This is a genomic window from Pedobacter steynii, from assembly GCF_001721645.1.
Lineage (GTDB): Bacteria > Bacteroidota > Bacteroidia > Sphingobacteriales > Sphingobacteriaceae > Pedobacter > Pedobacter steynii_A.
In genome coordinates, this window is record NZ_CP017141.1 from 1,211,100 (window position 1) to 1,268,770 (window position 57,671).

Annotated in this window: 46 protein-coding genes; 21 read left to right on the forward strand and 25 right to left on the reverse strand. The window is 39.3% G+C overall.

From position 1 onward, the window contains the following. The first annotated feature begins 154 nt into the window (after window positions 1-154). Both BFS30_RS04815 and BFS30_RS04820 read left to right on the forward strand, forming a co-directional pair. Window positions 155-1,588: a hypothetical protein gene (locus BFS30_RS04815; RefSeq protein WP_069378230.1), complete on the forward strand. Its 1,434-nt coding sequence runs from the start codon at window positions 155-157 to the stop codon at window positions 1,586-1,588. Window positions 1,589-1,614: 26 nt separating this feature from the next. Next, window positions 1,615-1,926 carry a helix-turn-helix domain-containing protein gene (locus BFS30_RS04820; RefSeq protein WP_069378231.1) on the forward strand — a complete coding sequence of 104 codons (312 nt, stop codon included), beginning with the start codon at window positions 1,615-1,617 and terminating at the stop codon, window positions 1,924-1,926. A gap of 52 nt (window positions 1,927-1,978) precedes the next feature. Here BFS30_RS04820 and BFS30_RS04825 read toward each other — a convergent pair whose 3' ends face one another. Next, on the reverse strand, window positions 1,979-2,398 hold the full coding sequence (locus tag BFS30_RS04825) for a helix-turn-helix transcriptional regulator (protein WP_069378232.1): 420 nt from the start codon (window positions 2,396-2,398) through the stop codon (window positions 1,979-1,981). Window positions 2,399-2,597: 199 nt separating this feature from the next. On the opposite strand from BFS30_RS04825, the gene BFS30_RS04830 reads away from it, so the two are divergent. From BFS30_RS04830 to BFS30_RS04840, 3 genes are all read left to right on the forward strand, one after another. Beyond that, window positions 2,598-3,194, forward strand: a complete 597-nt coding sequence (locus BFS30_RS04830; RefSeq protein ID WP_069378233.1) for a hypothetical protein — start codon at window positions 2,598-2,600, stop codon at window positions 3,192-3,194. Window positions 3,195-3,485: 291 nt separating this feature from the next. Further along, window positions 3,486-4,127, forward strand: a complete 642-nt coding sequence (locus BFS30_RS04835; protein WP_069378234.1) for a DUF6266 family protein — start codon at window positions 3,486-3,488, stop codon at window positions 4,125-4,127. Window positions 4,128-4,470: 343 nt separating this feature from the next. Beyond that, window positions 4,471-5,037 carry a peptidoglycan-binding protein gene (locus BFS30_RS04840; RefSeq protein ID WP_069378235.1) on the forward strand — a complete coding sequence of 189 codons (567 nt, stop codon included), beginning with the start codon at window positions 4,471-4,473 and terminating at the stop codon, window positions 5,035-5,037. Window positions 5,038-5,242: 205 nt separating this feature from the next. Here the strand turns inward: BFS30_RS04840 and BFS30_RS04845 are convergent, their stop codons facing one another. From BFS30_RS04845 to BFS30_RS04880, 8 genes are all read right to left on the reverse strand, one after another. Further along, window positions 5,243-5,749: a hypothetical protein gene (locus BFS30_RS04845; protein WP_069378236.1), complete on the reverse strand. Its 507-nt coding sequence runs from the start codon at window positions 5,747-5,749 to the stop codon at window positions 5,243-5,245. Beyond that, window positions 5,736-9,035, reverse strand: a complete 3,300-nt coding sequence (locus BFS30_RS04850; protein WP_069378237.1) for a DUF6443 domain-containing protein — start codon at window positions 9,033-9,035, stop codon at window positions 5,736-5,738. The genes BFS30_RS04845 and BFS30_RS04850 overlap by 14 nt, the downstream gene beginning before the upstream one ends. 12 nt (window positions 9,036-9,047) lie before the next feature. After that, window positions 9,048-12,281, reverse strand: coding sequence for an RHS repeat domain-containing protein (locus BFS30_RS04855; RefSeq protein WP_157262877.1), 3,234 nt, complete (start codon window positions 12,279-12,281; stop codon window positions 9,048-9,050). Between the two features lie 325 nt (window positions 12,282-12,606). Beyond that, window positions 12,607-14,112 carry a SusD/RagB family nutrient-binding outer membrane lipoprotein gene (locus BFS30_RS04860; RefSeq protein WP_069378239.1) on the reverse strand — a complete coding sequence of 502 codons (1,506 nt, stop codon included), beginning with the start codon at window positions 14,110-14,112 and terminating at the stop codon, window positions 12,607-12,609. Between the two features lie 11 nt (window positions 14,113-14,123). Continuing rightward, window positions 14,124-17,258 carry a SusC/RagA family TonB-linked outer membrane protein gene (locus BFS30_RS04865; protein ID WP_069378240.1) on the reverse strand — a complete coding sequence of 1,045 codons (3,135 nt, stop codon included), beginning with the start codon at window positions 17,256-17,258 and terminating at the stop codon, window positions 14,124-14,126. A 615-nt stretch (window positions 17,259-17,873) separates the two neighbouring features. After that, window positions 17,874-19,316: a SusD/RagB family nutrient-binding outer membrane lipoprotein gene (locus BFS30_RS04870; protein ID WP_069378241.1), complete on the reverse strand. Its 1,443-nt coding sequence runs from the start codon at window positions 19,314-19,316 to the stop codon at window positions 17,874-17,876. Window positions 19,317-19,335: 19 nt separating this feature from the next. Continuing rightward, window positions 19,336-22,449, reverse strand: a complete 3,114-nt coding sequence (locus tag BFS30_RS04875) for a SusC/RagA family TonB-linked outer membrane protein (RefSeq protein ID WP_083251965.1) — start codon at window positions 22,447-22,449, stop codon at window positions 19,336-19,338. 299 nt (window positions 22,450-22,748) lie between these two features. Continuing rightward, a complete protein-coding gene (locus BFS30_RS04880) occupies window positions 22,749-25,232 on the reverse strand; it encodes a M14 metallopeptidase family protein (RefSeq protein WP_069378242.1) in 2,484 nt (827 codons plus the stop codon). A gap of 89 nt (window positions 25,233-25,321) precedes the next feature. Here BFS30_RS04880 and BFS30_RS04885 point away from each other — a divergent pair, with 89 nt between their 5' ends. Continuing rightward, window positions 25,322-26,623 (forward strand): UDP-N-acetylmuramoyl-tripeptide--D-alanyl-D-alanine ligase, encoded by a 1,302-nt coding sequence (locus BFS30_RS04885; protein ID WP_069378243.1) that lies wholly within the window; start codon window positions 25,322-25,324, stop codon window positions 26,621-26,623. A 42-nt stretch (window positions 26,624-26,665) separates the two neighbouring features. On the opposite strand, the gene BFS30_RS04890 is transcribed toward BFS30_RS04885, so the two are convergent. Genes BFS30_RS04890 through BFS30_RS04900 form a run of 3 tightly spaced genes read right to left on the reverse strand, consistent with a single transcriptional unit; the run spans window position 26,666 to window position 29,725 of the window. Beyond that, window positions 26,666-27,145 (reverse strand): gliding motility lipoprotein GldH, encoded by a 480-nt coding sequence (locus BFS30_RS04890; RefSeq protein ID WP_069378244.1) that lies wholly within the window; start codon window positions 27,143-27,145, stop codon window positions 26,666-26,668. Continuing rightward, window positions 27,138-28,574 carry a PSP1 domain-containing protein gene (locus BFS30_RS04895; RefSeq protein WP_069378245.1) on the reverse strand — a complete coding sequence of 479 codons (1,437 nt, stop codon included), beginning with the start codon at window positions 28,572-28,574 and terminating at the stop codon, window positions 27,138-27,140. Before BFS30_RS04895 ends, BFS30_RS04890 begins: the two co-directional genes overlap by 8 nt. A 2-nt stretch (window positions 28,575-28,576) precedes the next feature. Further along, complete coding sequence (locus BFS30_RS04900; RefSeq protein WP_069378246.1) at window positions 28,577-29,725, reverse strand: ATP-binding protein; 1,149 nt, start codon at window positions 29,723-29,725, stop codon at window positions 28,577-28,579. Between the two features lie 50 nt (window positions 29,726-29,775). On the opposite strand from BFS30_RS04900, the gene ruvX reads away from it, so the two are divergent. The 9 genes from ruvX (at window position 29,776) to BFS30_RS04945 (ending at window position 37,725) form a co-directional block, all read left to right on the forward strand. Further along, on the forward strand, window positions 29,776-30,192 hold the full coding sequence (gene ruvX, locus BFS30_RS04905) for a Holliday junction resolvase RuvX (protein ID WP_069378247.1): 417 nt from the start codon (window positions 29,776-29,778) through the stop codon (window positions 30,190-30,192). 30 nt (window positions 30,193-30,222) lie between these two features. Further along, a complete protein-coding gene (locus tag BFS30_RS04910; RefSeq protein ID WP_069378248.1) occupies window positions 30,223-30,858 on the forward strand; it encodes an O-methyltransferase in 636 nt (211 codons plus the stop codon). A 3-nt stretch (window positions 30,859-30,861) separates the two neighbouring features. Further along, window positions 30,862-31,548, forward strand: coding sequence for a glucosaminidase domain-containing protein (locus BFS30_RS04915; protein WP_069378249.1), 687 nt, complete (start codon window positions 30,862-30,864; stop codon window positions 31,546-31,548). Continuing rightward, window positions 31,548-32,447, forward strand: a complete 900-nt coding sequence (locus BFS30_RS04920) for a glucosaminidase domain-containing protein (RefSeq protein ID WP_069378250.1) — start codon at window positions 31,548-31,550, stop codon at window positions 32,445-32,447. Before BFS30_RS04915 ends, BFS30_RS04920 begins: the two co-directional genes overlap by 1 nt. A gap of 85 nt (window positions 32,448-32,532) precedes the next feature. After that, a complete protein-coding gene (locus BFS30_RS04925) occupies window positions 32,533-33,249 on the forward strand; it encodes a hypothetical protein (protein ID WP_237028710.1) in 717 nt (238 codons plus the stop codon). Between the two features lie 65 nt (window positions 33,250-33,314). After that, window positions 33,315-33,581, forward strand: coding sequence for a hypothetical protein (locus BFS30_RS04930; RefSeq protein ID WP_335645354.1), 267 nt, complete (start codon window positions 33,315-33,317; stop codon window positions 33,579-33,581). A 71-nt stretch (window positions 33,582-33,652) separates the two neighbouring features. Continuing rightward, window positions 33,653-34,648 (forward strand): DUF3078 domain-containing protein, encoded by a 996-nt coding sequence (locus tag BFS30_RS04935; RefSeq protein WP_069378253.1) that lies wholly within the window; start codon window positions 33,653-33,655, stop codon window positions 34,646-34,648. 84 nt (window positions 34,649-34,732) lie between these two features. Next, window positions 34,733-36,073: a signal recognition particle protein gene (gene ffh, locus BFS30_RS04940; protein ID WP_069378254.1), complete on the forward strand. Its 1,341-nt coding sequence runs from the start codon at window positions 34,733-34,735 to the stop codon at window positions 36,071-36,073. 113 nt (window positions 36,074-36,186) lie between these two features. After that, window positions 36,187-37,725 carry a YifB family Mg chelatase-like AAA ATPase gene (locus BFS30_RS04945; protein WP_069378255.1) on the forward strand — a complete coding sequence of 513 codons (1,539 nt, stop codon included), beginning with the start codon at window positions 36,187-36,189 and terminating at the stop codon, window positions 37,723-37,725. Between the two features lies 1 nt (window position 37,726). On the opposite strand, the gene BFS30_RS04950 is transcribed toward BFS30_RS04945, so the two are convergent. The 5 genes from BFS30_RS04950 to BFS30_RS04970 all read right to left on the reverse strand — a co-directional run bounded on the left by BFS30_RS04950 (window position 37,727) and on the right by BFS30_RS04970 (window position 41,218). Next, the gene (locus BFS30_RS04950) at window positions 37,727-37,975 is read right to left on the reverse strand and encodes a hypothetical protein (protein ID WP_208603033.1); all 249 of its coding nucleotides are present in this window, start codon (window positions 37,973-37,975) and stop codon (window positions 37,727-37,729) included. Window positions 37,976-38,009: 34 nt separating this feature from the next. Beyond that, complete coding sequence (locus BFS30_RS04955; RefSeq protein WP_237028711.1) at window positions 38,010-39,359, reverse strand: COG3014 family protein; 1,350 nt, start codon at window positions 39,357-39,359, stop codon at window positions 38,010-38,012. 112 nt (window positions 39,360-39,471) lie between these two features. Then, window positions 39,472-40,068, reverse strand: coding sequence for a penicillin-binding protein activator LpoB (locus tag BFS30_RS04960; RefSeq protein ID WP_069378258.1), 597 nt, complete (start codon window positions 40,066-40,068; stop codon window positions 39,472-39,474). Between the two features lie 32 nt (window positions 40,069-40,100). Then, the gene (locus tag BFS30_RS04965; RefSeq protein WP_069378259.1) at window positions 40,101-40,490 is read right to left on the reverse strand and encodes a hypothetical protein; all 390 of its coding nucleotides are present in this window, start codon (window positions 40,488-40,490) and stop codon (window positions 40,101-40,103) included. Window positions 40,491-40,633: 143 nt separating this feature from the next. After that, complete coding sequence (locus BFS30_RS04970; protein ID WP_069378260.1) at window positions 40,634-41,218, reverse strand: TlpA family protein disulfide reductase; 585 nt, start codon at window positions 41,216-41,218, stop codon at window positions 40,634-40,636. 159 nt (window positions 41,219-41,377) lie between these two features. Here BFS30_RS04970 and BFS30_RS04975 point away from each other — a divergent pair, with 159 nt between their 5' ends. Further along, a complete protein-coding gene (locus BFS30_RS04975) occupies window positions 41,378-43,456 on the forward strand; it encodes a S9 family peptidase (protein ID WP_335645355.1) in 2,079 nt (692 codons plus the stop codon). A 58-nt stretch (window positions 43,457-43,514) separates the two neighbouring features. On the opposite strand, the gene BFS30_RS04980 is transcribed toward BFS30_RS04975, so the two are convergent. The 5 genes from BFS30_RS04980 to htpG all read right to left on the reverse strand — a co-directional run bounded on the left by BFS30_RS04980 (window position 43,515) and on the right by htpG (window position 50,796). Further along, entirely contained in the window at window positions 43,515-45,641 is a 2,127-nt protein-coding gene (locus tag BFS30_RS04980) for a M3 family metallopeptidase (RefSeq protein WP_069378261.1), read from the reverse strand. Window positions 45,642-45,899: 258 nt separating this feature from the next. Further along, window positions 45,900-47,162 (reverse strand): outer membrane beta-barrel protein, encoded by a 1,263-nt coding sequence (locus BFS30_RS04985; RefSeq protein ID WP_069378262.1) that lies wholly within the window; start codon window positions 47,160-47,162, stop codon window positions 45,900-45,902. A 64-nt stretch (window positions 47,163-47,226) separates the two neighbouring features. Further along, window positions 47,227-47,763, reverse strand: coding sequence for an RNA polymerase sigma factor (locus BFS30_RS04990; protein ID WP_237028712.1), 537 nt, complete (start codon window positions 47,761-47,763; stop codon window positions 47,227-47,229). 224 nt (window positions 47,764-47,987) lie between these two features. Continuing rightward, window positions 47,988-48,701, reverse strand: a complete 714-nt coding sequence (locus tag BFS30_RS04995) for a DUF4397 domain-containing protein (RefSeq protein ID WP_069378264.1) — start codon at window positions 48,699-48,701, stop codon at window positions 47,988-47,990. Between the two features lie 205 nt (window positions 48,702-48,906). Beyond that, the gene (gene htpG / locus BFS30_RS05000) at window positions 48,907-50,796 is read right to left on the reverse strand and encodes a molecular chaperone HtpG (RefSeq protein WP_208603034.1); all 1,890 of its coding nucleotides are present in this window, start codon (window positions 50,794-50,796) and stop codon (window positions 48,907-48,909) included. Between the two features lie 161 nt (window positions 50,797-50,957). Between htpG and BFS30_RS05005 the strand changes: the two genes are divergently transcribed. The 5 genes from BFS30_RS05005 to def all read left to right on the forward strand — a co-directional run bounded on the left by BFS30_RS05005 (window position 50,958) and on the right by def (window position 55,556). Continuing rightward, entirely contained in the window at window positions 50,958-51,935 is a 978-nt protein-coding gene (locus BFS30_RS05005) for a DUF2157 domain-containing protein (protein ID WP_069378265.1), read from the forward strand. Then, window positions 51,935-53,107: a hypothetical protein gene (locus BFS30_RS05010; RefSeq protein WP_069378266.1), complete on the forward strand. Its 1,173-nt coding sequence runs from the start codon at window positions 51,935-51,937 to the stop codon at window positions 53,105-53,107. Before BFS30_RS05005 ends, BFS30_RS05010 begins: the two co-directional genes overlap by 1 nt. Window positions 53,108-53,178: 71 nt before the next feature. Beyond that, window positions 53,179-53,676: an HmuY family protein gene (locus BFS30_RS05015; protein WP_069378267.1), complete on the forward strand. Its 498-nt coding sequence runs from the start codon at window positions 53,179-53,181 to the stop codon at window positions 53,674-53,676. A 74-nt stretch (window positions 53,677-53,750) separates the two neighbouring features. Further along, a complete protein-coding gene (locus tag BFS30_RS05020) occupies window positions 53,751-54,980 on the forward strand; it encodes a M16 family metallopeptidase (protein ID WP_069378268.1) in 1,230 nt (409 codons plus the stop codon). Between the two features lie 18 nt (window positions 54,981-54,998). Further along, on the forward strand, window positions 54,999-55,556 hold the full coding sequence (gene def, locus BFS30_RS05025) for a peptide deformylase (protein WP_069378269.1): 558 nt from the start codon (window positions 54,999-55,001) through the stop codon (window positions 55,554-55,556). Here def and BFS30_RS05030 read toward each other — a convergent pair. The 3 genes from BFS30_RS05030 to BFS30_RS05040 are packed head-to-tail and all read right to left on the reverse strand — an operon-like array spanning window position 55,553 to window position 57,606. Next, a complete protein-coding gene (locus BFS30_RS05030) occupies window positions 55,553-56,194 on the reverse strand; it encodes a hypothetical protein (RefSeq protein ID WP_069378270.1) in 642 nt (213 codons plus the stop codon). The two genes, def and BFS30_RS05030, sit on opposite strands and share 4 nt — an antisense overlap. A 53-nt stretch (window positions 56,195-56,247) precedes the next feature. Then, entirely contained in the window at window positions 56,248-56,493 is a 246-nt protein-coding gene (locus BFS30_RS05035; RefSeq protein ID WP_069378271.1) for a NifU family protein, read from the reverse strand. Window positions 56,494-56,529: 36 nt separating this feature from the next. Continuing rightward, a complete protein-coding gene (locus BFS30_RS05040) occupies window positions 56,530-57,606 on the reverse strand; it encodes an Mrp/NBP35 family ATP-binding protein (RefSeq protein WP_208603035.1) in 1,077 nt (358 codons plus the stop codon). Window positions 57,607-57,671: the final 65 nt, after the last annotated feature.

Sequence of the window (57,671 nt, forward strand, 5' to 3'; positions counted from 1 at the left end):
TTTAATCTAATCGCTACCGGACACAACTCATTAATTATAGGCGGACACCCCTCAAGACCATTAAACGACCAGCAAAAATTGCAATAACTTTTAACAATAGATTATTTTAGTGTTCAAATAAATAAATTATTTTAAATATTTTAACAAAAAACACATGAATAGATTATGGTATGAAAATTTCAGATTAGAAGTCGGTAAAATTGCTTTCTCCCGACAAATTGAGCAGCTTATCATAGCTGAAATCAACAAAGGAGTGAGGCCTCAAAAACTAAGAATGCCCTCTATTCGGGAACTCTCTCAGACATTGATGGATGTTAATCAAATGAAAAACCTATTTCACGCGGTAGAAGAAGCCTATAAAAATCTTTGCAAAGCAGGTATTTTATATACCAAAAGAAGTATTGGAACTTTTATTAACCCTGATGCTTTCCATGATGAATACCATGAAACACCGCCAAAGCAAATTGCCGGGTTCAGTTTCGATAAAGAGGAGTTATCGGAAAACGAGTTTATCACGATTGGCCCTCACTACGCCAACGGTGGAGCATTCACCTTACCAAAGCCATCGCTTTTATATGAAGAGCTTTATCAACTCTCTGCTGTTCGATTGGACCTATCTAACTCCACCCCATATCAATATCTTCTGCCTGTTGTACACAGGGAAGTGAGAAACAGGTGTTTTGATGTACATTCTTCTCATTTAGCTATTATTCCTGGCGTTGGAATGGCATTAAAAATTGTCTTACTCTCCTTATTGAAAAGAGAAGAAAAGGTGATTATTTCCGCTAAATGTAATGCCAGAGTTAAAGAGCTGATCAGAATGACTGGCGCTGAGATTATAGAGATCGAATCGGACCAGCAAGGAATTAGGATGACTGAAATTGAGGCCCATTGTATAGCAAGCCCTATAAAACTGGTATATGTTGAACCCGCAGCACAATACCCTGATACGGTGCATTTAACCGCCAACAGAAGAGACCGCCTGCTTCAACTATCAGAGCTCTATAAGTTTGCAATCATAGAACACAATGAAGAATATGGATGTTATTACAGCTCTCCTACCAGATCTCTATTTGATAAAGACAAAAAGGCCAGGGTCATTTACATCAGTTCCTTAAGCAGGCATATACCCTGGCTTCATAGTATTGGATTTGTGCTTGCTCCCAAAAACTTTATTGATCAACTGTATGTGAAATCGAGATACTTATATGAGAATTGGGACATCTACTTTGAAAGAGCTTTGGTCAGGTTATTAGAAAAAGGGCTCTTTCATAACATTAGCCGTAAATTAAACTCCAGTCTTGCCACCATCCGTAAAAAGACAGACAAACTCTTTTACAGTATGCAACTGAACAAATTTGCAGTCCTGTCTAATACCCGAGCGGGGATATTCATCTTCATCCATTTTATGATGGATATCAGTACACTGATACCAAAACTGATAGATTCCGGATTTTATGACCCTCCTGATAGATATTCAATTCCACAGCGTGAAATCAGAGGTTTGAGAATCAGTTTATATTTCGGCAGCTTAACCAGATTCAACAATCTTTTTAAAGTCCTGAAAACTCATTTCATGAATCCCTAATCCGATCATTCCAAAAATTTACGCCAATGCAAGTCCATGATTTCCTTTCCACCATCATCAAACTACTCATTGAACACCGGTCTTTATTTCAACAACTGGTAGATCTGCAGAACAACTCAGACAAACCAATCCAGCTACCTGTTCCTCAAAAGGATGAGATCCTGGATAATAAAGATGTCAGAGATGTCCTCCACATGAGCCCGTCTACTTACAGACGAAGAATACTCGATGGAACAATTGTTCCGAAAGTAATGGGAGGAAAAAACTATTTCCTCAGATCCGATATAGAGCACCTGATCCGACAGGATAAAAGTAAGAAACGCAAAAAGCCTGAATAACACTTAACGACCAATCTCGAATAATGATTGTGGTAATCAGTAAGCTTTTCGCTTACTGATTTACCTTACTTCTAAAGAACTCTGTCTTCTCTCGTTCACTGGTCAATAAACGTTCATAAAGCTCCACGATCTTTTCTATCGTATTAAACGTCGGTTGATAATTTAAACCACTGGCAATTAAAGTAGAATTATCACTACTTGTATTATGAAAGGTATTGGAGATAATGTTAATAGCCGATTCATCATCAAATGTCTTCAATGCATCCTCAGGGACTTTAAGTGCTTTCGCTACTACAGAAAGTAAAGGAGATTCTATATTCTCTCTGGACTCCAATAGCGATACCCTTTTTTGGGTCCAATCCTTCCCTAACTCTATAGCCAAGGCCTCTTGCTTCATTCCTAACATTTCCCGAAATCTTTTGATGTTTTTACCATGATGAACTTTTCCTGTTTCTGTTTTTATAGTATCCATGAGAATTGAGATTTTAATTATTACGCAAATATAAAGAATTTAAACGGACAAAAATAGACCATAAATTAAATATAAAGAAATATTTTATTCTAACAATGACTAAGATAGCTTACAGTTTGGGTATGGCAGACATTTTAGAATGCGTCGATTAGACACAGTTCAACTCACTAATGTTTAACAAGTTCTAAAAACGAAAATCATGAAGTCAAAAAAAATTTCAACAAAAAACACACTTTATTATAACCTTACAGAAGAAGAGATCAAAAACCCCTATCTTCTGATTATTGATTCCTTTTCCTGGGACTTTATGCCTCAACAGTTGTCCAGATTAAAGTATTGGAGAGAACTCTTATTAGTAGAAGAATATTACGAAAAGCGTAACTGCCCTGCAGATCTTTATTTTCAATATAAAATGGTAATCAAGATGCTGGAGGCTGCCTGGTTATTGAGGAAAAAGAATCGAACCCAGACGCCAACACCTGAAAGCTCATTAGTATCAGCCCAGAATGAGCCTTTAAAATCAGAAGATAAAAGACTTCTCCATTCCCCAACATTCTTAAGTCCATCAGAAATTCTGAATCCATATAATACATTCAGATCTATATTTACAGAGTTTCACTTGACTGAATACCATGACATTCTTGATCGATGGCTTAGTGAGGGACTAAGTAGCTTTTATTGTGAATCCATCTTAGAAAAGAAAGAAGTCATCACTGTTTATGAGAATTTGCAAAAGCTCATAGAAGCGATGTACTTAATTCACGAAAGAGAGCTAAATGAGGGTTACGAAAGCTAAACTACTCTAGAAAAAAGCTATCTGAATGGTAATAGTTATCATCAGGTAGCTTTTTTTTGATCATCTCTAAAAAAAATCCCCCATTCAAAAGCGTTAATTTTCATTCAAAAACGTTCAAACAAAACCACAACAAGCAGAGCTATAGCTAATTACAAATTATCAATTTATGTTTGTCGTGTAATAGTTCAGCGATGATTTAAATCTTCCTGCCGGCGGGAAAGGATAAAGAAAAGCAGCTTGCAAGCGAACTTACAATGAACAGATTTTTTAACAATTTAAATATTAACCGTAATGGGAACATATAAAAAAGGGATCCTCGGCTCTTTCCGGGGAATTATCGGAACTGTAATAGGCAGTATCTGGAATGGGATTCACTATATGAGAAGTCTGCCCGAACCCAGCAGCAAAAGTCCATCTACAGAACAGATGAATATCCGGTTCCGTTTTAGTCTAATCGGATCCTTTGTAAAACTAATGCAGGCTCACATTGCGGAAGGTTATCAGTCGTTTACCAATGGAATGACGCCTGCCAATGCTGCGACAGGTTACCACCTTAAAAATGCGATAACAGGTATGGCTCCTGATTATCAAATTGATTTCCCTAAGGTAATACTAAGCGTAGGTAAGCTGAATAAGGCTCGTAACATCAAAGCAGTTCCCGCCGTTGGTGGTGAGATTGATTGCGACTGGGAGATGAGCAGTTTTACCGAGTATGATGAGAAATTAGATTCAGCCACATTTGTAGTCTATAATCCGGAACGAAACATGGTTGTTTCAGCAAGGAAGGCGATAACCCGATCAGCCTTGAAATACAAAATGCTTGTTCCATTCGATTTTGTAGGAGACGAAGTTCATCTATGGATGTATTTTGTATCTCCATCCGGTAAATCAGTAAGTAACAGTAATTATCTAGGAAAAATTACTGTATTGTAATTCCAGAGAACCCCTGCAAATTAAGCAGGGGTTTTCAATTCACCTTAAAATTTATGACGATGTATTATTTTAAAGAACAAGAAAAGTCTCTTTTAAAAAACAAAGAGCCTTGGTTAATATTTAGCAGTATGATACTGTTATGGTTTATGGTTCCTCGTTGGATTCGGAATATAGATGAGACTTCGGGCAGTATAGACCAAAGTATCTGGCTCCTGATCTTACTAAGCTTCATTTGCTTTCTGGTTGTTATCACGATCTCCTGGTGGCTCTTGCACCATTTCTGGATGTCTATCGGCCTTCCAAAATTAACCTCAATGGTTTCACAATTTAAAACGCTCGAATTATGGCAGCAATTAGGATTTTATTTAGCTTCGTTTGCCTTGCTTTTATTAGCAGCTTTGATGAGCCTAACAGCGATCTGTTAAACAGGAAAAAACTGATTACGATAGCAGAAAGTCAACTTGGTGTAAGAGAAAAAACAGGCAACAATGATGGTCTTCAGGTAGAGGAATACCTGAAAACTGTAAACCTAAAAAAGGGTAATCCATATTGTGCGGCTTTTATATCCTGGGTATTTTATAAAGCAGGTTTTGATCAGCCAAGAACGGGCTGGTCGCCTGCTCTGTTCCAAAACTCACATCTAATTATGGCATCATCTAAAGAAGCATACCTTCCTGGAAATTTAATTGGCATTTATTTTCCTTCTCTAAAAAGGATTGCTCACGTAGGCATCATCGCTTACCGAAAGAACAATTGGATCATCAGCATTGAGGCAAATACTAATGTTGAGGGTAGCAGAGAGGGAGATGGCGTTTATCGGAGACGAAGGCCCATTAGAACGATCTCCAGGTACTCGGATTGGATTAATAATTGGTCTTTAAAAAGGAAGGGAGGTGCATCATGGAAATGATCATTGTAAAACGCCTCTTTCTACTTCATTGCTCTTTAATCGTTTTCGATTACACTGACTACTACTTTATCTATAAAAACAAAAAAGAAGAAACCTCCTGAATAGAAAGAGCACAATATTAAAGAACTCATAATTTCTTTAATATTGCGCTTTATCAACGTGACGAAAGAAAGCAAACTTATTCGATCAGATAAGATTATAATAATTACTTATTTTTTCCTCTTACCAATCCTTTTCTTAAAAACACATATAAAATCACAAGAAATACGGCAATGAAATTTATTCCAATAGTAAATCCGTCATTAGACTTAAAATTAAACACCCCTTCAAATATAAAGGTAGAGAAAAATGTGTTGAAGATCGTTTTGTTAGTATTGTGGTTAAGATGAAAAAACACACCCCATTCAAAGCCCTGCACGTATCTGTAGTTAAAACCGTCCACCAGTATTGAAAGGCTCTGTAGAACAGAGATTATTATATTAAAATTAGCTTTTCTTTCTGTCAACGAGTCAGGATTTCTTATTAAGGGAAGATTAACTCCAATTGTCGTCAGTATCAAACAAGCAGAAACAATTAAAAGTATAGCTATTAGAAAATCTATTGACCCTTTTAAAACCACATGTCCAACAAGCCAAAGACTAATTAATGCTGATAAAGTTAAAAATATTGAACTCGTTGATATTAATATGTTTTTAATTTTATAATCTTCCATTTCTATCCGTTCTATCTGGTTTTTTTATTTTTTCAACTTTAGTATCTATATACTCCTTAACCTGAGCCGCAGCATCCTTTACGAGATTTAAAGTTTCAATTGGATCAAAGGTAAGATTTATTGACCCTATATCAATGGAAGTTGGATCAGGTATTATAGTGGTAGGCGCCACCTCAGTGCTAGTCTCAAACTTTGTTTTTCCATCACTGCCGGAAAACATCGTTAATGTTCCAGATGCCTCACCTATTTTGTCCACAGTAACCCCTGCCTTTGCAGATACTGTTGGGCCTTTGTCCGTATTCAGAGCAAAACGTACTTCGCCATCAATGCTGGCTCGTCCTTTTTTTGTCCCAGCACTTACAGTGCCTGCTATACTCATCGCATCTTTGCCTGTTGTTTTTCTTGCTATTGGTTTCATATCCTTAGCTGTATTCGCAACGCTCTTAAAAGTGTTTTGTATAGAGGCTTTTGCCACTGCATATAAATTATACAGTGAATTAGGCCATGGCCACATCCCATCAGGATCAATAAATCTAATAGCGTTATTAAATCCATAAACATATGGAGACCACCGTCTTCCTTTCTCTGCCAAGGGGTCAACGACATTCCACCGACCTATTACAGGATCATAGAACCTTGCCCCGTAGTCGTACATCTTCTCCTGATCCTGCTTCTCTTTTCCATTGTATTGATACTTATTCTCTGTTCCTGAAAGTGTTCCTTGTATATCTAGTCCAAATGGATAATAATCCGTCTCCTGAATCTTTCTGGCTACTCCCGCATTAAAATCAAAGTACAATCTACCATTTCCCAAATGGTCTTCCAGTGTATATTCGTAACTGTAGTTTGTCGCACTGCTTCTCACTACTCTCCCTTCAGCAGTCTGAAGGTATTTCAAGACCCCTTGCTCATATTGGATACCACTAATATATTCATTTAATATAGTAGCACCAACCGCTTTACTCAATTTTACTCCCGTTGCATCATAAGTATAGGTAATTAAATTGCTTCCCACGGTCATCGTTACCGGAAAGTTCAGGTAATTATAAGTAATTGCAGTAATATTATTTGCTGTACTGATTGCATTTGTCCTAGAGACCATATTGCCATTGGCATCGTATGCATAGGTAGTGGTTCCCGGAAGCTGAAAAACTGCGGAGGAGTTTTGGCTGGTATCCGCTACAGAGGCTAACCTGTTTCCCGTATAAGTGTATTTCAATTGGTCAGTCAAAGTATTCACATTATAACGCTGCAAGCCCTGAATGTTACCCATCACATCGTAAGTAATTGATTTTTCATGATTGAAACCACTACTCAATCCCGAGTTCAATCTATTCAATCCATCATAGGTGTAATTATAGAACTTCCCTGTACCCCATTCCTGGCGACTGATATTCCCATTATATTGAGAAGTAACCCCTGAGATCACCTCGTCATATTTTAGGTTCTGGCTAAACAACGGAGCATTCTGGCTGGACAACCAGCCTCTAGGGTTATAAGTATAGGATATAGTCTGAGCGAAGACCGGTGTAACCAGATTTGTACTATGTAAATTTTTACTTGTTAACTGCCCAACTTCATTATAATTATTCCTGCTTAATAGGATTTCCGCATTGGTCGTCGCCGCATTATCTCCGGTTTTCTGATACGTATCCTTTGCTCTCCCCATATGGTCATAGCTGAAACGATTCGCCACATAAAGCTGTTCTACTCCGTTGACATAATGCTTACGGGTACTGGTAGCCAGCTCACCGGAAAACAGATAAGTGTTGGTGATATCGTCATAATTATTAACCGTAAGTGCAGCGCCTTTATAATGTTGCTGGATAGTTCGCACAACCTGGGCTTTATCATCATAATAATTTACCCTCCATAACATGTTACCAGTACCCAATACATTTACCTTACTAGCCGTTAGTAGAGTCTTAGTCTTGGTGCTATAACTTGATGAAAGATTATACGGAGCAGCTGTTAAGCCATAAATATTATAATCATCATAATAATTGACCGTAAGGGTCGTGGAAATACCCGTTTGGGGCCAACTCACACTGGTATAGCCATGAGGTGCGGCAGTAACCAGTTTCCCTTCCCACAAAGGGGTTTGAGTTGGAGCATTAAGCACAGTTTGTAAAGCATCCCGGTAAAAAGTATTCGCAGTACTTGAAGGGTGCACGTAAATTCCCGTGAGAATCGCCCTTCCAAAACCATCATATTTAGTAACCGTCCATTCCTGAGGGGCCTTTGCTCTTTGCAAGGCGTCCTGAGTTCCCACCAATTGGTCTATCTTATTATACAATAAATACTCCCAACCCTTACCAGGCAGTTTCTTTTCAATCAACCTTTTTCTTCCATCGTAGCGATAAGCATAGATAAACTGATTAAAAGGAACATCAGTTATTGCTTCGGTAAATGCACTTACGGTTACCGCAGGTGGAATTACATAACGCAAATCCCCTAGGTCATCATATACATAATAAGTAGAAAGAGAAACCGTTTCTGTTTCCCAAACTCTTTTCAGTACCACTTGTCCTTCAAAATCCTTAAATTCTTCAACCGTACCAACTTTTCCACTCACCCAATTCTCATCTTTACTAGTAGTCTTATAGAGTTTTCCGGGTAAATAAGCAGCCACTGTACTAGCCCCCCCTGTTGCGGTCACCGTCCATAGCTTTACTTCACTGGTAAGGTTGTTCCCATAGTTCGTCACCGAAGTTCTTCCTCCTGCGGACGTTCTGGCCGCTGCAGGTTGCCATACTACTCCCGGAGCACCTTGTTCCAAAACCCGGTTTAAAGGCGAAGCCTCGAACACGATTTTTGATACAGCAGTGTTATTAGGAATTGTAGTTACCCCTGGAGCAACCCACCCTGAAGTCGTACCTGGGGTTGTATAAAATGAATTCTGTTCGGTAAGTCCCGTTGGTTTATAACTTCCGTTACTTTGAGCTACCCCTGCAGCATAAGGTAGGTATTTTTTGTCTTCACGACCAAAGGCATCATAAGAAACCGGGGTCACCAAATCTCTAGTGGTTGGGCTACCCTTCCATTGTACCGTTTGTAAAGCTCTGCCCAGACCATCAATATATTGGATGGTTCGGTTTACTTCAGCAACCGGTAATCCGGTCAGTTGAGTCTCTGTAGTCTTTCCTGCCACCCGGACTTTACTCTCTATTACATAATTTTGATTGGTACTGGGCGTTTGTCCTAATACCGGTTTCACCAGAAGCACTAGAATTGAACCAAGGAGAATCTGAACAACAGAAATCTGGAGTTTAAATATATTTTTCATTAATGAGGGCGCTTAAGGTTTATAATAATATTCGTAGTTCTTAATGATATGCTGGTTGTGATCCTTAATCGTCTTCAAACGCTGAAAGCTGTCGTATTCATAATAAGTAACCATTCCTTTGGCATCCGTCTGACTAATCAATCCTTTTAAAGGGTCGTATACAAATGTACTGATATGGGCCGCAGGTACAGTGGTCTTTAATGGAGCTAGGAAATTATCAATCGCGGTTTTATCAGGGGCTACAAGGTTAGCGAAATTGTCAATCGCAGCAACAGTAAGCGCAGTCTCTATCTGGGTCTGATCCGCTCCCTTGATCTCAGCTATAGGGAATTGATGGTTATAGCTCCACAGGTAACCAATTTTAGTCCCTTCTTCCACAGACACATTCAATATATTCCCTTTGGCATTATACTTATTAAACTTGATTCGTGTTTCGTTACTATTGAGTACAGGGTTAAAAGTAGCAATACTCTGAGCAGCAAAAATATTGGGATAGGGTTGATAATAATTGGTGCGTTTAAGATCGGTTACCACCGCTACGTTAAGTTCTTTTTCTTCTACAACAGGAGCAATTTTATTCTTGGCAATCATAGCTGCGTATACCCCTGTTGGATCTTGTGCGGAACTAACCATTTCATGAGGATAAAGCAGTTTTTTTATGATCTTCTTTCCATCACTACTGTTATTATTAGTTTCTGTAAGTTGTAAATGGGCAGGATTTTGGTAAAGATTAGCCGTGACTATTGTTGCCGGATTAATACCTTGTGTATCGTAAGTAACCACCTTAGTCGAATCATTATAATTCCAGTAACTATTAACGTCATAAGTTGCGAGGTCATAAGGCGCTTCACCGCCCGCACTGACATCATAGTTTTTCTCTCCTTGATAGGCAACATAGGTTTCACTTAAAATCTTTTTATAAGTCATAAATGTTTCCTTAAGTTTAAGCGGCTGAGGACTACCAGACTTATAAACTAGCTGATACCTCTCTAAAACTGAGGGAAGGCCTGAAATATCATACGGCTTAAATGGAACGTCACCTCCTCGTACAATCCTGGAAGGCCTCTCTTTATTGATCTCATATTGATAATAAGTAGCCCCATTACTGAAATCTGTACCATCACTCACGGTAACATCGGTGTATAACAGATGATTTCCATCATTAGAAAACAAAGAAACATCTCCATTAGAACTTGCCTGGTGATAGGCACAAAACATCGAAACAGCATTGCTTGGATCAGTTACCCGCATTTCAAGCATTGAAAAATAATTATTTTGTGGTTTTAATAGAACACCGGACGACACCGCTGGCTGTAAATATTTGTTGTAATAATATGATTTCACATTATTTACATTTGAAACAGGATCATAGGTCAGAACCTGGTTAACCCTCGCCCCTCCCGAGACCTTAACACTGGAAGAAGCAGGAATAATGTTTGTTCCATAAGTCCCATCAATATAGGCGTTACCAAGTGACGCCTGACCATCCGCCATCAAAGTAGCCTCATAATTGCCAGGGCTTAATGCTATCGAATCCCTATACATTTCATCCAGAAGAAGTCTCTTTTCAAATTTGATTGCCATGCTCGGCAATTGTTTTATGGTTAAGGTTACTGTTTGATGTATCCGATCATCAACTCCAACACCTGAATAGGATGAATACAATCCAATAATTAACTTTCCGTCAGAGGGGAAAGTTTTCGTTACAATTCCAGACGTCTTTATTCCTGTTCCTGTTACTTCTAAATCTACACTGAAGGGTTTTGGTACAGTGTGCTCGGATATATATTCCTGAATTGTATTAGCCTCATATATGAGACTATCTGTGCCTCCTGTTGGGTAAATAACTTTACTCAGCATCCCATAGCGAGCATAATTGCCATCGCATTCTCTATCGGCAGGTGTATAGGAAAATATTCCCCCCATAGGAGGACGAGGCAAAAAACCCGAATTACTTTTACCATTAAAAAATCCAAAGTGGTCCTGTGCATAGGAGAGTCTAGGAGGCAGCACATTTGCATTATAATAATGGAACTCATGTTTTCTTGACGTCGTCAATCCCTCAGACCATTCAGTTAAGCCCATCAGATAGGGCCTGTAATTACACTGTACATTGCTATATGCACCGCTATAACTTAAGTCACTTAATATCTCATTATAATTGAAATTAAAAGTTTTCGAAAACGGCTTCCCAACCAATCCGTATTCAATTTTACTAATGAGTTTATCTCCCTCAACATCTGTACGGCTGATATAAGTAAACTGAGCCTGTGCTCCTTTTGAGGTCACTATTTTATCTAAAATCACGCCTGTATTTAGTATTGTGGTTACACAATTCGATTGAGACCCCGGAGGCGCATAAATAGTAGTCCCATTTGTCGGATTAATAATGAATGCCATTCTAGTTTCAGGAGTTGGTTCTACTCTTGTCTGGGATGCAGAAGCATAATAGGTTAATTGCACAGGAAGATAACTCAATACAATATTATCACCGTTAAGGTCTTCTATTTTATTGAGGTACCATGCATTCTCTACGCCCAAATCATAAGTTTTTCCACAACCTTGCCCCGAATTCTGAGTTCTGGATTTCTCTGTTGCTGTACTTCCTCCAAAATAGTAGGAGATTCCATTTGGATCGATAACTTTTATCGTCCACGCAGTGCCCAATAATCCGTTAAAATTGGTCTGGATCTTAAGGTTAGATGCACTCAAAAATACAACTTTGGTTTTATCGTCAGGTTTCAAAATAAACTTGCCTGAATATCCATTAAAATTGAAACTAAAAACATCTGGTTGTGTATCGTACTTATCTTTATTCAACGTTGCTCTATCCAGAAAGCTAATTACTTCGGGAGTATTTAACGTGACATCTTCAGGCACCGGTGCAGTGAGTGCTGTTTCATCGCGATCTCCATACACGGTACGATTTATTACTCCTCCGGCATCCAGTACCCAGCCCATGCCAGATCTTGAGGCAATCTGATCTACCTTTATTCCACCTGAATTATAAGCAACTGAAAGATTTACTTTTAGTGCTCCCGATGCAATATTAAGAAGTGGAATATTATAATTCACACTACCTGTTGAATGATTTATAGGGATATTACCATACTTACCCAATTCAGCCGCATTAGGAGCAGGGGGCAATAATACGGGTAATTGTAGGTTTGTGGTTTGTTGAGCCTTAATTTGAGTTGTACCCAACAACAGAGCGAGTAGCAAGAGTCGTTTTACTTTTATATTCATTTTATTTTACAATTCTCTTAATTGTAACACACCCTTCAACAATAAAAGTATTCCTGCTTGAAGCATCTATTTTATTATCCCAGAAAATCGATATGTTATCCCAAAAATCTGACGCGATAATCGACATAATTTATTGATTTTACAACTGTGTAAATACACAGAAATATAAAGCACACCAATGACTGTTAGTGACCCATACATTCGCATTCGAAGCCGCTCTAAGCTATTCAGAAAGAACACTATAAAACAAGACCAGCCTTCTAATAGAAGGCTGGTCTTGTCGTCCCTTTTAACAACAGGGATTCGATCTTATAATCTTTTTAGCTTATGGTTTATTCCACCATACTTTAGTATTCAATTCATCAGGTCCCTGAATAGCGATCACATCATTATAGTTAGCTTTATTTAAGCTTTGCTCATCAAGAGTATAGCATTGTCTAACTGGAATTTGTTTTCCTAAATTCTGAGCATACTGCGTAGGCACTAACGTTGGGAACCCTGTTCTTCTCCAGTCCGACCACGTCTCCGTTGCATATCCCATATAATTAGCAATCCATTTTTGAGTAATAATTTGCTTCACGGCAGTAGCAGGATTATATGCCACATCAGGCTGGAGGAAATAACTTGCGTCAGCTGTAACTCCGCGTTGAGCCATAGAAGCATTGATTGCAGCAAGATAAGTTACCGCAGCCTGAGCGTCATCCGGAGCACCCGTAATCCATCCCAGCTTATAAGCCTCCGCTTTTGAGAACAAAGTTTCTGCGTAGGTATAAATACTAACAGGTGAATCCTGAGATCTGAATGCCTTTCCTATTAAAGATACCGATCCGGGAACATTAACGTTTCCAGAAGTATAAGCTCCCGCTAATGACTGAGTCAATCCATAAGGCATACCAACGTACTGTCCTTGATTATTTTTATCTGCGTACACTGGCAAACGTGGGTCATTAATTGCTTTCAAAGCATTAACCATAGTATTGCTAGTTGCGTAATCATAACGTTTGGCAACCTCATAATTATAATAGATATTATTTTCGTTTGCAGACTCTTTCAAAAACACATAATTGATATTATCTGCATTAGATGAGATCACACCTGCTGCAAGCGCCAGATTGAATTCTGTTTTACCCCATGCAGGATCTACTTTAGACAACCTCAAGGCCATATTCATTCTAATTGTTGCAGCGAAGGTTTTCCATCTAGCAGCAGAACCATTAAATAAGAAATCACCAGCGACACCTCCAGTAAGGCTAGCAGCAGCTTCTTTAAGCTCTTTGAACAAAGCGATATAAATGTCCTTCTGTCTGTCAAATTTCGGGGTTGGTTTTGCTAGTCCCTGCAATGCTTCAGAATAAGCTACATCCCCCCACCTATCAGTGATGTTCTGGAAATAAAAGGCCCTCAAGATCCTTGCTACAGCAATCTGGTCTGAATTTGAACCATTGTTTGCTACGTGTGGCAAAGTCTTTGTCGCCGCATCGGTGTTTAACTTAATAATTAACGTTAAATCTTGTAATGGACTGTTATAGATCCCTGTATAATTATAAATTTTAGTATTGTAGCGCGATTCTGAAGTATACAACATCTCTGAGATTTGTTGTGTGTATAATTTAGCCGCGTAGTCATTGATTATTCCTGGAGCAGTTGCGGTCGAAGTAACAGCGGTAGTTCTACCAATATAACGCTCAGCACTAGTTAAAAGTAGAGATGTCACTGGCTTATCTGGAGCATTAGGGCTGACATTGATGTCTCCGAAATCTCCGGGCTTGCAACCAGCAGCAAGTACGATTGACGTTGCAATGATTATATAGTTTTTAAAATTCTTTTTCATCTTAATTCTTTTTAGAATGTAACTTTTAAATTCAATCCAATTGATCTTGTTCCTGGCAGCTGACCACCTTCAATCCATGTTCCGGCAGACTCAGAAGGATCGATACCTGGAATTTTGCTGTGAATTAACCAAGGATTACGGGCAACAAGAGAGATAGTTGCTCTCTGAGCCTTAATTTTAGAAAGGAAACCAGCTGGAAGTGTGTAACCCAAAGAAAGCTCTCTAAGTTTTACATAAGTCGCATCGTAAGTTTGCTCCGCCCAAATATAAGGCATGTATCCTTGGTAATAATCCTGAATACCGATATACGTTGTATTTGGCTGTCCATCAGATTGTCTGATACCTGAAACCACAATACCACCACCATTATCAACTGGATCCCTTTTCGGTATTCCTTTATCGTTCAGTCCGGCTGTTTCTTCAGCTAAACCAGAACCAAATAGGTTACCACGACTTACTGAGAATAATTTACCACCAATCTGGAAGTCAAGAGAAGCTCCAAAAGAGAATGATTTATACGTTAACAATGAGGTAAAACCTCCGGTTAAATCAGGAACAAAAGATCCTAATTCCTGATTGTTTTCCAGTACCGGGAATCCATCATCCTGAATTAACATTCTTCCTTGTTCATCTCTTTTTACACCAGTTGTTACAATCGTTCCCCATTCTTTACCCACTCTACGCTCAACATTGATACGTGGTGTACCAACATAACCAAAAGATCCAAAAGCGAAGTTATCCAATCCAGGATAAAGATCAACGATTTTGTTTTTGCTAACTGCAAAGTTTGCATTGATATCCCAGGTTATGTTGTCGGTTTTAATTGGTGTACCACCTAAACTGAGTTCATAACCATGACTTTTAATCTCTCCTGCATTAACTAATGCTGATGAGAACCCTGTAGTAGAAGGAAGACTTAGATCGATGATCTGGTCTTTAGATACTCTATTAAAGTAGTTAAAGTTAAATCTTAATCTATCTTTAATAAATCTCAATTCTAAACCAGCCTCATAAGCATCAGAAAGTGCCGGCTTAAGCTTTTGATTTGGAATTTGATTTGGCATAGTAAGTGTTGCCTTAGTTCCATAAAAACCATTTGCCAGATAAGTTTGATAAATCCGATAAGGATCAATATCAGAACCTGTACGACCAGCAGAAACAGTTGCCTTACCAAATGATAGAATCTCTTTATTTTTAATAAAGTCACTAAATATAAATGACAATGAACCTCCACCATACAGATAAGAGTTATTCGCATCTGGTAATGATGAAGACCAGTCATTTCTGATGTTCAAATCCAGGAACAGGAAGTTTTTATATCCCGTAGTGGCATAACCATAGATACTTCTTACTTTTTTATTGAAAATATTACTGGTAGTAAGAGGCCGCTCTTTAGACGCACCAATGTTATACCATCCGGGAACAGAAAAACCACCAGCGGTTGTCATCTCTACATCCTCACTACGATTGATACGCAATTCTCCATAAGCACCTGCGCTTAGTGAGAAATCACCTAATTCCTTTTTAAATGAAGCATCTAAAACAAAGTTATTTTCTCTTGTTCTTTCATGCTTTGTACGATAACTTTCTGGGTTTAAAGTTCCGGAAGCAACACGTGCTTCGTCTCTGAAACTGGCATAATTACCTTTTGCAGTGAAGTTAATCGTAACCTCAGGAATCAATTTATAAGATGCCTGTGCAAACCCGAAAACCCTTGAAGAATTACTGATGGCGAAGTTTTCGTAAGCCTCTACATATGGGTTGTCCCAATATTTAGGGCTCTGATCTCTTGGACCACTGATGTTCCAGGTAGTGAACGTTCCATCAGGATTTTTATAATTTCTAAGTTTTTTCAAATCCGTATCACGGTGAAACCACTGACTGAATGAACCAGCAGTTTGAGTTCCGTAACCTTCCTGAGGGATATTAAAATAGTTGATTACGTTGAAATTGAGATTTGATGAAAAAGTAAGTTTCTCGATTGGAGTATAAACGCCATTTAAGCTTACCCTATTTTGATCAGCCTTTGTGTTAGGAGAAACACCGGTCTGGTTAACATTGGTATAAGAAAGACGTCCGCTAAATTTATCTCCTGATTGAGAAATAGCAATGTTACTGTTGTTCTGAACACCAGTTTCATAGAAATCTCTGATGTTATCCGGATTCGCTACATAGGGCTGAGGTTTTCCATAATCAGCATCAAATTTATTCCATGAGTAGAAAGGAGCATAAGGTTTCCCATCAAATTTAGGACCCCAGCTCACGTCATCAGAGTAGTTGTAATATCTTACACCATTCATTCCTGCTAAAGCCGGATCGTCCTCAGCTGCATCAAATTGAAAAGTCTCCCAATCTTGTGAAGATCCACCACCATATTCATTTTGGTATTTAGGAAGCGTCGCTACTTTCTCAATAGTAGTACTGTGGTTAACTTCAATACCAAGGCCTTTTTTCAATGCACCTTTTGATTTGATAACAACCACACCTGCATCACCTCTTTGACCATACAAAGCTGTTGCGGCAGGTCCTTTTAGCACAGTAAGGTCTTCTACATCATCCATGTTTACACTTGTAGACGGAACAACAACTCCATCTACTACATATAAAGGATCACGACCACCTTCAATACTATTGATACCACGGATACGGATTTTAGAAGTACCAAATTTTGCACCTGAACCACCTAAAACCTGAACACCCGCAATCTTACCTGCAATAGCCGTGTTAAGATCCAGTTGTTTGGTTTGGGTTAAAGCTTCACCTTTTACACTTTGTTGTGCAGTACCGATTGAACGTTCTGTTCTTGTAATACCTAAAGCAGAGGTAATGGTTACCTCAGCAAGAGATTGGCTGTCGTTTTGTAGAACTGCGTTCACTACGTTTGAACTACCGATAGCTTTTGTTATTTTGATATAACCTAAATAACTGAATTCAATTGTTGTTGCTGATGAAGGTACATTTAAGGAGAACCTTCCATCTCCTCCTGTTTGTGTGCCACCTTTGGCACCTACGATTCTCACGGTAACGCCAGGGAGCGGCTTACCATCTTCTTGGTCTGTAACAGTACCAGTAATTGTCCGGTCTTGCGCCATAGCAGAGCCTGCTATAAACAGCAAAATGAACAAACTTTGTAAAAGTTTTTTCATAAAAATTAAATCTAGGTTAGTTAATAGTAACCCAATATAGGGGATTTAGTATGCTTGCATAATCTAAATTTAGCTTCTGACAGATAAATGACAATAATATGACACAAATAAATGTAACAATAAGCCACCAAGAGGTGTAGCTTTCATACAATATGTCACAGAGATGACGAAAAAGCTGTTATTATCCTAATAGACAATAAAACATTTTTACTAGATAATAAATGTCAAATTATTTACCTAAAAAGCCGATTTTAAACCATGTAAAATTAAACAAAGAGAAATTAAAAAAACTAATTCGACACGTTTCATGAGATAAGAATACAAACTCTTATAAAAATCAAGCAAATAGCCTTCACAGTTTTTTTTTCACCTGATTTTCCATCATTTAAGATGGTTTTAGAAAAAGACTACGCTTTTAAAATTTAAGATGCCTTAGGATGACCGAAACGATCGGGATGTTGTTTAATAAAAATGAAATAAAAAAGGGGTACCTATTTCAGCTTTTTTGGTTCTTCTACTTTGAATATCAGAAAATAACCTGGAACATTTATATGCACAACAAAAAGGGAGGCACCTTGCGATGCCTCCCTTTTATCTAAAACAGGTTTTTAATTACTATAAATCAAACCACATTTTATCCGTATGAACCGGAGTTGGAGTTGGAATATTCGGATTTCCGGCAATCTCCTCAGGAGACAACACGAACCTTCTGAAAAGAGGTCCGGGAGTTGCATCTTTAGGTAAGGTTAACTTTGGAACTTCATTTCCATCTGAACCAGATCTCCTCCATTGTACGAAGGCATCTGCTGGTCTGTCAACAAGATCTATCCATTGTTCAAGATGAATCTCTTTAACTGGATCTGCCGCTTTTGTAAGATCAACAAGGTTATTGTCTATATAAGTAGTGATATCAGCCGGAGGCACCTCATAAAAATTCATGGCCGCTATGATTGCCTTCTTATATAACTCTTGCGCCGTAGTCAGATTTTTGGTTACCCCCAAACCTCTTGCATAAGCCTCGGCCTGAAGGAATAACATCTCCTGATAAGAGAAAATCAGTGATGGAGCTGTTTTTCTAAGTAGATAGTTTCCAAGTGTAGAAGTATGTTTATCAGCGTCAACATTTGCGCCAACACCAATAAATTCTGTTTCACCTGCAGGCTTATCAAAATAGCGCGATAATCTAGGGTCTTTTTTAGGAACCATAATGTCGGTTACCACTTTACTTGCATAAGTTAATGGATCCTCTCCCAAAAACAATCTGTATTTAGGGTTCTCGTTATTTGTGGTTTCTGTATAAAGAACTCTAAAGTTATCAGCAGCTGAAGAAATCAGGGAAGTTGGGTTTGAAACTAACGCACCCACAGCAGCAGCTTTGCTAGGATCTTTATCCACCATGACCATTAATGTTTTTAGCTTAATAGAGTTGGCCAGCTTCTTCCATTTATCAAGATTACCATTATAGAAAATATCATAATCAGAGATCTTCAATGTGCTATTCACATCTATTTGAGCAACAGCCTGATCTAACATCGTAATGATTCCCTCTAATACATCCTTCTGAGAATCATACTTAGGATAAGGAAACGCTTCTATCTGAAAAGCCTGAGAGAAAGGGACATCACCATAAAGTGTAGTTGCCTCATACATTACCTGGGCAAGAACAATTTTACATTGAGCAACCGTATTGAAGTCATTTTTCGCCTCTGCAAGTTTAATTGCCGTTACCAGGTTAAATCCTGTATTGCTATAATAAGTCTTCCAGTTATTTCCAAGCGCCGTTGAGTTAACCGTATATAAGTTAGAAGAACCCCAGTTACCGGAAAAATCGGCACCTGAAGAAAAAGTCTGACCAATAAAACCAAGGGCGATATAATTATCACCACTGTTTTTACTTACATCCCATGCGGTAACTGCATAACCAAAAAGTAATTTCGGCTCGACCTTTAATGAAGACAAGGGATTCTCATTAACGTCCAGATATTTTTTACACGACACTCCGCCAATTGCAACCAGCAAAAGCAAAGAGCCCGCGAAAATCTTATTTTTTAATTTCATAATCGTTATTTTTTATTTATTACAAAGTCAATCTCAAGTTCATACCAAATGACCTTACCGATGGGATACTGTTAAACTCAACACCTTCACCTGCACCACCTCCATTAAAGAAGTTAAGCTCAGGATCTACATGAGGGACGTGGCTTTTGATCAACCATAAGTTCCTTCCCTCTACACCAAGCTCCATACCTCTGATGAAAGAAGATTTAAAAACTGATGCTGGAATAGCGTAAGAGAATCTAACTTCTCTAAGTTTAACAAAACCTGCATCAAATACATTTCCTTCAGAATTTTTTGTATCTGATTCCCATGCCCAGTAATTCTGGCTCTTTACTTCTTTTGTGTTTGGCACATACTGTCCGTCTTTTAAAACTACACCAGGGGTAATCATGTTCGCTCTGTCGCCACCGGTTTCTTTAGCTAAACCTGAACCTCTTAGGTTAGCAACTGTTCCAGAATAGAACACACCACCTTTACGGATGTCTAACAAGGCACTAAGATTGAATCCTTTATAGCTGAAATTATTGTTAATTCCCAAAGTCCAGTCAGCATATAGGTTTCCTAAACGCTTTCCTGCAACAACCTTTTTTAGACCGCTTTCTGCATCAACCACAAAGTTTCCATTAGGATCTCTTTCCCATACGCTGCCATAAAGACCAAAAGATTGCCCTACTTCAGCCTTAACTGACAATCCACTATAACCACTGGCTACACTGTATTCTTTAAGTGCTCCCAGGTCATTTACTTTCTGTTTGTTCTTTCCAAATTGAAAATCTACTGACCAGCTAAAATCTTTTGTTTTTAATGGGATAACGTTTAACGCGATTTCAATACCCTTGTTCTGGATCTCACCAACGTTCATGTATCTTGCATAGTATCCTGTTGAAGGAGCCACATCAATTGAAATCAATTGATTATTGGTTACGGTGTTGTAGTATCCAAAGTCAAGACCAATACGATTATTTAAGAATTTCAACTCTGTACCGAATTCATAAGAATTCTGTTTCTGTGGTTTTAGCTCACTATTAGGTCTCACTCTTGGCGACGTAAAAGCTGTAGTAATCGGGCCTGCAGGGAAAACAATTGCAGTACTGTTTACATATTGTAAAAACACAGTCGAAACCGGTGTGAAAGTATAATCAAGGTTATAAGGCAATGCATCACTTCCAACCTGAGCCCAACTTGCTCTTAATTTACCGAAACTTAACCAATCCATGTTTTTCTCTTTCAGCAATTCAGTGAAAACAAAGGATGCGTTAACTGACGGATAGAAATAAGATCTTGAATTTGTTGGAAGAGTAGAAGACCAGTCATTTCTACCAGTCACACTTAAATACAAGAAATCTTTATAGCTCGCACTTAAATCACCATAAAGACCCAGGATTCTTCTCTTGCTAAATCCAAGTGTTGGATTTTTTGCCGCAGCATTAGTATAATTATATAACTGATCAATGGTTAAACCGGATGCCTCAACTTGCGAAGTCTGAATCAGGCGCTGATTAATGTTACCACCAACGATTAATTTCAATTTAACATTCTCGATAAGGTTATTTTGCTCAATGGTTGCCATAAGGTCATCATTGATTTGCTTACTCAGGCCATCATAGTTAGTGAATTTACCTTGCATGAAGCCTGCAGTTCCTTTACGAACCAATAAGGATCTTTTTTCTGTAGTAACATCCAAACCAAAGTTGTTGGTTACGGTAATCCAATCCACAGGTTTATAGTTTAATACATAGGTACCGATGAATCTATCAACAGAATTACTGTTTCTGTTATAGTTCATTACCCAGAATGGGTTATTTCCGTTACGGGTTGGGGTTAAAAAGTTTTGATTACCTGTAATTGGATCCTCGTAGTTGTCTCTTAACTGATCAATATCAACTGTTCTCGGCAAACCGAAAATAGTAGAGATAATGGAGTTGGTATTATTTGAGCTCTGTGCAGGCCTTCCGTCTGATTTGATATTAGTATATGATCCTGTAAATCTGGAAGAAAGCTTTTTGCTAAAGTCTCTTCCTGCGTTTAAAGACAAAGTGTACCTGTCTAATTTTGATTTAGGAATAATCCCTTTATCATTAGCACTTGAAAAACTCACCCTATAATCAGATCCTTCTCCTCCTCCGGAAAATGCGATGTTATTCATCGTAGAAAAACCGGTCTGGAAATAATCTTTAACGTTATTTGGATAAGCTTGCAAAGTTACCTGTTGACCCAGGAAATTAGGGAATTGCTGATTCTGAACGTCAGAAATTCTTGGTCCCCAGCCATTAGTTGCGGTCAAAGCATATACTCCCTGGTTACCCTGAGCATATTCGTTTTGAAATTCCGGTAAAATTAAAGGGTTGTCAAAACGTACTGAAGAGTTGATGCTGATCGCACTTTTCGCCCCTTTACTTCCTCTTTTTGTTGTAATTACAATCGCTCCATCTTTTGCTCTTGAACCATATAGTGCAGTAGCGGCAGCTCCTTTAAGAATAGTCATTGACTCGATATCATCAGAGCTTAAATCTCCCATACGGTTTCCAAAATCGACGTTATTAGCCGTCGTTCCACCTGCAGAGTTAGATTCACTTACTGATAACCCGTCAATCACATAAAGCGGTGATCCACCTTCGAGTGAGTTTACTCCACGGATAACGACCTTTGTAGATCCACCTACTGTTCCCGACTGAGAGTTTACCCTTACACCAGCAGCCTTACCCGCTAAAGAGTTAAGAACATTTGTTTCGCGGGCTTTTGTTAATTCCTCAGATTTAATTGTTGAAGCACTGTACCCAAGAGATTTTTTTTCTCTGGAAATACCCATTGCAGTTACTACAACTTCACCTAAAACTTTTGAATCCGTTGCTAATACCACATTAATCACGTTTGTGGCTCCTACTGTCTTAGTTTGGGAAGCATATCCAATTGAGGAAAACTCAAGTGACGCCTCTGCAGAGGCAATTTTAATAGAGTATTTACCATCTGCACCGGTCATGGCTCCTGTAGATGTACCCTTAACCCGTACACTTACACCAGGCAATGGTAACCCATCGTCTTTTCCTGTAACTGCACCAGTAATAGTTCGTTGTGCCATTGCTGAAGATGCAAAGAGCAAGAACACGAACAAACTTTGTAGAAGTTTTTTCATAAAAATATAAAATTTAGGTTAATTAAGGCGCCAAATATAGGATTTTTGTCATATTAGCATAATTTAATGTCAATCTAAGACAATTGAATGACAAACTATATCAATGAAGAAAAATAAATAACCCAAATATAATTTTGAAAAAAAACATTATTCAGGTTATTATTTTAAAAAAAGCACAGGAACAGCAAGAATCGTACAAAAACAAACGAAATCGCTGTATTTGTAACAAATTCAAACAAATAATCACTACTTAATTTGTAGGATAAATTTGGATTTTAAGTCCAAAAATGGAGATTTAGTTAATCGACTAGAAATAAGGCATTTAAAAAGAGTTGCTTCCCATTTTCCCAAAAAGAGCGAAAAAGCACATCGCTACCCAGGTAAACAACTGCCCCTTTTCCTATAGATTGCACTCCGAATACCATCCCGGAGCTGAGTTTTTTTATGACATTTTTACCGGCAACACCGGCCATATAACTCCCTGTTTTTAAAACACCTACATTCCACCCTCTGCTTAGGTTTTCGTAAATTTTATCATCCGTTTTCAAAGCATAGTAATAAGCCCCTAAGCCTGCAGAAAGTGGATGGCTATGGTCCAGATGAACTTTGAAAATTGCACCAGGAATTACTTCTGCCAAGTCTTCTTTCTTTCTTTTTGCATATTCAGTGGAATTGACCCCGGAAGGATCTTCTTTTGGAAATTCTTTTCTTTTAATTTCGAAGGGCTTGGCCTCGTTAACATTTAAGATGGCATCTTCGAAAAGAATTACCTTTCCTCCAACTTTTAACCAATCTTCCAGTTTGCCTGCCACTTCATCCCCATATGCACCATCGGGAATAACTAAGACATTGATTTTATTGATATCGAGATTGCCAATATTTTTTGCCTCAATTAAACTAACCGGATAACTGAGTTCCTGTTCAAAAAAGTGCCATATTTCCCCTACATTCTGAGACGAGCTCTCAGGCCCTGCCACAACAGCAACTTTCGGCGTATTGAGCATCCGGTAAGAAGAGGACCCAAAATCTTTTCCTTTATCTACAAAGCCCCCGGAAGCAGGATAAAATGACATTTTCAATCTTCTTTCTATTGCCGTAATTCTTTCTTGTAAATCCAGGATATTCCGTTCGTTTTCTGTTCTATAAACCAACAGCGAGCCGATAGAAAAATTGCGGTTACCAAGTGTAAATGCATCCTCCGCAATCCGGACTTTTATATTCTCCTTTTGTAAAGCAATCAATACCTGTGCATCCTCAATAGAATTCCAGGGAAAAATCCAGGCATAGGGCTTTTCAACCACTGGAAAGACCTCCTTGAATTCGTCCATCGCCAAGTATTTACCCTTTACAGACTCTGTGGTAGCGTAGGCAGGAAGACCGTAAGCGTAAGGTAGTGCCCAGGCGGTAATATCGTAGGTATTCGAATCACTCACAGAAGTTTGGGGTTCCAGCAAAACATTCGCAAGGACCGCCTTGGCCTGTTGAAGATTAACCACCAGGTCATTCCGCTCTATTCTAAAGTTTTCATTTTTTTGCGTTTCAAAGCTATATCCGTTTAAGGACCTATCCGATCCGAAAGCATACTCAATCCTGTTATTCCTCAAAAGATTAACCATTCTTTTCATTCGGCTTTTATTCTGCGCCTTAATTACGTAGGTTTTATAAAGTCCCGGAGGCGAAACAACTGCATTTTCAAAGTATTTCTTAAACTCTTCAACCAATTTATCCGCATGTAGGGAAACCGTCTCAAGCGTTGCCATTCCACTTGTGAAATGATGATCAATCCTATCTTTCAACGTTAGCGTATCCCCATCAAGTGTAACTACCGATAAACCCGCACTAATCCCTCCCTGCTCATAAGTCATACCTATCGCTCCGTTGTACAAAGGATACGTATCTCCATAAGAAGGGTATAATAAATCAAATTGCTCTTTTGTAAAATATTGCCAGCCATTCTGATCAAAATACTTTGCATTATTCTTTCCGACAGTAATTTGGAAATTCCTTTGCCACGGAGTGATATCCTGATGGATCGGCTCTGCCGCTGGTGCAAAATAATAGGGCTCATTATAACTCTGTTCATGAAAATCTACATGTACTTCGGGCATCCAATCATGGTATAAAGCCAATCGTTGCTGGGTTTCTACCTGGGATTGCCATGCCCAATCTCTGTTCAAATCAAAATAATAATGGTTTGACCGTCCTCCCGGCCATGGCTCGATATGTTCTCTTGACATTGGATTGGAGTTCGGTTTAAACCCTGTTGCCGCCCCAAAGAAATTCACATAGCGCTCTCTTCCATCCGGATTGAGACATGGATCAATAATAACCACCGTATTTTTTAACCAGTTTTGAATATTTGTCGTTTTGGGATCTGCCAAAGTATATAGCATCCTAAGGGCCGTTTCGGTAGAACTGGCCTCGTTGCCATGTACATTATAGCTCAACCATAGTATAGCGGGCTGTTTTGATTTGGAAGACATCTTCTCCGCATTACTCATGCTGACATTATTCTTTCTGATGGTCTCCAGGTTATCCATGTTTTCCTTTCCTGAGATGATCGCTACCAGGAGATCCCTACCCTCATAAGTTTTTCCGTATTTATGGATTTTGACATTTTTATTCGCTCCCCCGATATATTTAAAATATTCCAGCACTTTATAATGAGGCGTAAAGCGGCTTCCTAAACTATAGCCAAGAAAGTCGTCAGGCGACTTTATCTGTGCTTCAACGGACTTTTCAACAAAAAACAGGAATAAAAAGGAGAGCAAAAAATATTTCATAACCAGCAATTAAGACTCCAAAATACTAAAGAATATTTTTTGTTTCTCTTTCATAGTGTAATTTTACCGTATCAATTAGATTTACGCATATGCCAACTATCAATTCCCTGTATCAACATTTTCTGAATTACCCTACGATATGCACCGATACAAGAAGCATTACTAAAGACTGTCTGTTCTTTGCCCTCAAAGGCGAGAATTTTGATGCAAACTCTTTTGCAATGCAGGCTTTAACAAATGGGGCCGCCTATGTAATCATTGACAATCCTGAATACCTGAAGAATGACCGTTGCATCCTTGTCCCAGATGTGTTGTCTGCTTTACAGGACCTTGCGAGATACCACCGCTCCACATTAAACATTCCTGTAATCGGACTAACCGGCAGCAATGGAAAAACTACCACCAAAGAACTGGTTAATGCAGTATTATCAGAAAAGTATAAAACCTTTGCCACCAAAGGGAACCTGAATAATCATATCGGAGTTCCACTTTCTTTACTTTCCATTGATGCTAATGTCGAAATTGCCGTAATCGAAATGGGGGCAAACCATCAGAAAGAAATCGAATTTCTCTGCAGTATAGCGCAACCGACCCATGGTTTGATCACAAACATAGGCATGGCCCATTTAGATGGTTTTGGAGGCTTTGAAGGAGTAAAGAAAGGAAAAGCAGAGTTATATGCTTACCTGAAAAACAATCATGGTACAGCATTTATAAACAGGGACAATCACTACCTGCTGGAAATGGCTGCTGCGACAAGCTTAAATAAAGTGATTTATTATGGAACAGCACCTGGGAATCAGGTATCAGGTGCACTCTTAAAGACCGATCCGTTTCTGGAGCTTTCCTGGACAGGCCAGAAAGGAAGTCACCAGACCCAAACGAACCTTACCGGATCGTACAATTTCGAAAACATCCTCGCGGCAATATGTCTTGGAGAATTCTTTGAACTTCAGGCCCGGCAAATTAACGACGGACTTTCTGGTTATCAACCCAGGAATAACCGTTCTCAACTTACCCGGACGGAAAAGAACACTGTCATCTGCGATTTCTACAACGCAAATCCGAGTAGTATGACCGCAGCACTGGCCAATATAAATGCCCTGACCTCAAATCATAAAGTGGCTATTATCGGAGATATGTTTGAGCTTGGAAAGGAATCACCGGAACAACATCGTCTGATCATTTCCGAAGCAGAAAAAACAAACGTAGAAACCCTTGTATTTATAGGAAAGGACTTCTACGAAGCTAAAGGACAGCATAGAGGACATTTTTTTCAGACCCCTTCTGAGGCGCAGAGTTTTCTTGAAAAAACGGCATTAAGTGACTGTCTTATATTGCTGAAAGGGTCTAGGGGAATGGCACTGGAACGCTTGCTCCCTTACCTGTAAACATCAGATGAAACTTTCGTCAGGATGTTCGATAGATTATGCTTACTTTGATATTACAGACACCTTAATTCCGGCATCACTAATTTCCTTCAGTGGATTATCCCGCATGTTTTGCTCTATCTCCAACTCATATTTTCCGGCTTTAGGAAACTTATAGCCGGAAAGAAGCGGCAAAGTATAGGTGTAAAGATTTCCGGACCCCGAGCCATTCCATTGTCCGTCAGGTTGCGCAAGCCGATATTCATAACGCCGGCTGCTTCTCTTTTGTCCTGGTTCCCGTAAATGAAACAAAACGAAAATATTGGAATAGCCATAATCAGCAGTATGGCGTAATTTAAAGTAGATGTTATAAGATTTCGCAGCATCTGTAACCTCTATAACAGCTTTCACCTTATTTACGTAACTCCAGTTTCTGGAAGGCATGGAGATGTTATTGTCAATAATATTATTGGTATCGCAACCACTAAAAAAAGTGATTGCAATACCAGCAACAAGCAATAGAAATGCTTTGAAATTATTCATTTTTAGGCTTATCCGTTGGTTTCTTTCTGCGGTTATTATTTCTGTTCCTATTGTTCCTGTTCGGCTTTACCGCGGCACCATCTACGGGCGTTGCTGATACCGGATTCGGTACTTTAGGCTGAGCATCTGTTGCTGCAGGCTGCCCCTTAGGCTGTACTTTAGCAGTAGTCTGGCCGCTCTGATTATTCTTATTGCCCTCCGTACGAGGTTTACCCTGTTGCCCGGATTTAACCTGCTTCTCAGGTCTGTTCGCATTGCCGTTGTTTCTTTGCTCTCCGTTGCGGTTATTCCCTGATCTGTTATTATTACGGTTTCCTTTATTTTTTGGTTTATCATCCAGGCGTGTTAAGCTGTCCTGTCCAACCACATTTTCATAATCAGGGGTCTTCTCAATCACGATAGCAGGCGCCAATTCTACAGCCTCCTCTTTAAGGTTATTTGGTTTCAACCCCTTTTTATTCATGGCCATGATTTCTTTTACACGGTCCACTTTTAAAGGAATCCAGTCTTCCATATTCGGATAACTAAACCACATTAATTTCTTAAAAATATCTGTTTTCTGATGGCGCGCAATCCCAATTTCAGTCTGTAAATTATCAACACGATCAGGAATATCCTTTAAGGCATCCAGATAAGTATCCAGTTCATAATTTAAGCAGCATTTCAGCTTTCCACATTGTCCGGCAAGCTTCAATGTATTCAAAGATAAATTCTGATACCTGGCAGCTGCAGTAGAAACTGTTTTAAAGTTTGTTAGCCAGGTAGAACAGCACAATTCACGACCACAAGAACCAATCCCTCCCAATCTACCAGCTTCCTGCCTCATTCCAATCTGGCGCATTTCAATTCTGATGCGGAAAGTCTCGGCCATCTTCTTGATCAGCTCCCGAAAGTCAACGCGGCCTTCAGCGGTATAAAAGAAAGTTGCCTTAGTTTTATCTCCCTGATAATCAACATCACTGATTTTCATCGATAAGCGCAAGTCCAAAGCAAGAGTTCTTGCTTTGTGCATGGTTTCCCATTCGAGCCCTTTAGCAATTTTCCATTTTTCTACATCAGCTTCTGTAGCTTTCCTGTAAATTTTACGGGTCACCTGATCAATCGGGGTTTTCCGGCGTTTCATCTGCATCCGGACTAATTCTCCCGTCAGGGAAATATGACCGATGTCATAACCTCCTGTAGGACCTTCAACAGCAACCAACTCTCCTATTTCAAGATAAATATTGTCATTGTTCAGGAAAAACTCTTTTCTTGCGCCTTTAAACTTAACTTCTACAACTTGAAAAGGTATATAATTTGAGGGCATATCTAAATTCGACAGCCAATCGTAAACTTCTAATTTCTGACAGCCTCCGGTAAGGCATGAGCCATTACTTTTGCAGCCCGAGGGGGCGCAACCGCCACCTGTAGAACAACTTCCACATCCCATAGTTAATTGTATATATATTGAGTCCCTTTCGGGAGCGTTTTAAACTTAATTATTTTTACCAATTGTAAAGATACATCTAAAAACAGAATTTTAGGGTTTGCGTTTCTTTCAATATGGTAATGCGCCCGCTCCAGTTCCTGAATAATAGCCTCTGCCATCCCCAGATCCAGAACATGGTTACTTAGCTTTTTTGCGGTGTCTAACGTTCTTCCAGGCAGTTTTACCAGCGCTTCAGCACCACTCAGCAAAAGACTGCACTCCCTTAAAAAGTTAATTCCGTATTTTAAAAAATTCTTTTGATTTTCTCTTCCCCATCCTGCTGCCTGATCTACAAAAACAGTCAGGTCCAGAACACGGTTACCATATCCCATCCTTAACCACTCTGCGAATTTATCAGCATTTTCGTTTTGCGTATTGGCAACTAACAATTTGGCATCAATCAGATTTCCATCTGCTAAAAAACTATATTCAGTTGCCTGTTCTTCTGGCAAACCATGTTTTTCCATCAGATAATGCTCAATAACTGCATTAGAAAGTTTGGGAATTTTAACAATTTGGGTACGCGACAGGAGTGTTGACAAGATTTGTTCCTGATTATTGGCCACCAATAAGAATAAAGTATTTTTTGGTGGTTCCTCGATAATCTTCAACAAGGAATTTCCTTCTTTATCCAAATATTCAGGAAGCCACATGATGAGGACTTTCGTCTCTGCTTCAAAAGCTTTATAACTCAGTTTTTTTATAATGTCATGACATTCGGCAATATTGATATTGGCCTGCTTGTTCTCAGCACTTAGCTTGGAACGCCAGATATCCATATCAAAATATGCGTCTTCCAATAACATAGCCCTCCATTCATCCAATACATCCACGGCAATCCGGGCGTCTTTAGAAGCAAAAAAAGGATAGGAAAAATGCAGGTCCGGATGAATATACCGTTCATATTTCCGACAGGAAGAACAGACTCCACAGCTGTCCTCAGCCTGCTTATCCAGGCAATTTAAGTATTGAGCATAGGCAATAGCCATAGGTAAAGCGCCACTCCCTTCGCTCGATAGAAACAATTGGGCATGACTCACCCTGTTTTCGGCAACTGTTTGTATCAGTTGCGCCTTAATCTCCTCCTGCCCGATGATATCTTTAAATTGCATTTGGTGCAAAATAACAATTTTTTAGATTATTGATTTGCATATTTGCATTTATGCCTAGAATTCTAGCTTTTGACTACGGAACCAAACGGATCGGAATTGCCGTGACAGACCCCCTGCAAATTATCGCAACGGGACTGGACACCATACATCCTAAGGATATCATTGAATACCTGAAAAAATACTTTTTAACCGAGCAGGTAGAGGCCTTTGTGATCGGCGATCCTAAACAAATGGATGGCTCTCCATCTGATTCCGCACAGCATGTGAAAGGGTTTTCGAAAATTTTAAGAAGAAATTTTCCCGACATCCCTCAGTTCTGGATCGATGAGCGCTTTACCTCTAAACTGGCACACCAGGCTATCATGCAGAGCGGCCTCAAAAAACAAGACCGTCAAAACAAGGATCGGGTCGATACCATTGCAGCGACAATCATTCTGCAATATTTTATGGAGCAGCCCCGTTTATAGAACAACAATAAGAATGCTTAAAATATAACTATGAGCCTGATTAATGAAGATATGCAGCAGTTGCTGCTCAATTACTGTGAGCCAGAAAGCGAGTTACTCAAAAAGATAGATCGGGAAACCAACCTTAAAGTGCTGATGCCAAGAATGCTCTCCGGACATTACCAAGGGAGGGTACTAAGCATGTTGAGCAAAATGATCCGTCCTGACAGGATTCTGGAAGTCGGGACCTTTACCGGATATGCAACAATCTGCCTTGCAGAAGGATTAACAGAAACAGGCATCATTTATACCCTGGATATCAACGAAGAATTAGAGGAAATGGTTCGACGTAATTTTGCTGAATCTCCAGATGCGGAGAAAATCAAATATATCCTGGGCGATGCAACCAAGACAGTCCATGAACTTCAGGAAACTTTTGACCTTGTATTTATCGATGCAGACAAAAAGAACAATGGTACTTATTATGATCTCATTTTCGATCGTGTGAGGCCAGGAGGGCTTATTATCGTCGATAACGTATTATGGAGCGGCAAGGTTCTGAATAGCAATCCCGATAACGACACTAAAAATATTACTACATTTAATGATAAAATCGCGGCTGATACCCGTGTAGAAAAAATGATCCTTCCCGTCAGGGACGGCTTATTTATCATCAGAAAAAAATAGAATATGATTAAAAAACTATTGTGGGTTTGGCTCAGCGTCACTTTTATAAGTTTTGCTGCCCGGGCACAAAGTACGGAAGATTATATTGCTGAACGCCTTTCATATGCACAGGAGCTGATGCGGGAACATAAGATTCCAGCGAGTATTATTCTTGCTATTGCCATTCACGAATCAGCAGCAGGTCAAAGCAAAATTGCCCGCTATATGAATAACCATTTCGGCGTAAAGGGCCCCAATACAAATGAGGAAATCCGATCTGCCTATAGGGATTACCCCACAATAGAAGAATCCTATGACCATTTTATTGAATTTCTAAAAAGCAGGTCTTCTTTTAGTCCTTTATTTGAAAAGTATGACCAGTATGATTATCGTGGCTGGGCGAGAGGAATTCAGCGTGGAGGTTACGCAAGAAGCCGTTCCTGGGCCTCACAAGTAGTTGGGTTAATCAAAAAATACGAGCTTTATCAATATGATGAGAGGCCCGACGATTATATAGAACCGGCAGTTGTGGTCTCTACAAAATCAAGAAAAAGATCCGGAAGTAGCTCCTCCGGAAAAAGATATACAGTTAAAGCAGGAGATAATTTAAGTACAATTGCAAAACGTAACCGTACCACTGCCAAAGCGATCATGAATAAAAACGGATTAAAGAGTTCAAACCTAAAGCCCGGACAAAAAATAAGACTATAATGAACAAAAGAATATTCCTCCTTGCCCTGATTGTCCCATTCTTCTTTGCTTGTAAGACGAGAAAATACAGTAAAAATAATAAGGCGATTGAGAAAGCTGCAAACAAAGCGAACCCAAACATTCCATCCTATACCACGCTTAATTATATTGAAACCTTCAAATCTGTAGCAATTGAAGAAATGAATGCTTACGGGATTCCTGCAAGCATTACCCTTGCACAGGGCATTATTGAATCCGGTAGCGGCAACAGTAGTCTGGCTAAATATGCCAACAACCATTTCGGGATAAAATGTACCTCGGAATGGAAAGGAAAAGCTTATTACAAAGATGATGATAAAAGCAACGACTGTTTCAGAGTCTATAAAGACGCCCGGGAATCCTATAAAGATCATTCTGAGTTTCTTAAAAGAAAACGTTACAGCTTTTTGTTTGAGTTGGATAAAAACGACTATAAAAACTGGGCCTATGGATTAAAACAGGCAGGGTATGCAACGAATCCAAGGTACCCGGCTATGTTGATCAGTACGATCGAAAAATACGAGTTGCATCAGTACGACCAATCGGAATCAGAAAAAGAAAAGTTGAAGAGAGAAGACAAAATCTTTTCAGAGATCAATGCCAACATCCCGCAGGAAAAGAAAAAATTTACACCGGTAGCCACTCCGCCTTCAAAACAAGTAATCACTACGCCAACGGATACCTCAGCTATTGTAAAGCCAACGGTCATCGGCTCTGTTATTCCCGCTGCCCCGGCAGAAAAGGTATACACCGTGCAGAAAGGAGATACACTTTATAACTTATCCAAACGATTCAACATCAGTATAGAAGATATAAAAACGCTGAATAACCTTACAGAAGAAGGTATCAAAATCGGGCAAAAGCTTGTCTTAGTTAAATAATGTTAATATTTAATCTGCGGATATAGATATCTTGTAATTTTGTACGCTGATGAAATATCTAGGTTTATTCTTATTGTTTTCTTTTTTGAGCCTTAAAATTTTTGGACAGAATTCAGGAGTACAGGGCTTTGTTGTGGACAAAGATTCGAAACTTCGTCTGGCAAAGGTTTATATCTACAATTCTACCAATGATGAAGGAATTTACAATACTCCAAAGGGAGAATTTGCGATAAAAGCGACAGTTGGAGATACCTTGTTTGCGGTACTACAAGGATATGCTCTAGATACGATTGTATATAAAGGCCAGAAAGCGGTTTATTTTCAATTGAAATCCTTAGGGATTAACTTGAGAGAAGTTGCCATCATCGGAGATAAATATACGCCCAGAGAACGCCACGAAAAATCCTTAAAGGAATATAAATATGCCCTGGATAAAGGAAAAGCAAAAGACTTGCTTAACCTTGGAATGGGAGGTGTAGGCTTGGGGATCGACGCGATTTACAACCTGCTCAGCAGGGACGGAAAAAATGCGAGACATTTACAGAAAATTCTGGAAAGAGATTATAAAGAAGCCATAATTGACTATAGATTTAAGCCAGAATATGTGAAAAGAACCCTGCATATCGGAGACTTTGAAGCAGAAGATTTTATGCAACAATACCGGCCCACTTATCAGTTTGCTTTAACGGCGTCTGATTATGCTTTTATTGTTTTTGTGAGAAATAGCTATGCCAGCTATAAGCGAAATCCCGCCGCTTTCAGGTTGCAGCCCCTGCCCAAATTAACCATTGACCAGTTTTGAGGTTTTTCTTTTTGATATGCCCCCGTTTGTCTGCCAATGCCATGGCAATATTCCCTTTTATTATTTTGCAGAATAAACACCAAAAGGCAAATAAGGCATTAGTCAATCATGAACGGATCCATCTCCGCCAGCAACTGGAACTGCTGATCATTCCATTTTATCTGTTATATATCCTCAACTACCTCGTCAATCTGATTCGTTTTAGAAACCATTACCTTGCTTATTTCAATATTCGCTTTGAAAGAGAAGCCTACGCTAATGAGAATGACCTGGGCTACCTGTCCCGGAGAAAGCTATTCTCCTGGTTCCGTTATCATTCCCAAATGACTTAGTTTCCGCTCATTCTGCAATTAGTTTGCTATTAAACTTTTAATAAGCAACATTTTTGTTTTTCTTTGTAGGAATGAAGATTTTTTATGCCAGCTTATTATTGGTTTTTGTCGTATCCATAAATACCTTATCTGCACAGGAGGTAGATACCATTCCAATTGATACTAAAGGTTTAGACATCAAACTAAAACGTAGTCCTCTACCTTCCAGAACAGGAAATTTAATTTTTAAGCCCGTAACCCTTTCTCCTGTCGTCGTTGATGAGAAAGTAAATTACTGGAAAACAAAGACAGCCATAGGGATCAATGTGAATCAGGCTACCTTTTCAAATAACTGGAAAGGCGGTGGTGTAAATTCACTGGCTGTTGGTGGACTGGTTAACTATAAAGCAGAATATAGTAAAGAAAATTATAGCTACGTAAGCGAGGTAATCCTGGAATATGGGAAAATCAAAAATAAAGATCAACTGCAGAAGAAAACCAGAGACCGGATCTTTTGGGATAACAAAGCGGCCATACAAATGTCTAAAAACTGGTATTTCTTTGCTTCCATAAACTTTGAATCTCAATTTGATAAAGGATTTAAATATGAGATGAAAGATGGCGTTGAGATTCCTACGCAAATTTCCGGATTTATGGCTCCTGGCTATCTGACAGAATCCATGGGTTTTGAGTACAAGCCAAACAAGTATTTTTCTACCAGGATAGGTACCGGTACGGCAAAGCAAACCTTCGTACTGGATAAAAGCATCTTTATAGACAAAACCCCAAAATTTGGTGTAGACTCCGGCAAAACGTTCAGAAATGAGCTGGCCTTCCAGATCGTGAGCAATTTTGAAAAAGAAATCTTCACAAACACCACATTGAAAGCAAGATACCAGATGTTCATTCCCTATGATAGACCATTGGTCCATATAGACCATCGCCTCGATATTTCTCTGACCTCGAAATTAAACAGGTTGATGAATGTTTCCTTAAGCGGCATTGGTTTGATGGATAAGGATACCGACAATAGTATACAAGGGAGTCAGACACTTGCGTTAGGTGTGATGTTTGTCTTCCCACGCTAATACTTTACAAATATTCCCATCTGATTCGGCCAAAATTAATAACTTTGGCTTTTACAAAAAATTGAACACTAAGCATTAAAGAAAATGTTTGAAAATTTACAGGATAAACTAGACCGTGCATTTAAAGTTTTAAAAGGACAAGGCAGTATTACAGAGATCAACGTGGCGGAAACCATGAAAGAAATCCGTAAGGCTTTATTGGATGCCGACGTAAATTACAAAACAGCGAAAAGCTTTACTGATGAGGTAAAAGAGAAAGCGCTGGGCTTAAATGTACTTACGGCTGTTTCTCCAGGTCAGTTACTGACCAAAGTAATGAACGATGAGCTAACTGCCCTAATGGGTGGCGAAGTGACAGAATTAGATCTTAAAACTAATCCAACTATCATACTGATTGCCGGACTGAATGGTGCCGGTAAAACAACTTTCACAGGAAAGCTGGCCAATTACCTGAAAAGTAAAGGCAAAAAACCTTTATTGGTGGCTGGCGATGTGTACCGTCCTGCAGCAATAGATCAGCTACAAATTCTGGGAGAACAAATCGGAGTTCCTGTCTACGCAAATATCGAATCTAAAGATCCTGTAGCAATTGCTCTTGAAGGTATTGCTGAAGGAAAGAAACAGCATAGCAATGTAATTATTATAGATACGGCCGGTCGTTTAGCGATAGACGAGGAGATGATGAACGAAATTGCCGCCGTAAAAGAACATACTAAACCGCACGAAATCCTGTTTGTTGTTGATGCCATGACCGGACAGGATGCGGTTAATACAGCAAAAGCATTTAACGAAAGATTAGACTTTACCGGAGTAGTTTTAACCAAACTGGATGGTGACACCCGCGGTGGTGCCGCCCTATCCATCAAATCGGTAGTGAATAAACCCATTAAATTCATCGGTACCGGTGAAAAAATGGAAGCACTGGATGTGTTCTATCCTGAAAGGATGGCTTCTCGTATCCTGGGCATGGGTGATGTTGTTTCACTTGTTGAACGTGCTCAACAGCAGTTTGACGAGAAAGAAGCGGCGGAACTTCAAAAGAAAATCCGTAAGAATAAATTTGATTTCAACGATTTCTATAGCCAGATTCAACAGATCAAGAAGATGGGTAATATGAAAGACCTGATGGGTATGATTCCTGGTGTCAGCAAAATGATGAAGAACGTGGAGATCGAAGATGATGCTTTTAAGAATGTAGAAGCAATCATTCAATCCATGACTAAATATGAGCGGGAAAACCCAGATAGTATTCAGCAAAGCAGACGTGCCAGGATTGCCAAAGGTTCGGGAAATAAAATTGAGGATGTTACCAAGCTCATCAAGCAATTTGAAGACATGCGTAAAGTGATGAAGCAATTCTCAAATCCTGCTGCCGCTGCAAAAATGATGAAAAACATGCCTAAAATGCCGCAAGGCAGGATGTAAGGTATTCCTTTAAGAAAAGATATCAGCCCGGCCCTAAAGCCGGGCTTTTTATTTTTGCAAAAGCTACCTCCATATGGTATTTGCATATAGATTAGGCAAAACCCCAATTGTATATGCTGGTAAAAACTTATGGAAGCGCTGTTTTTGGTGTAGACGCCCTAACCATCACCATTGAAGTAAGTATTGGTGGAGGGAACAAATACCATATCGTTGGCCTTCCGGACAATGCCATAAAAGAAAGCCTGCGAAGAATAGAGAGTGCGATTCAATCTGCCGGACTTAAAATGCCGCGGCAAAAAATCGTAATTAACCTGGCCCCTGCAGACATCCGAAAAGAAGGATCGGCATACGATCTCCCAATTGCCATAGCCATCCTCGCGGCTTCAGGGCAGATCGAGAGTCTTGAAACAGCAGAGTACTTCATTATGGGAGAACTCTCTTTAGACGGCGGGTTACAGCCAATCAAAGGGGCATTACCCATTGCAATACAGGCTAAAGCTGCAAAATTTAAAGGTTTTATCCTCCCTAAAGATAATTCCAGAGAAGCCGCCATCGTTAGCGGGCTAATGGTATACGGCATGTCAAACCTGGCTGAAGTGGTTGCCTTTTTTAATGGGGGAGAAAAACCTGAACAGGTATTGGTTAATTCTAATGAAGTCTTTCTTCAGCAACCCGGCACTTATGAATATGATTTTGCAGATGTAAAAGGACAGGAAAATATTAAACGTGCATTGGAAATTGCAGCAGCCGGAGGTCATAATCTCATTTTGATTGGCCCTCCTGGAGCTGGAAAAACAATGCTGGCCAAGAGACTCCCTACAATTCTCCCTCCTTTAAGCCTACAGGAAGCTCTGGAAACGACTAAAATACATTCGGTAGCCGGAAAGCTCAATGCCCTGGATGCGCTCATGACAGAGCGGCCTTATCGATGTCCTCACCATACAATTTCAGATATGGCACTGGTGGGAGGAGGGGCTCATCCTCAACCCGGAGAGATTTCACTGGCACATAATGGCGTGCTTTTTCTGGATGAACTTCCAGAATTTAAAAGAAGTGTGTTGGAGGTAATGCGCCAACCCCTGGAAGATCGCAATATCGTGATTTCGCGTGCCCGGTTAAGTGTAGCCTATCCCGCCAGTTTTATGTTGATCGCCTCCATGAATCCCTGCCCTTGTGGTTTTTATAACCACCCCGAGAAAGAATGCATCTGCGGTCCGGGAATGGTACAAAAATATTTAAGCAAAGTTTCCGGCCCGCTACTAGACAGGATAGACCTTCATGTTGAAGTAACACCTGTTCATTTCAATGAGCTTTCTTCTCCTGTAATAGCAGAAAAGAGCATTACCATCAGACAGCGGGTAATCGCCGCCAGAACCATTCAGGCAATTAGGTTTCAGGATCGGACCGAACTACATTGTAACGCGCAAATGAGTCCAAATATGGTCCGTAAGATCTGTAGTATCAACAAACAGGGGCAAGAGTTAATTAAGAAGGCCATGGAAAGACTAGGGCTGTCCGCAAGGGCTTATGATCGCATCTTAAAAGTCGCAAGAACAATCGCCGATCTGGCAGAAAGCACGGATATTGAACCTGAACATCTTGCTGAGGCCATCCATTACCGCAGCCTGGACCGCGACAACTGGGCTTCATGACTTATTCCTCTTCGTCCTCTTCTTCTTCAGGCTGATAAGCTAATATTGCCTTACCAATGTTGTTAATCTCCTCATCTACTTCGAAGAGTGGAAGCGCTGTTTCAGGATCAAGCTTCAACCATTGCAGGTCAGTATCTTTTTGGATATGAGTATATTCTTTACCTTCTTTAAAAATCACATACGTATCGTTTCCTTCCGGAAAAACAGCGTAACTTATATTTTCTATTTGAATGTCAAATGGCTCTTGCATTTCTATTTATGGTATGGTTAATCAATTAAGGGGTTTAGCGTAAAGTTGAATAGTTATAAAATTGCAACTTCCCAGTCCCGGTTACTGTTATTGTTTTTGTTTCATTACTTCCATTTGCTCCCTTTAGATTAAGCGTAATGGTATTTTCGCCCTTTTGAAGAGGAATCCTGCTGTAACTGATATTTGCCGGCAAAGATTGCCAGTTTCTGGTATCTGCTTTTTCTGAGATCAGACTATAGAGTTGCACCCCCAAGCCAAGACCTTCCAGGAGTGAATTGTCTTTTCCATTCTTCCCTGTACCTTTTGCACTCTCTCTCAGAACATATTCAGCAGCTTTCTTTACCGCCAGGCGCGTTAGTACTTTACTCATTTCTTTGAGAAAACGCTGATCAAGTGTTTTAAAGGCGAGTTCATTAATGTCCTCTGCCTTCTCAAAATTCATGGTACTCACTCCATTGCTTAAGGTAGCATTAGTATAAAACGGCGGTCGTGCCACATATTTCGGATAGGTTGCTCTTAAGCTCTGGATAGAGCTTGCGTTGAAATCACTGCCATTGCCATAACTGTTATTAAAAGGAATAACAATTGTTCCGCCTACATTCGTGAAAAACAAACCTCCATCACTTCCTTTAATCAGAGAAAAGAAAAATTCTTCCTGTTGCTTAACAGGCGCCAGGCCATTTTCCCAAAAGAAAATCAGTTCCCCTCCGTCCGAAGCTTTTTCCCTGGTATACTTCAGGTTAAATAAACCCTCAAACCGCTGGAGTTCTGAGGTGAAACCCATCCCTTCTGCTGTTCTCAGCACGTCTTTTTTTAAGCCCTCCGGCATCGGCGTCCCATAATAAGTCTGGTCTTTACTGTTCAGGTAAACTTCCGCCGCATTACGATATGCAATAAAAGCATTATTTATATCTCCATCATGTTCATAGATTAATCCCTGTAACATCAACGAAAAAGCATCTTTGGAATATCGGTTCTCTTTATTATTAAACTTGTCACCTTGCTCCTGAGACTGTAAAGTAATTCTTCTTGCTTCTACAATTGCATCTTCTGTTCGGTTTAAGTAAACGTAATTCAGAGCCTTATAATAGTGGATCATGAACTTTTCAAAATCTTCGCCCTTGTAAACCTGGTTCATCGGGTTCACCAGTGTTCCAACTACCGCATCCATCGTACCTCCCATTCCATTTTCAAGGAGTTGATCCGCCTCGTTAAAGTATCGGTTACTATTTTCGTAATCCCCTATAAGGTGGCTGGTTTTTCCTTTTTCCATTAAGAAAAGTAGCTTATTTCTTGGCTTTTTCAATAGGCTGTTTTTATCCAGTTCTTTAATAGCCTCAGTATAGTTACCACTGGAAACTTGTTTGTAATATGGTCCAATCATGTCATTATAACTGGAACAGCTAAAAAGAAAGAGCATCAACCCCAAAAGAAGTGATGCTCTGAAAGTATGCTTACTCGTATTAACCATATTACATTTAGTCTGTAAAATCAGCCTAATTTTTAACGTATTTAGCAATTTTCTTATCTCCTATCCAAACGACTTCATTAGTTTGAATATTGGTCAACTCCAGATTCACCTGATAATAAACCACTTTTTTTCTTTTATGAGAATCTACGATCGAATTAATTGATCCCTGAAGAATATAGTCAGCACCATTCTCCAAACCGAATTTTTTCATAGTAGATACCGTTGCATTGTCCTGCTGATCTGCTTTCTCTGCCCTCAATTCTTCTCTCTTTTTACCTCCCTGTACCAACCTCACACGATCACTTTGGATAAAAGATTGTTCTACATCTTTAACAAAGGTCTCTGCGTCAATATGCTCATGGCTTTTATTGTTCACCGCTCCAACTACGACAACAGGTTTCTTCCCTTGTTTACCTTCCAAATGATTGGGTAACCATTTTCCTCCCAGAATATTCTGAGTCATTTCCTGCGCCACAAGTCTTGAATCTGTATTATTCCAATTTCCACTAACATCAATCGCTTCATCAGTATTTACACGCGTAACTTGTCTGGAGCACGAGCTGATGACCATCATTCCGGAAACGGCAATAGCCGCAATGGTTATTATTTTTTTAAACTGCATATTTCTTAATATATAAATTTCTAATGTTGTTTTTACCAGCGGTTCCAGTGCCTGTGATATCCCCAATTGCCATAGCCATAGTTGCCATAATTACTATATCCTAATCCCAAAGAAAACCCAACAGGAGAATAATAAGAGTTCCCATAATAATAAGGGCTATACCAGCTATTGTCATAATTCCACTGCCTGCGTAATTTACGACGCTCTTCCCTTTCAGTATACCAATCATAAGCTTTATAGGTATTCTGAACAGTAGTGCCCTGATTACGGGTCAAAGAATCAGCCAATTCTATATACTTAGCCCTGCTTTCCTGATATCTGGGATTCTGGTCCTCAACCAAACCCGGATTTTGTGCATAACCAATCGTCGAATAAACTAGACTTGCGATGCAACTTGCAACAATAATCAAATTCCGTTTCATCTGTATATATTTTATTTTATCTGTCAGATGGATCTTACATAATCTATGCCATATTTAACTAAAAGCAAAATTACCCGATTTCTAATGCAAAGATATGACGTATCGGTTTTATATCTGCCATTTTAAAGTTAAAAAATGTTAAATCAATTCTCCTTTAATTTCTTGATAAAGTCAATAAATCTGGCGCTTGCATAGTTTGCTGCCCCTGACTCATGATAAGAAATACGACCTTCCTTATCAAAGACAACAGTTGTAGGCAGTGATCCTGAAAACAGATAGTCAGGAATACTACTGGCTGCAGTATATACCGGAAGCTGGTAACCTTTTCTATCCATATACTTTTGCGCCTTTGCAAAATCATTATCTGCATCTACCAAAATAAAAACGACTTCCTTATCATCCTTAAATTGTTCAAACAGCTTATTCACGGAGGGCATCTCAGCCAGACATGGGGGGCACCAGGTGGCCCAAAAATTCAGGAACACGACTTTCCCTTTTAAATCGCCAAGATCGATCTCCTTTCCCGAACTATTTTTAAAGAGAATTCCACTGAGCCCATCAACCGGAACTTTTATATCCGGCTTCTCTGTCATATCGGGCTTAAAAAGACCGATTCCCATGAGTCCCTGAAGCATAAATCCTTTCGCTGAAGGAACAAAAAGAACGATCAGGATCAAAATCACAAACAGGCCGTTAACTACATTACTCTTTTTGAACATCTTTCTCATTTCGATAAAAATTTTACACAGCAGGTGGCGCAAATTAAAGAATAAATTCTAATTTGCAGAATAACAACTTATTACCTTGACTAGCGTATGATAAAAAAAACTATTCCCGGATTATTGCTGCTTGGTGTAGCTTTGTCCTGTACTAACAAAACCAACAAAATGGAACCCTATAAATGGCCTGCTGCGACACCGCCTGTCGCAGAAATAAAACCTTTCATCAGAACCCTTCATGGGGATACTGTAACCGATAATTATTATTGGATGATCGACTACTTCAAGAAAGGAAAAGACAGCACAAAAGTAGTAGACTATCTGACCGCAGAAAATAAATATCTGGATACCATGATGAGTGGAACCAAAACCCTGCAGGAAAATTTATTCAAAGAACTTAAGGGCAGAATCAAAGAAAAAGACGAATCTGTTCCTGTTTTTAAAAACGGATATTACTATTATACCAGAACAGAAGAGGGCAAACAATACTCCAAATACTGTAGAAAAAAAAGCACACTTGAGGGGAAAGAGGAAATATTACTCGACATGGATGAGCAGGCAAAAGGACTTCCATATTATCAGGCTAGCGGTTTTTCCATTAGTCCAGACAATAAAATGATGGCTTTTGGGGTAGATAAAATATCCAGACGTCAGTATGTAATTCATATCAAAAATCTGGAAACCGGCGAGATCATTAAAGATGCAATTCCAAATACTCAGGGAGATCCGGTTTGGGCAGCAGACAATAAAACGATCTTCTATACTTCTAAGAATGAGGTTACCCTTCTAAGTGAGAAAATAAAGAAACACCTGTTGAATAGTGATGCGAAACAAGATGCGACAGTCTATGAAGAAAAAGATAAATCAAACTATATTGGGGTCGGAAAATCCAAATCTGGAAAATATATCTTTATCTATTCTAATGCTACCCTTTCCAATGAAATTAAGATGTTGGATGCCAATAATCCGGATCAACCCTTTAGATCTTTCCAGCCAAGGCAAAAAGAAATGTTATATGAGGTAATTCCCCTGGATGACAAATTTTTAATCCTCACCAATTGGAATGCAAAGAATTTTCGTCTGATGGAGTGCCCTCTGGACAAGACCGGCAGGGAAAATTGGAAAGAAGTGATCCCTCATCGTAAGGATGTTTTACTGGAAGAGGTTGACGAGTTCAAGACACATGTTGTCATTACAGAGCGTAAAAATGGACTTACCCAGCTCCGTGTTCGTGCATTAGCTGGAGCAGAGCATAACATTGCCTTTGAGGAGCCGACCTATACTGCAATGGTTGGATCTAATCCTGATTATGATAGTAAAACGCTTCGTTATATTTACACTTCACTAACCACCCCTTCTTCTACATATGATTACAATATGGATACGAAGGCAAAAAAATTAATGAAACAACAAGAGGTTGTTGGCGGATACAATAAGGAAGATTATGTGTCTGAAAGACTTTACGCAACCGCAAAAGACGGAACCAAGGTGCCCATCTCACTTGTTTACAAAAAAGACCTTAAAAAAGATGGAAAAACTCCCCTGCTTTTATATGCCTACGGTTCTTATGGTTCCAGTACTGACCCTGCTTTCAACAGCAGTAGGCTAAGTCTTTTAGACCGTGGGTTCGTGTATGCAATTGCTCATATTCGTGGAGGCCAGGAAATGGGTCGCCAATGGTATGAAGATGGAAAACTCATGAAAAAGATGAATACTTTTACTGACTTTATTGATTGCGGGCAATACCTGATAGATCAGAAATTTACAGGAAAAGAACACTTATATGCTCAGGGTGGAAGCGCGGGAGGCCTATTAATGGGCGCAATTATAAATCTTGCTCCGGATATGTGGCATGGAGTTATTGCTCAAGTTCCTTTTGTGGATGTCATCAACACCATGCTGGATGAAAGCATTCCGCTAACTACAAATGAATTTGATGAGTGGGGAAATCCAAAACAAAAAGCCGCTTACGATTATATGAAGAGTTATTCTCCCTATGAAAACATAGAAAAGAAAGCTTACCCTAACATGTTGGTTACGACTGGCCTTCACGACAGTCAGGTTCAATATTTTGAACCAGCAAAATGGGTCGCCAAACTCAGAGCCACTAAAACGGATAAAAATATCCTGTTACTTAAAACAAATATGGATTTCGGTCATGGCGGAGCCTCAGGCCGGTTTGATTACCTCAAAGATATTGCCTTAAATTACTCCTTCCTGTTTGCATTGGAAGGAATCAACAAATAAAAAAAGCGGGGTATGTTTTGGATACATACCCCCGCTTCCTTTTAGTTAAAAGTTCCTGTTAAAGTGCTTTATCCAGTCCCCGGTCTTTCAACAAATGTTTCATGTCGGGTTCTTTCCCTCTAAAAGCCTTGTAAAGATCCATTGGTTCTATTGTTCCTCCTTTTTCCAGGACATTCTTCCGGAAAGACTTAGCAACCGCAGGATCAAAGATATTTCCGGTTTCTTTAAACGCAGCAAAAGCATCACTATCTAATACGGCAGACCATATATAGCTATAATAACCCGCCGAGTAACCAGAAGCAAAGATGTGCTGAAAATAGGTACTGCGATAACGTGGTGCAATTTGACGGATCAATCCGTATCTATTCATTTCTGCGGTTTCAAACTTTGTCGCGTTAATTTCTTTTCCCGCAGGAAGGGTATGAAACCCCATATCCAGTAAAGAAGCAGCAAGGTATTCAACGGTCTCGAAGCCCTGATTAAATTTTCCTGCATTCTTCATACGGGTGATTAATTCCTGGGGAACAATAACTCCTGTTTTGTAGTGCTTCGCATAAAACTGAAGAACTTCTGGCTCAAAAGCAAAGTGCTCCATTACCTGTGAAGGCAATTCGACAAAATCACGTGGAACTGATGTTCCCGCCAGACTTCTATATTTTACGTCGGACAACAATCCATGAAGCGCATGTCCCATTTCATGATAGAATGTCGTTACCTCATCTGCGGTAAATAAAGCTGGCTCATCTCCATTTGGACCCGAAAAATTGCAGACAATAGAAACCACGGGAGAAACACGTTTCCCATCCTGATAGGATTGAGTGGCATAAGAAGTCATCCATGCTCCCCCACGTTTAGAAGCGCGGGTAAAGAAATCCATATAAATAATCCCGATATGGGATCCGTCTGCTTCTTTTACCTGATAAGCCGTTACATCTTTATGATAAACCGGGAGGTCTGCAAGGGCCTTGAAAGTAATACCATACAATTTATTCGCGACTTTAAAAAAACCATCCTGTACATTGTCCAGTTTAAAATATGGCCTTAATTCTTCTGCATCATAATTATATCGTTCTTTTCTTATTTTATCCGCGTAATGGGACCAGTCCCAGGCTTCCAGTTTTTCATTTTTGCCTTCTTTATCCATCATCGCCTGCATCTCTGCTGCTTCTTGCTTAGCCACCGGAAAGGCGGCGTCCCAAAGGCCATTTAAAAGATCATAGGCTTCTTTTGGAGATTTTGCCATGCTCTCTTCCAAAACAAAATCAGCGTGGCTGCTATAGCCTAAAAGGCTCGCTTTTTCTGCACGTAAAGCGACGATTCTTGAAATGATCTCTTTATTATCATTTACATCGTTGTTATTACCCCTGTTAATGTAAGCTTTATAGATCTTTTCTCTTAATACACGATTTTCTGAATATTGTAAAAATGGCATAACACTAGGTGTGCGCAGCGTGAAACGCCATTTGTTTGTTTTTCCAGATTGTTTTGCTGATTGGGCTGCTGCCGCTTTCACCGATTCAGGAAGGCCTGCAAGATCTTTTTCATGATCAATGATCAGTTCGAAAGCATTAACTTCTGCAAGCAGGTGCTGTCCAAAGTTTAAAGTAAGTAGAGAAAACTCTTTATTAATTTCTCTCATTTTTATTTGCTGTGCAGCATTTAGATTGGCCCCACTGCGAACAAAATTTTTATAGGTCTTCTCCAGCAAACGCTTTTGCTCTACATTGAGTTTCAATCCATCCCTTTTATCATATACCATTTTCACCCTTTTAAACAAATCTGGATTTAGATAAATATCGTCACTATGCCTGGATAATTCAGGTGCCATTTGTTTGGATATGGCTTCAAGCTCAGACGAAGTGTTTGCAGAACTCAGATTGAAAAATACGGCACTTACCCTATTGAGTAATTTCCCACTCTTTTCCAATGCTTCTATCGTATTTTCAAAAGTAGGGACAGAACGTTGTCTGTAAATTGTTGTCGTTGCCTGTTGTTGCTGCTTCATCCCTTCCTGAAATGCAGGGACAAAGTGCGCAGTGGTTATCTTATCAAATGGAGGTACTCCATAAGGCGTATCATACTCTTCCATAAATGGATTTGAGTTCTGGCCTTTTACCGTTTTTTCAGTAACCAGAAGCATTCCGCAGACTACGATCATCGATGGGATTCCTTTTTTTAATTTCATTTTGCAGATGAGTGATATTTCTTAATGCCAGGACCAGACTCTGCCTGAGCTGCCACAAATATAATTTTTTATCACAGGCAGTCTATTCATTAAAAGTATCATTGTTGCAACAATTATTGTAAAGAAGCCAATACCGGACATCTATACTTCATTTCTTTGCAATCATAAGGGTAAAATCAATACTATGACAGCATGTAAAAGAAATAGAAACACTCACTGAAGCGTTGAAAGAGAAGATTTAGCGTTTAGCAATTGTTGTTAAAAATCAAACTTCAATCTTAGCCCTGTACCGATAAGATAAAGATTTTCCTGCTTAAGCTCCTTCATTGGCAATTTTATAAAGGGCTCGACAGAGAATGCCTTTCCTTTGGAAATTTTTTGCTTATACCCTACAGAGAAATTATAAAATCCAAGGTAAGGATCATTTTTAACTTCCTCTTTAGGCGCTTCCTCAGAAACGGTTCTATTTAAAACCATCGCTTTCGCCGTCCCACCATCGTTATTGTATGCCAATGGCTCAACCTTACTCTCGATGAAGGTGTTTTGTTGTTTTTGATCCAGCACGGCAAAAGCAGAAATACCAACATTGGCATAAACTCTTTTACTCAGGTGGTACTTGATTTCAAGGGGGATATCGATTCCGCGAAGACGTGCATTAACAGATTTCAATTCACGACTTTCATTAGCTACACCTCCTCCCACAGCAAGGCTCATCATTACCGTATTAGGGGGACTTTCAACAGATCTGGAAGCGCCCATCTCACTGTAAGAAAGACCAGAGTTAATAGACACTTTATCTGACAATGAATAACCCATGGTTACGCCATAACCCATACTCAGTTTCTTATTATTTCCCAATGAAGGAGCAACAACAAGGCCCATTTCCCATTTGCTTTCTCTGTTGACCATTGTCTTGTCCGACTTAGCCAGCGCATTTTGTTTACTTTCCTGATTTAAGAAATCCTCGAAACTAGGTTTTTTCTCTATCTGAGGAGTCTGAGTAGAAACCTGTCCCTTAGCAACTACTTTTTCCGGTTCTGGAACAGGGTTCACAATCTCCTGATTTGCTTTATTCTGAATAACAAGAGGCCGCTCATCACTAATCAAGACATTAACCATACTTTCCCGAGGCCCCTTCTCCATGTAATGACTAAGCTTATCTTTAGGGTCGCCAGCTGTAATTAATCTTGTCTCTTTTTGAACTATATTATTTTCTGTGCTATTATCAATTATTTGGGGTGAAAAAGGCTTTTTTTGAAGTGGCTTGTTAATTACAACTTCAGTCTCACCCGGTATCGTATTTTTTTCGAAGGCAAAAAATATCCCAAACCCTATCAGCAGGACAGCCGCAGCGCTGCCTAAACCAGCCAACCAAAAGAGCAGCCCTTTTTTTCGTGGCTCTTCCTGTATAAAGTCTTCCCATGCCCCCGGAACATATTCCTCCTCATGAGCCATCAAACTCTCCCTGATATGAGTGATTAACTCGTCTTCAGGCAATTTTATATGTTCGTTAGGCTCCATTTCTTATTTCATTATATTTATCAGGACCTCGTACTTGCTAAATACATTCCCGTTATTGTTTAATTTAATTGGACTCATAAGAACTAATTAATGATTTTGAATAAAGCATTCTTAGTTTATTCTTCGCCCGGGTAAGGTAAACTCTACTTGAACTTTCCGGTATGTTTAACATCTTTGAGATCTCATCATGCGAAAACCCTTCAATTTCATACATATTAAAAATCAGTTTATGAGTTTCCGGCAATTGCCCCAGCAGCTTCATTATATCTTGTACATTCAGTTGAGAGATCGCATTCAGTTCCGTCAAAGGCTGCTGCACTTCTTCAATATCATCTACATATAAATAAGTCCTTTTACTTCTCAGAAAATCAATGGCCGTACGAGATGAAATTCTTGCGATCCAGCCTTTGAACGCTTTCTGTAAGTCATTTTTTTCTTTAGGAAAGCCGAACTGCCCTATACTCTTAAAAATCTTAATAAAACTATCATTAATCAACTCCTGAGCATCATTCTTATCGTTAACATAGCGTAAAATAACGCCCATTAGGTAGCCGTAAAATGATTTATAAACCACCTCTTTACATTTGTTGTCATTTTTCAAACACCCCGCTAAAACGTCCTCAAACTTGAGCATTCTTTTCTAACACGATTAAGGATTTCTTAAGTTCACCATCTCTGTACCGATAAAAACAAAGAGATTGAACAGAATTTTCAATCTCATCTTCGTCTAACATACTGTTTAACAGAGGAAATACAAATTTACTCATTTCCTTTATTAAACATTAAAAAAAAGCCGGTTTCGTAAGAAACCGACCTGGGGGGTATCTATTGTGCAAAGTAGATGTTGGCTCCAAATTTCAATGGGTCAGCATCTGGTTTATTTTTATATCCTTTAGCATAAATCGTGTAAAACTTTCCTTTTTCGAGCTTACCTGCTGCAAGTGTAGTTAACACTGCTTTTGTAGTATTGTCCTTAATATCAAAAGAAATGTTATCACCTGGCTCTACGTCAGTAAATGGTGTAAAATCTTTATACGCTTTATTAGTAAACAAGTCTGTTGTTGCTCCTTTAACAGTAAGGATTAATGCAGGTGCATCCGGACTTAAATTAAGGAACCTTACTTTTGCCTTCGTGTCAGTTGCAGGGCTATCCAATTTATCAACAACAGTTAAAAAAGATTTATTAGTTCCTGTATCTATTAAAAATGTGGAATAATATTTACCCGATTGATACGCTTGATCTTTTGACAACAGAAAAACCTGCTTACCTCTTTCTGTAATACTGATCCTGCTAAAACCCGGGTATAATGCAACATAGTTAAGTTTAGTCCCGAATTTGAAAGGATCCACATTTAATCTTTGGTTTCCAATAATAAAATCCAATTCCTTAACGCTTGGACTTGCATTTACAACAGACAATACTGCCGCTGGTATTGGCTCTGGATTATCCCTTTTAGAACAGGCCGATAATGCCACGGAGATGGTAATCGCAGCAACAAAGGCTTTGGATATATTTTTAAATTTGTTCGAGATTTTCATAATTAATTTTTAAGATGTGTAAATCATTTAGTTAGTGGCCATTAACATTTTTCATCTTAAAACGTAGCTCACTTTAAAAACGCTACAGTCGGTATAAAATATTTTTCACTCATTTCAGGTAGCTTAATTCAGAACTCAGCAGTCATAAAAAAGCCCAGGCATTCTTCTGAAAATGCCTGGGCTTTTATAATAATGTATCTCCTGCCTAGATTAGATTTACACTTCTGCTAACAAAAGCGGTTAATTCTGCTCCGGTTAACATACCTTGCGCTAATAATGCCAAATCAACCGCTTGTTTCGCAAGCAGGCTTTGTTCCTCTTCATTATCTGTGAGCAGGATTTTACCAATTAGTTTATGGTTTCCATTGATCGCTACCTTATAATTGTCAGGCATACTGCCGTAGAAACCCATACCGCCTCCCATCTGAGCCATATCTTTCATACGTCTCATAAATTCATCCATAGTTACGGTAACCGGCAATTCTTCAGGGTTTAATCCAACAACCTCCACATGCATCCCAGGCTTGGTGATCGCTTTAGTAAAGATCTCTGATACTTTTTTAGATTGCTCCTCAGTAAGTACGGATTCAACCGCATCATCTTTTTCAATCAGCTTGTCGGCAACACTGGAGTCTACGCGTTTCAATTGCGTTTTTTCAAGCTTATTTTCCAAATGATTGATAAAATGACTATCAATAGGTGAGTTCATTAATAAAACATCATAATCCTTTTTATTTGCCGACTGAATAAAACTATCCTGTTTAGCAGGATCATTTGAGTAGATATAAACGACCTGACCATTTTTATCCGTCTGGAAGTCTTTTACTTTATCATGATACTCTCCTAAAGTAAAGTGCTCATTTTTAGTATTGGTTAATAAAGCAAAATCTTTGGCTTTATCATAAAATTTCTCTTCACTAACCAAACCATATTTTACGAATAATCCGATATCAGTCCATTTCTCTTCATAAGCCTTACGGTCTTTATTGAAAAGTTCCTGCAATTTATCCGCTACTTTCTTCGTGATATAGCTGTTGATCTTTTTAACATTACTATCTGCCTGAAGGAAACTTCTGGAAACATTCAATGGAATATCTGGTGAATCAATCACTCCATGCAACAGCATCAGGAATTCCGGAACGATGTCTTTAACCTCATCCGTAATAAAGACCTGGCGGGAGAACAACTTAATCTTGTTCCGCTGCATGTCAAAATCATTCTTCACCTTAGGGAAATACAATACTCCCGTTAAGTTAAAAGGATAATCAACATTCAGATGAATCCAGAATAATGGTTCTTCAGAAAAAGGATAAAGTTGTTTGTAAAAGGCCAGATAATCCTCGTCTGACAAATCTGCAGGTGCCTTGGTCCAGATTGGATTGGTAGTATTGATGATGTTATCTACCTCAACGCCCACAGTTTTGGGCTTTCCTTCCTCGTCTTCCCCATCGGCAATCTGCTCTGTTTTGGTGCCAAATTTAATTGGAACTGGTAAGAATTTACCATATTTATCCAGAATCTCTTCCAGCTTATTTTTGCTAAGAAACTCTTCTGATTCCGCATTGATATGTAGGGTGATTTCAGTACCGCGGGTTGTTCTGTTACCGGCACTGATTTCGAATTCAGTGCTGCCATCACATACCCAACGGGCAGGTTCAGCACCGTCCTGATAGGAAAGCGTCTGGATTTCTACCAGATCTGCAACCATAAATGCAGAGTAAAACCCTAACCCGAATTTACCTATGATTTCATTGGCATCTTTAGCGTCCTTAAACTTCTCTACAAACTCACTTGCACCAGAGAATGCCACTTGATTAATGTATTTTTTGATCTCTTCAGCAGTCATACCCAAACCATTATCAGTAATGGTAATGGTCTTTTTATCTGCATCAACAGCAACTTCTACCAATGGGCTACCCAACTCTCCGTTGTATTGTCCCAATGCGGCAAGACGTTTGATCTTTTGTACCGCATCAACAGCATTGGAAACCAGCTCGCGCAGGAAAATCTCATTGTCTGAATACAGGAATTTTTTAATGATCGGGAAAATGTTCTCCGTGTGAATGGAAATGGTTCCTTTTTCTTCTATGCTCATATGTTAACTCATTTTTAAGTACATAGCGATCCTATCAATGCTCATTCCAATTCGACATTCTTGTCAAATTGACAGTTTAGCAGTCAATTTCAAGGCATTGCGCTCATAAACAAAATCTTTGTGTATACTTGAATATCCGATGATTAACACCAACTCAACTTATGAATACTGACTTTTATGATCGATTAAAGGAAGAAGGCTACATTTCGAATGCCTCCTTTGAAAAAATCAGGGAAAAGGAACGAAATCCACTATTTTCTGTCCACTGGGAATTAAAGACCTTACTATACCTGGGAGTTATGCTCTTAAGTACAGGACTGGGAATTCTCGTTTACAAAAATATTGACACGATAGGACATCAGGTTATCCTTGGTCTAATTGCAGCAATTTGCATCGGATGTTTTACTTACTGTCTAAAAAATCGCCCTCCATTTAGCCGGGAACAGGTAAAATCCCCAAATTCTTTATTTGATTATTTTCTGTTGCTGGGCTGCCTGAGCTTCTTAACCTTCGTAGGATACCTTCAATATCAATATACTGTTTTTGGAACTAACTATGGAATGGCCACTTTTATTCCTATGGTGGTTTTGTTTCTGGTAGCCTACGAATTTGATCACCTTGGCATTCTCAGTATGGCAATTGCCAATCTTGCGATATGGATGGGTGTCTCAGTAACCCCGGCACAATTGCTCTCCAGCGGAAATTTCGACAATCAAAAAGTAATTTACACTTACGTACTCCTTGGATTGATATTATTAGCTGCAGGATGGTTTACCGAAACCCTTAATTTCAAAAAACATTTCAGGTTCAGTTATTTTCATTTCGGCATTCATATTTCATTCATTTCTCTCTTATTTGGGTATTTTAATCATTACGACTCGCCCATTTCTTTTTTATGGCTTGCTGCGGTGTTTATCCTTGCCTATTTCCTTTACCTGGATGCATTGAAACACCGGTCTTTTTATTTCTTATTGTTAGTCGTGATCTACACCTACATTGCCTTTAGCTCGCTTATTTTCAGGGGCTTGATTAATATCCCGGACATAGGCTCAGTCTATATCGGATTTATTTATTTTATTGGTTCGGCTATTGCATTAATCCGTATACTAATTCATTTACACAAAAAAATTAAAGCCTGATGATCATTTATAACAAAACCTGGCTAAATAACCTGGAACTACAGGAACAGGCAAAACAAATGTATTCCAGCGGAAATATCAGCAAATCAGAATTCAACAGTATAGAAGAAAAGTATCCTGTAGGTTTTTACAGTCCAAATATTTTTATCAGAGCAGGGCTTTTTATACTGACTCTGGTGATCACCAGTTGTGCAGGGGGCTTACTCTCCTTAACTCTGGGCAGCATAGATAACCTTATCACTTCTCCAGGCTATTGGGCCTTTCTAGGCATAATCAGTTACATATCCCTTGAAATGGTCGTTAAAACGATGCATCATTTCCGATCGGGAGTAGACGACGCATTAATGTGGACCGCCGTCTCATTATTTGTTGCTGCCTACTTTGGCTTCACAGACAATACAAGTTCTGCGCTCTCCTTTGAAGCGCATTTTTCCGGTTTTGCCTTCTTATTGGCCTGCTATTTTACCCTTCGTTTTGCAGATATGCTCATGGCATTTCTCAGCTTTCTTTTCCTGATTGCCTTTATTTTCTTTAATCGTCAGGTATTTGGCGTTTATTCGACCGCAATTCTGCCGTTTTTGACGATCCTGATCTCAGCTGGGGTCTATTTCCTTGCACTTTACTGGAATAAATTCAGACATTATAAGAACTGCCTGCTTGTCATTCAGGTTGCGAGCTTACTGCTGGCCTATGCTGCAGGAAATTATTTTGTAGTCAGAGAACTGGGAAGCATGATTAGTGATCCTGCCCCTGCTGAGGGACAGGGAATTCCACTAGGCTGGTTCTTTTGGATCTGGACCATAGCACTCCCCTTTCTTTATATAGCCCTCGGCATTAGAAGAAAGGAGATTGTTTTATTACGCTCTGGTTTGATTTTGATCGCTGCCGCCGCTTTTACCTTCCGTAATTATTATCATCTTATTCCAGTTGAAGGCGCTCTTTGCATTGCCGGAGCTGCTTTACTGACAATTTCTTACCTGATTATCCGATATCTGAAAACACCAAAATATGGCTTTACCTATGAGGAAACAGATCAGGATCATCTGATGGATAAGATAAAAGTAGAATCTCTTATTGTGGGAGAGACTTTTTCAAATTCTCAGCCTGCTCCTGAAGGAAGTAGAATGGGGGGTGGTAGTTTTGGGGGAGGAGGCGCGGGTGCTGATTTTTAAGAAAAGAAAAGAAATTTTTGTTTATTATTTAGAATAGTTCCAAATAGTTTGTTTCTTTGTAAAAAAATCTCATGAAATTATCTTTCTATATGCTGTCAATAGCTTCCCTTTTCTCGGGTCTTACGGCTATTGCGCAAAGCTCAAAAACAGAGAAAAATCTGGATGCCAAGTCAAAAACAACCTTCTTTAATCTCGAGACGGGAAAAATTGCCAAAGAAACAGAGAAATGGGACCTGGCTTTCAACAATACAACGATTAAAATCAATAGTAAGCAAAATGTCTCTGCACAAATTCTAAGCAATACCAAATTTGATCAGGTCACTAAAGCGCCGGAAAACGGATATAAAAAGGATAGCCAGAGCAGTAGTGCGATCCCAACAGGCTCAGGTAACGGATGGTACAACTATGACATGGCAACGCATGCCCTGACCCCCATTCCAGGAAAAATAATTATGGTAAAAACAGCTTCCGGCAAATATGTTAAACTAGAAGTCCTGAGTTACTATTTTGATGAAGAAGACTATAACGAAACCGGATTTTATACATTTAGATACGCTGTCCTTAAATAAGGCTGCGTGTCTATGCTTTAGATACAGAAATATTATCCTTTAGAAGCCCATTTCTTGCGTATCTTTGCTCCTTGATGGAATACAATGTTCACACCTTGCCTAATGGCATCCGATTACTTCATGTCCCCTCTGCATCAGCGATATCTCATGCCTGCATTATTGTAAATAGTGGTTCCAGAGATGAACAGGACGAGAAAGCAGGCCTGGCTCATTTTATTGAGCACCTGATCTTCAAACGCACAGAGAAAAGAAACACCAACCAGATCCTAAACAGGCTGGAGAGTGTAGGTGCAGATCTAAACGCTTATACGACTAAGGAATATACCTGTATACATGCCTCTTTCCTGAATCCATATCTGGACAGAACTCTGGAATTATTCCATGATATCGTCTTTCACTCGACCTTTCCCGAGGAGGAGATGGAGAAAGAAAAAAGTGTGATACTGGATGAAATTACCTCTTACCTCGATCAGCCGGAAGAAGCCATATACGATGACTTCGAAGATCTTGTTTTTGCAGGCCATCCGCTGGGCAGAAATATCCTTGGAAGCGCAGAGAGTGTCAATAATATCCAAAAGAAAGATATCCATGATTTTATCAGGGAAAACTATCATACCGACAAGATCGTTATTGCGGTTTTAGGGAATTATTCTTTGAATAAAATCGTTAAGATCGGGGATAAATATTATTCTGAAATACCAGAGAATTTACATAAAAATTCTCGTATAGCTCCTGAAAAGGCTGCTGTAGTGAATCATTCTTTTCAGAAGCCCATTATGCAGGCTCATGCCATGTTAGGCGCCCAAGCCTATTCTTTGCATCATCCTTACAAGACTGGATTACTTTTGCTCAATAATTTGCTGGGAGGCACGGGAATGAGTTCTATTTTAAACCTACAGATTCGGGAGAAACACGGAATTGCTTATACGATTGAAACAGGCTACAGCCCTCTGAGTGATACCGGTATCTTCACCTTATACTTTGGTACCGATCAGGAAAAAGTAGATAAAGCCCTTTCTCTGATCTTCAAGGAGTTTAAAAAAATTAAAGATCGGCCGCTCACAGAAGTTCAGCTTCAAAAATCGAAAAATAAATTTATCGGACAAATTGCTCTGGGAGAAGAAAATAGAATCGGATTGATCATATCCATGGCTAAAAGTCTCATAGACTACAATAAAATTGACGATCTCCAAACGGTATTTAACAAAATTCAGACAGTAACAACGACCGATATGGCCAATATTGCCAATGAAATATTAGATGAAAGTAATCTTACTTCCTTAATTTTTTACCCTTTAGGGTAATATTTGTATTTTTGCACTATGAAATTACCTATTGTAGCGTATGGCGATCCGGTATTGAAAAAAGTTTGTCCCCCTATTGAGCAGGACTATCCGGATTTAAAACAATTAATCAGCAACATGTATGAAACCATGTATAATGCGCATGGAGTTGGTTTGGCTGCGCCACAGATTGGCCTGGCGATTAGATTATTTATTGTTGATACCGGAGTGGATGAGGATGAAAAAGCTTTCAAGAGAACGTTTATCAATGCAGAAATTCTGGAGGAAACCGGAGAGCCCTGGGCTTTCAATGAAGGATGTTTAAGTATCCCGGATATCAGAGAAGACGTGATGCGTAAACCCAATATCAGAATCAGGTATTATGATGAAAACTGGGAGCTTCACGAAGAAGAGGTTACCGGAATGCCAGCCCGTGTCATACAACATGAATACGACCATATTCAAGGTAAACTATTTACAGAAACATTAAGTTTATTGCGTAAAAGAATGCTTAAAAGTAAGCTGGATGCGATTTCTAAAGGAAATGTAAAGGTCGATTATAAAATGCGCTTTCCTCAACAAAGCAGAAGACGCTAATTGCCTTCGCTCCTGCTTTTATCTCCTTTGAATATGGATTGCATCAATTTACCCCATGCAAATGGGTTTAAAAGTGGATTGCTTTGCACCATATTCTTATTTAAGGACCGATCGTGATTCAGCTTGAAATTAATCCCTGAAATTTCTCCTGCATCTCTTGGAAGAGTTTGGAGCAATCCTGAAATACTTTCCTGCGAGACGTTTCTCATCGCGATGGAAAAATCATCATCAGCTATTTTCATCGACATAAAATCCCGGGTAAACTCCTCCACAGTAGCCCACGGATATACCCTAACCGTAGGAAGGTTTACAATTTCAGCTTTTAATTTTACCATTGCTGTATATTTACTATCCTCAATCTGTGTTGGGATAGACAGGAGTAAATCCCTGTACCCTACTGCAGTATAAAGAATGGTATCGCCAGGATGGGCTATAAACGAAAAATACCCCTTATAGTTTGCGGCATATCTTTGTCCTTTATTAGTCAGGTTGGTAACCGTTACATAAGGCACTACAGTATTACTGTCTACATCGGTAATAATCCCGGTAAACTGAATCAGCTTCTTACTTCCTGTAGTTTGCTGTGCAAAGGCAGCAGAAATGAAAAGAAGCAATAATAAGGTGAGTGAATACTTCATATACAAAAATAGCGGTATTAATTAAAACGGCTAGTTAAATAGTGTTAAAACAATTACACCGGCTCCGCAAGGTTAATGGCTACAACTGAGGTAATCTGTGGAACAGCTTTCATAATCGCCTGTTCTATGCCTGCCTTCATGGTCATAAAGCTCATTTTGCAGGATCCGCAGTTTCCTAACAATTTTAATTTAACTACATTATCCGCCGTAATCTCTTCTATAGCAACATCTCCACCATCAGCGATTAAATATGGTCTGATCGTTTCCAGTGCTTGCTCTACTTGTTGTGTTAAATCCATTTTGGTAATTTTTTAAAATATAAAAATAGTAATTTTTTAGCAATTAACAGTCAGTGAGTTATTAATTGCCACTTGTTGTGCCACCTTGCCAGCAATCTCTGCAAATGCATCGGAGATTTTACTGGTTTTATTTAATGCAATAGGTGCTCCTTTATCTCCCGCCTCCGTAATTCCCTGTACGATTGGAATTTCACCCAAAAAAGGCACATCAAATGATCTTGCCAGCTCCTTACCCCCATCTTTACCAAAGATGTAATACTTGTTTTCGGGCAATTCTTCCGGCGTAAAATAAGCCATATTTTCAACAACCCCCAATACAGGGATATTGATACTTGGCATTTTAAACATGGCCAGTCCTTTTCTGGTATCGGCAAGGGCTACCTGCTGAGGAGTAGTTACAATTACCGCACCTGCAATCGGAAAACTCTGGGTAATGGTAATATGAATATCACCAGTCCCGGGAGGAAGGTCTACAATCAGGTAGTCCAGCTCGCCCCAATCTGCATCATTAAACAATTGTTTAATCGCATTCGAAGCCATTGGTCCACGCCAGGGCACTGGTTGATCCGGATCAGCAAAAAAGCCCAGAGACAATAGTTTAATCCCATATTTTTCAATTGGAAGGATTAATGTCTTCCCATCCTCAGTCTCCCTGGCGCTTGGCTTTGCACCTACCAGATCAAACATCGTAGGAACAGAAGGCCCATAAATATCCGCGTCTATTAAGCCCACTTTCGCTCCGTCAGCCGCCAGCGCAATAGCAAGATTACTTGCTACAGTTGACTTTCCTACCCCGCCTTTACCTGAGGAAACCAGCAAAATATTACGAATATCTTTCAGCTGATTAATATCCATTGGTTTGGTTACTCTGGAAGTAATATTAATTTCTATTTCAGCTTCCTGGCTAACAAAATGCTTTATCGCATTAAAACATGCATTCTTCAGCATGTCTTTCATCGGACAGGCAGGAGTAGTGAGTTCCAAGGTAAAACTCACCTTCTTATCTTCTATTTTCAAATCCTTGATCATGTTTAAAGTCACCAGATCTTTTTTAAGATCAGGGTCTTCAACATTTCTCAGAGCGGCTAGAACTTGTTCTGGACTAATTATCATTAGCCAAAAATAACAAAAGACGGCCACAATTAATTGACTTTAGGCTTTTTAAGTGTAATTTTAAC

Bases quoted from the DNA above. Each gene is read 5' to 3' on its own strand.
- ruvX (WP_069378247.1), top strand. From the start codon at position 29,776: ATGCCTAGAATTCTAGCTTTTGACTACGGAACCAAACGGATCGGAATT.
- BFS30_RS04945 (WP_069378255.1), top strand. From the start codon at position 36,187: ATGCTGGTAAAAACTTATGGAAGCGCTGTTTTTGGTGTAGACGCCCTA.
- BFS30_RS04880 (WP_069378242.1), bottom strand. From the start codon at position 25,232: ATGAAATATTTTTTGCTCTCCTTTTTATTCCTGTTTTTTGTTGAAAAG.
- htpG (WP_208603034.1), bottom strand. From the start codon at position 50,796: ATGAGCATAGAAGAAAAAGGAACCATTTCCATTCACACGGAGAACATT.
- BFS30_RS04960 (WP_069378258.1), bottom strand. From the start codon at position 40,068: ATGCAGTTTAAAAAAATAATAACCATTGCGGCTATTGCCGTTTCCGGA.
- BFS30_RS05005 (WP_069378265.1), top strand. From the start codon at position 50,958: ATGAATACTGACTTTTATGATCGATTAAAGGAAGAAGGCTACATTTCG.
- BFS30_RS04820 (WP_069378231.1), top strand. From the start codon at position 1,615: ATGCAAGTCCATGATTTCCTTTCCACCATCATCAAACTACTCATTGAA.
- BFS30_RS04890 (WP_069378244.1), bottom strand. From the start codon at position 27,145: ATGAATAATTTCAAAGCATTTCTATTGCTTGTTGCTGGTATTGCAATC.
- BFS30_RS04980 (WP_069378261.1), bottom strand. From the start codon at position 45,641: ATGAAATTAAAAAAAGGAATCCCATCGATGATCGTAGTCTGCGGAATG.
- BFS30_RS04965 (WP_069378259.1), bottom strand. From the start codon at position 40,490: ATGAAACGGAATTTGATTATTGTTGCAAGTTGCATCGCAAGTCTAGTT.
- BFS30_RS04985 (WP_069378262.1), bottom strand. From the start codon at position 47,162: ATGGAGCCTAACGAACATATAAAATTGCCTGAAGACGAGTTAATCACT.
- BFS30_RS04970 (WP_069378260.1), bottom strand. From the start codon at position 41,218: ATGAGAAAGATGTTCAAAAAGAGTAATGTAGTTAACGGCCTGTTTGTG.
- BFS30_RS04845 (WP_069378236.1), bottom strand. From the start codon at position 5,749: ATGGAAGATTATAAAATTAAAAACATATTAATATCAACGAGTTCAATA.
- BFS30_RS04920 (WP_069378250.1), top strand. From the start codon at position 31,548: ATGAACAAAAGAATATTCCTCCTTGCCCTGATTGTCCCATTCTTCTTT.
- BFS30_RS04825 (WP_069378232.1), bottom strand. From the start codon at position 2,398: ATGGATACTATAAAAACAGAAACAGGAAAAGTTCATCATGGTAAAAAC.
- BFS30_RS04865 (WP_069378240.1), bottom strand. From the start codon at position 17,258: ATGAAAAAACTTTTACAAAGTTTGTTCATTTTGCTGTTTATAGCAGGC.
- BFS30_RS04915 (WP_069378249.1), top strand. From the start codon at position 30,862: ATGATTAAAAAACTATTGTGGGTTTGGCTCAGCGTCACTTTTATAAGT.
- BFS30_RS04835 (WP_069378234.1), top strand. From the start codon at position 3,486: ATGGGAACATATAAAAAAGGGATCCTCGGCTCTTTCCGGGGAATTATC.
- BFS30_RS05035 (WP_069378271.1), bottom strand. From the start codon at position 56,493: ATGGATTTAACACAACAAGTAGAGCAAGCACTGGAAACGATCAGACCA.
- BFS30_RS04935 (WP_069378253.1), top strand. From the start codon at position 33,653: ATGAAGATTTTTTATGCCAGCTTATTATTGGTTTTTGTCGTATCCATA.
- BFS30_RS04910 (WP_069378248.1), top strand. From the start codon at position 30,223: ATGAGCCTGATTAATGAAGATATGCAGCAGTTGCTGCTCAATTACTGT.
- BFS30_RS04885 (WP_069378243.1), top strand. From the start codon at position 25,322: ATGCCAACTATCAATTCCCTGTATCAACATTTTCTGAATTACCCTACG.
- BFS30_RS04875 (WP_083251965.1), bottom strand. From the start codon at position 22,449: ATGAAAAAACTTCTACAAAGTTTGTTCGTGTTCTTGCTCTTTGCATCT.
- BFS30_RS05020 (WP_069378268.1), top strand. From the start codon at position 53,751: ATGGAATACAATGTTCACACCTTGCCTAATGGCATCCGATTACTTCAT.
- BFS30_RS05010 (WP_069378266.1), top strand. From the start codon at position 51,935: ATGATCATTTATAACAAAACCTGGCTAAATAACCTGGAACTACAGGAA.
- BFS30_RS05040 (WP_208603035.1), bottom strand. From the start codon at position 57,606: ATGATAATTAGTCCAGAACAAGTTCTAGCCGCTCTGAGAAATGTTGAA.
- BFS30_RS04830 (WP_069378233.1), top strand. From the start codon at position 2,598: ATGAAGTCAAAAAAAATTTCAACAAAAAACACACTTTATTATAACCTT.
- BFS30_RS04870 (WP_069378241.1), bottom strand. From the start codon at position 19,316: ATGAAATTAAAAAATAAGATTTTCGCGGGCTCTTTGCTTTTGCTGGTT.
- BFS30_RS04975 (WP_335645355.1), top strand. From the start codon at position 41,378: ATGGAACCCTATAAATGGCCTGCTGCGACACCGCCTGTCGCAGAAATA.
- BFS30_RS05015 (WP_069378267.1), top strand. From the start codon at position 53,179: ATGAAATTATCTTTCTATATGCTGTCAATAGCTTCCCTTTTCTCGGGT.
- BFS30_RS04850 (WP_069378237.1), bottom strand. From the start codon at position 9,035: ATGAAAAATATATTTAAACTCCAGATTTCTGTTGTTCAGATTCTCCTT.
- BFS30_RS04950 (WP_208603033.1), bottom strand. From the start codon at position 37,975: ATGCAAGAGCCATTTGACATTCAAATAGAAAATATAAGTTACGCTGTT.
- BFS30_RS04815 (WP_069378230.1), top strand. From the start codon at position 155: ATGAATAGATTATGGTATGAAAATTTCAGATTAGAAGTCGGTAAAATT.
- BFS30_RS04900 (WP_069378246.1), bottom strand. From the start codon at position 29,725: ATGCAATTTAAAGATATCATCGGGCAGGAGGAGATTAAGGCGCAACTG.
- BFS30_RS04895 (WP_069378245.1), bottom strand. From the start codon at position 28,574: ATGGGATGTGGAAGTTGTTCTACAGGTGGCGGTTGCGCCCCCTCGGGC.
- BFS30_RS04955 (WP_237028711.1), bottom strand. From the start codon at position 39,359: ATGATTGGACCATATTACAAACAAGTTTCCAGTGGTAACTATACTGAG.
- def (WP_069378269.1), top strand. From the start codon at position 54,999: ATGAAATTACCTATTGTAGCGTATGGCGATCCGGTATTGAAAAAAGTT.
- ffh (WP_069378254.1), top strand. From the start codon at position 34,733: ATGTTTGAAAATTTACAGGATAAACTAGACCGTGCATTTAAAGTTTTA.
- BFS30_RS05030 (WP_069378270.1), bottom strand. From the start codon at position 56,194: ATGAAGTATTCACTCACCTTATTATTGCTTCTTTTCATTTCTGCTGCC.
- BFS30_RS04840 (WP_069378235.1), top strand. From the start codon at position 4,471: ATGGCAGCAATTAGGATTTTATTTAGCTTCGTTTGCCTTGCTTTTATT.
- BFS30_RS04995 (WP_069378264.1), bottom strand. From the start codon at position 48,701: ATGAAAATCTCGAACAAATTTAAAAATATATCCAAAGCCTTTGTTGCT.
- BFS30_RS04855 (WP_157262877.1), bottom strand. From the start codon at position 12,281: ATGAATATAAAAGTAAAACGACTCTTGCTACTCGCTCTGTTGTTGGGT.
- BFS30_RS04860 (WP_069378239.1), bottom strand. From the start codon at position 14,112: ATGAAAAAGAATTTTAAAAACTATATAATCATTGCAACGTCAATCGTA.